The organism is Pseudomonas sp. 6D_7.1_Bac1, assembly GCF_025465945.1.
GTDB lineage: Bacteria > Pseudomonadota > Gammaproteobacteria > Pseudomonadales > Pseudomonadaceae > Aquipseudomonas.
In genome coordinates, this window is record NZ_JANLNW010000021.1 from 1 (window position 1) to 57,149 (window position 57,149).

Below are 57,149 nucleotides of genomic sequence, written 5' to 3' on the forward strand. Positions count from 1 at the left end.
CCCCCCCCCCCCCCCCCCCCCCCCCCCCCCCACACTGGATCTCCTTGCGGCCTCTGGATTTGAATTTACAAGGTGCGCACATGACCACAACACGACTGACCATGGCCCAGGCCCTGGTGAAATTCCTCGATAACCAGTACGTCGAGGTCGATGGGGTTCAAAGCAAATTCGTCGCCGGGATCTTCACCATTTTCGGCCACGGCAATGTGCTCGGCCTCGGCCAGGCGCTGGAGCAGGACAGCGGCGACCTGATCGTCCATCAGGGCCGTAACGAGCAAGGCATGGCCCACGCCGCCATCGGTTTTGCGAAACAGAATCTGCGGCGCAAGATCTACGCCTGCAGCTCATCGGTCGGCCCCGGTGCGGCGAATATGCTGACCGCCGCCGCGACCGCCACCGCCAACCGCATTCCCTTGTTGCTGTTGCCCGGCGACGTCTACGCCAGTCGGCAACCGGACCCGGTGCTGCAACAGATCGAGCAGTTCCACGACCTGAGCATCAGCACCAACGATGCTTTCAAAGCGGTGAGCAAATACTGGGACCGCATCAACCGTCCCGAACAACTGATGAGCGCCGCGATCCACGCCATGCGCGTGCTCACCGATCCGGCAGAAACCGGCGCGGTGACGCTGGCCCTGCCGCAGGATGTACAGGCCGAAGCCTACGATTACCCTGATTACTTCCTGCAAAAACGCGTGCACCGCATCGACCGTCGCCCGGCGACTGAAGCCATGCTCGGCGACGCCGTGGCGTTGCTCAAAGGCAAGCGCAAGCCGTTGATCATCTGCGGTGGCGGGGTCAAGTATTCGGGAGCGAATGCGGCGTTGCAGGCATTTGCCGAACGTTTCGACATTCCTTTCGCCGAGACCCAGGCCGGCAAGAGTGCAGTGGTTTCAAACCATCCTCTGAACGTTGGCGGGATTGGCGAAACCGGTTGCCTGGCGGCGAACCTGCTGGCCAAGGAAGCCGATCTGATCATTGGCATCGGCACCCGCTACTCGGACTTCACCACGTCGTCGAAATGGCTGTTCCAGCACCCACAAGTGCAGTTCCTCAACCTGAACATCAGCCCCTGCGATGCACTGAAACTCGATGGCGTGCAGTTGCTGGCCGACGCCCGATCCGGCTTGCAGGCATTGTCCGAAGCGCTGGCCGATTACCGCTCCAGCTGGGGCGAGCAACCAAGTCTGGCCAAGGCACAACTGGATGAAGAGGTCGATCGGGTTTACCAGGTCGAGTACCAGACCCAGGACTTCGTCCCGGAAATCAACGACCACATGGACCCGGCGGTACTGCGCGAATTCATCGAGCTGACCGGCTCCTGCCTGACCCAAAGCCGTGTGCTCGGCGTGTTGAACGCAACCCTTGCTGACGACGCGGTGATCGTTGCCGCTGCCGGCAGTTTGCCCGGCGACTTGCAACGCAGCTGGCGCAGCAAAGGCGTGAACACCTACCACGTCGAGTACGGTTATTCCTGCATGGGCTACGAGGTCAATGCGGCGCTGGGGGTGAAACTTGCCGAACCTGCGCGTGAGGTCTATGCGCTGGTGGGCGATGGCTCTTACATGATGCTGCACTCGGAGCTAGCGACCTCGATCCAGGAGCGGCGCAAGATCAACGTGATCCTGCTCGACAACATGACTTTCGGCTGCATCAACAACTTGCAGATGGAACACGGCATGGACAGCTTCGGCACCGAGTTCCGCTTCCGCAACCCTTCCACCTGCAAGCTCGATGGCGGTTTTGTCCCGGTGGACTTCGCCATGAGCGCGGCGGCTTACGGTTGCAAGACCTACAAGGTGAGCACTGTCGAGCAGCTGCAAGCAGCCTTGGCCGATGCGCGGCTGCAGACAGTGTCGACGCTGATCGACATCAAGGTACTGCCCAAGACCATGATCCACAAATACCTGTCCTGGTGGCGGGTGGGTGTAGCGCAAGTCTCCACCAGCGCCCGCACCGACGCGGTCGCCAAAACCCTTAATGAACGACTGGCCAAGGCCCGTCAGTACTGATTGCTCTGTCCTCACAACAGGAGTCTTCACATGTCTTTGCTCTCTCATTCCTTGAAGCTGGGCGTCATCGGCACCGGTGCCATCGGTCAGGATCACATCCGTCGTTGCAGTCAGACTCTGCTCAACAGCCAGGTGGTGGCGGTCACCGACATCAATTTGCAGCAGGCAGCCAAAGTGGTTGCCGACCTGAAACTGACCGCCGAGGTGTACCCGGACGGTCATGCGCTGATCAAGGCGCCGGAGGTTGAAGCGATTTTGGTCACCTCCTGGGGGCCAAGCCATGAAGAGTTTGTGCTGGCGGCAATTGCGGCGGGCAAACCGGTGTTCTGCGAGAAGCCGTTGGCAGTCACCGCCGAAGGTTGCCGCAGGATCGTCGAGGCCGAAGTGGCCCACGGCAAACGGCTGGTGCAGGTCGGTTTCATGCGTCCTTACGACCAGGGTTATCAAGCGTTGAAAGCGGTGATCGACAGCGGCCAGATCGGTGAGCCGCTGATGCTGCATTGCGCCCACCGCAACCCGACCGTGGGCGAAAACTACAAGACCGACATGGCGATTACCGACACGCTGATCCATGAGCTGGACGTGTTGCGCTGGCTGCTCGCCGATGACTACGTCTCGGTGCAAGTGGTGTTCCCGCGCAAGACCAGCAAAGCCCACGCCCACCTGAAAGACCCGCAAATCGTGTTGCTGGAAACCGTCAAGGGCACGCGCATTGACGTTGAAGTCTTCGTTAACTGTCAGTACGGCTATGACATTCAGTGCGAAGTGGTCGGCGAGACCGGCATCGCCAAGTTGCCCGAGCCGTCACAGGTGCAGATGCGCAGCGGGGCCAAGCTGTCCAACGCGATTCTGATGGACTGGAAGGACCGCTTCATCGCTGCCTATGACGTTGAGTTGCAGGCGTTCATCGATGGGGTGCGCGCCGGGCAGGTCGGCGGGCCGTCGGCGTGGGACGGTTTTGCGGCGGCGGTGGCGGCGGATGCCTGCATCGAAGCGCAGCAGAGCGGCCAGATCGTAAAAGTCGGCCTACCAGACCGCCCACACTTCTACGGCTAACCCCAATTACTTGTGGGAGCGAGCCTGCTCGCGATTGCGATCGGACAGTCACATAGATGTTGGATGTGCTGCCGTCATCGCGAGCAGGCTCGCTCCCACAAGGAGGCAAGGCTTAGGCCTTGGTTTAGGAGAACAAAGTCATGCGCATCGCACTAGACCCCTACATGTACCGCAACCTGTCCCTGGGCAAGATGGTCGACAAGGTCGCCGAGCTTGGTTATGAGCACATCGAACTTTCGCCCCGGGAAGATTTCCTGCCGTTCTACAAGGCCCCGCGCGTCGACAAGGCGCGGATCAAGGAGTTTCGCAAAGCCCTGAGCGACACCGGGGTGCAGCTCTCGTCCTTGCTGCCGATGTACCACTGGGCCGCCGCCGATGAAGGTCTGCGGGTGGCGGCGGTGCGTAACTGGAAGCGCGCGATCCAGATCGCCGTGGAAATGGACTGCGAACTGGTCAACACCGAGTTCACCGGCCAGTTGGACAACCCGCTGGTCTGCGAAAACCAGTTCATGCGGTCCATGGATGAGCTGATTCCCGAATTCGAGCGCGAAGGCATCAAGCTCGATATCCAGGCGCACCCCTATGATTTCTGCGAGCGCAATAACGAGTCGGTCGACATCATTCGCGGGCTGGATCGCGACTGGATCAATTACCTTTATGCGGCGCCGCACACTTTCTTCTATGACGACGGTAAAGGTGACATCGCTTCGATGCTCAAGTACGCAGGCTCCAAGCTCAGCCACCTGATCATCGCCGACACTTACAACCACAAGGCCTCGTCGGGTTTGCGCTACATCGTCAACCCGCCCGGTGTTACGGCCACCGTGCACCAGCACCTCGACATTGGTCAGGGCGAGGTCGACTGGGAAGCGTTCTTCAGCACCCTGCGCGAGATCAAGTTCGACGGTATCGCCACGGTCTCGGTATTCGCCTGGGAAGATCGCCCGGACGAGTCCAACCGGATGATGCTGGAGCGCGTGACCCGCGAACTGTGCCGCTGAACGCCGAACCTGTGGGAGCGAGCCTGCTCGCGATGCAGTCGATGAGGTTTATCAGAGGCAGCGCGTTGATCCCATCGCGAGCAGGCTCGCTCCCACAAGGGCTTCGCCAACCGGCGACTATTTACAAGGAGAGCTTCATGCGAATCGGACTTGTCGGTTACGGCCATGGCGGTCGGTTTTTCCATGCGCCGCTGATCAGCAGCTTGCCGGCGGCCACCTTCGTTGGTGTGGTGACGCGTTCACCTGAGCGCCGGCAACTGTTAGCGGCTGAGTACCCGGGTGTTCCGGCCTTCGACAGCATTGGCCAGTTGGTGGAAGCGGGGGTCGATGTGCTGGTGATCTCCACTACGCTGGAGGGGCGAGCAGCGTTGGTGCTTGAAGCCATCGAACACGGGGTGGCCGTGGTCTGCGACAAACCCTTCGCCGCCGATGCGCAGCAAGCCGAGGCGCTGGTGGTGGCTGCCGAGCAGCGCAAGGTCGCGCTGAGCGTCTATCAAAACCGGCGTTGGGATTCGGATTTTCTCACGGTACGCAAACTCATCGACTCCGGTGCATTGGGCGAGGTCACGCGCTTTGAATCCAGCGTGGAACGCTATTCACCGCAGTCCGTGGGCAAGGGCAGCGGAGGCGGATTCCTGCGTGATCTGGGCAGTCATCTGGTGGACCAGGCGCTGCAACTGTTCGGACCGGTGACCCGGGTCTACGCCGAACTGGATTACCTCAATCAAGACCAGCTTTTCGACAACGGCTTTTTCCTCTCGCTGACCCATGTCAATGGTGTGATCTCGCACTTGCGCGGCAGTTGCCTGCAAAACAATCCCGCGCCGCGCTTTCGAGTAAACGGCACGGAAGGGACTTACAGCGTCGATGGCCTGGACGGGCAAGAGGCCTTGGCGCTGGCCGGGCGAACGCCAACATCCGAAGGTGATCGCTGGGGTGTTGAAGAGCATCGGCGTTGGGGCTGGTTCGAACGCGGTGAGGAGCGTGAGCGGATTCCGTCTGAGCGCGGCTGCTGGAATCAGTTCTATTTACAGCTACAAACCGCGTTGCAAAGCGCTGGCCCACTGCCGGTCGAGGCCCGTGATGCACTGGCGACCACCCGCGTTCTAGACGCCGCACGGCTGAGTTCCGAACGCCGTCAGGTGCTTGAAATGAAGCCTGCGTGCGGCCATGGGATAAAAACAGAATAAAATTCTAAAATGAGTTGATATGGAAATTAAATTCCAATAAAGTCATTTCCAGGTTGCCGACTATCAACGTCCCGATCGACCTCAAGCCAGCCTTGAGTGCGGGGAGGGCGAAACAAAAACAAGAAACAACGATAGGTACCGTCGATGAAAACCTTCAGCTCTGCTCTGCGAGTCTCACCCTCCGCGCTGCTTCGCGCCAGTTTCCTTTCCTTGTCCCGATTCCTCTGTGTCGAACGCAGGGGGGCCCTGGTGTGCTGCATTCCCGGCGCGCCGATCGTTCGCTTGCCCACTCACTGAATTCGTCCTGCGCCTTATCCATAAAACCAACAAGAATGTGGAGAAAGACTTTTCATGAAGACCAAGATCCGTTTCGCCTCACTTGCCCTGTCCCTGATGCTTGCCAGCGGCGCTGCCTTCGCTGACCTGAAGATTGGCGTGAGCATGTCGCAATTCGATGACACCTGGCTGACGTACCTGCGCGAATCCATGGACAAGCAAGCCAAGTCCATGCCCGATGGCGTCAAACTGCAGTTCGAAGACGCCCGCAGCGACGTGGTCAAGCAACTGAGTCAGGTCGAAAGCTTCATCAGCCAGAAAGTCGACGCCATCGTGGTTAATCCGGTGGATACCGCAGCGACCAAAAAAATCACCGAAGCGGCGGTCAAGGCCGGGATTCCGCTGGTCTACGTCAACCGCCGCCCGGATGACCTGAACCTGCCCAAGGGCGTGATTACCGTGGCCTCCAATGACCTGGAAGCCGGCCAGATGCAGATGCAGTACCTCGCCGAAAAAATGCATGGCAAGGGTGAAATCGTGATTCTGCTGGGCGACCTCGCCAACAACTCCACCACCAACCGCACCAAAGGCGTCAAAGAGGTGTTGGCCAAGTACCCGGGCATCAAGATCGACCAAGAGCAGACCGGTACCTGGTTGCGCGACAAAGGCATGACCCTGGTCAACGACTGGCTGACCCAGGGCCGAAAATTTGACGCCATTGTCTCCAACAACGACGAGATGGCCATCGGCGCCGCCATGGCCTTGAAACAGGCCGGGGTGGAAAAGGGCAGTGTGTTGATCGCCGGTGTCGACGGCACCCCCGACGGCCTGCGCGCCGTGAAGAAAGGCGATCTGGCGGTCTCGGTGTTCCAGGACGCCAAGGGCCAGGCCGTCGGCTCCATCGACGCGGCGGTGAAGATGGCCAAGAACGAGTCGGTCGAGCAGGCGGTGTGGGTGCCGTATCGCCTGATCACCCCGGAAAACGTTGACCAGTTCAAATAGTCAGTCCGTTCAATAACAACAATAAGCACGCAAGGTGGCACTGCCAACCTTGCTGATGGAGTACCTGATCATGTTCGCTTCAGCGACTGCTTCGAGCATCCCGTTGGTGGGTGTCCAGCCAAACGCCGTACCTGTCGATGAGCCGTACCTGCTGGAGATCATCAACGTCAGCAAGGGTTTTCCGGGTGTGGTGGCCCTGTCCGATGTCCAGCTGCGAGTGCGTCCGGGTTCGGTGCTGGCCTTGATGGGCGAGAACGGTGCCGGCAAATCCACCTTGATGAAAATCATCGCCGGCATCTACCAGCCGGACGCCGGTGAGCTGCGTCTGCGCGGTAAACCGGTGACGTTCGATACGCCGCTGGCAGCCTTGCAGGCCGGGATTGCGATGATCCACCAGGAACTCAACCTGATGCCGCACATGAGCATCGCCGAGAACATCTGGATCGGTCGCGAGCAGCTCAACGGTTTCCACATGATCGATCACCGGGAAATGCACCGCTGCACCGCGCAATTGCTGGAACGGTTGCGGATCAACCTCGACCCGGAAGAACAGGTCGGCAACCTGAGCATCGCCGAGCGGCAGATGGTCGAGATCGCCAAAGCGGTGTCCTACGACTCGGACATCCTGATCATGGACGAACCGACGTCGGCGATCACCGACAAGGAGGTCGCCCATCTGTTCTCGATCATTGCCGACCTCAAGGCCCAGGGTAAGGGCATCATCTACATCACCCACAAAATGAACGAGGTGTTCAGCATCGCCGACGAAGTCGCGGTGTTCCGTGACGGTACCTACATCGGCCTGCAACGGGCCGACAGCATGGACGGCGACAGCCTGATCTCGATGATGGTCGGACGTGAGCTGAGCCAGTTGTTCCCGGTGCGCGAGAAGCCGATTGGCGAGCTGTTGATGTCAGTACGCGACCTGCGCCTGGACGGCGTCTTCCAGGGTGTTTCCTTCGACCTGCACGCCGGCGAGATCCTTGGCGTCGCCGGATTGATGGGCTCGGGCCGGACCAATGTCGCCGAAGCGATTTTCGGCGTCACCCCAAGCGATGGCGGTGAAATCCGTCTCGACGGCCAACCGGTGCGCATCAGCGACCCGCACATGGCCATCGAGAAGGGCTTTGCGTTGCTCACCGAGGATCGCAAGCTCAGCGGCCTGTTCCCGTGCCTGTCGGTACTGGAGAACATGGAAATGGCGGTGCTGCCGCATTACGTCGGCAACGGCTTCATCCAGCAGAAAGCCTTGCGCGCCTTGTGCGAAGACATGTGCAAGAAGCTGCGGGTGAAAACCCCGTCGCTGGAGCAGTGCATCGACACCTTGTCCGGTGGTAACCAGCAAAAAGCCTTGCTCGCCCGTTGGTTGATGACCAACCCGCGAATCCTGATTCTCGACGAGCCAACCCGCGGCATTGATGTCGGCGCCAAAGCCGAGATCTACCGGCTGATTTCCTGCCTCGCCAGCGAAGGCATGGCGGTGATCTTGATTTCTTCGGAGCTGCCGGAAGTGCTTGGCATGAGCGACCGGGTGATGGTCATGCACGAGGGCGACCTGATGGGCACGCTCGACCGCAGCGAGGCAACCCAGGAGCGGGTCATGCAACTGGCCTCGGGCATGTCTCTACGCCATTAAGTCAAGGGTGAACGCCGTATCTGTGGCGAGGGAGCTTGCTCCCGCTGGGCCGCGGAGCGGCCCCAATGTCTCGGATATACCGTAGATCTGGCGAGCGCTACGCACTCGAACGGGAGCAAGCTCCCTCGCCACAGGTATGTATTCGATGCCGGATTTCATTTGAAGGGTGAGTGGTTATGAACGCGATACTGGAAAACAAGCCTGCAACGACACCGGTCAAGAGTCGCCGGCGCCTTCCGACCGAGTTGAGCATCTTTCTGGTGCTGATCGGCATTGGTCTGGTCTTTGAAGTGTTCGGCTGGATCGTGCGGGACCAGAGTTTTTTGATGAACTCCCAGCGGCTGGTATTGATGATCCTGCAAGTGTCGATCATCGGCCTGCTGGCGATTGGCGTAACCCAGGTGATCATCACCACCGGCATCGACCTGTCGTCAGGCTCGGTGCTGGCTTTATCGGCAATGATCGCCGCCAGCCTGGCGCAGACCTCGGATTTTGCCCGGGCGGTGTTTCCGTCGCTGACCGACTTGCCGGTGTGGATTCCAGTGATTGCCGGGCTCGGCGTCGGACTGCTGGCGGGGGCAATCAATGGCAGCATCATTGCCGTTACCGGGATTCCACCGTTCATTGCCACCTTGGGCATGATGGTCTCGGCTCGTGGCCTGGCGCGTTTCTACACCGAGGGCCAGCCGGTGAGCATGCTCTCGGATTCCTACACGGCCATCGGTCACGGCGCGATGCCGGTGATCATTTTCCTGGTGGTGGCGGTGATCTTCCACGTCGCGCTGCGCTACACCAAGTACGGTAAATACACCTACGCCATTGGCGGCAACATGCAGGCGGCGCGTACGTCCGGGATCAACGTCAAACGTCATCTGGTGATTGTCTACAGCATCGCCGGGTTGCTGGCGGGATTGGCGGGCGTGGTGGCGTCGGCCCGTGCCGCAACGGGGCAGGCCGGGATGGGCATGTCATATGAACTGGACGCGATTGCCGCCGCGGTGATCGGTGGTACCAGCCTGGCGGGTGGCGTGGGGCGTATCAGCGGCACCGTGATCGGTGCGCTGATCCTCGGAGTGATGGCCAGCGGCTTCACCTTCGTCGGCGTCGATGCCTACATTCAGGACATCATCAAAGGCCTGATCATCGTGGTCGCGGTGGTCATCGACCAATACCGCAACAAGCGCAAACTCAAGCGCTGATAGTGATCGTCACCTGCGAGGGCCTGTTCTGGCTCTCGCTTCGCAATACCCACATCTCGCACTGAAAAAACCTTAACAACAATAATGAAGGTGAGCTTTGCCATGGGCGTAAGAAAATCAACGTTGTACCTTTCCCCGTGCCTGCTGCTCGCGGCCATGGGCGGCGCCGGACAGAGTCTGGCAGCGGATGCGTTCTCCGCCGATTCGAAATGGCTGACCGGCGATTGGGGCGGTCTGCGCACCGACTGGCTGGAAAAGGGCTACGACATTCAACTGGAGCACGGCGGTGAATTCGCCAGCAACCTCAAGGGCGGCTACAACGACGACAAGACGGCGCGCTGGACCGAGCAGTTCGTGTTCGGGCTCAAGGTCGATCTGCAAAAGGCCATGGGCATCGAGCACGCCACCTTCAAAATGGCGATCACCGAACGCGACGGTCGCAGCCTGACCAACGACCGCATCACTGATCCGCGCGTGGGCGGCTACACCTCGTCCCAGGAAGTCTACGGCCGTGGTCAGACCTGGCGTCTGACCCAGTTGTGGTTGAGCAAGGGCTTTCTCGACGACGGTGCGCTGGACATCAAGGTCGGTCGCTTTGGTCCCGGTGAAGACTTCAACAGCTTCCCGTGCGACTTCCAGAGTCTGACCTTCTGTGGCTCCCAGGTCGGTAACTGGGCTGGCGGTATCTGGTACAACTGGCCCGTCAGCCAATTGGCCGGACGGGTCAAATACAGCCTCAATCCTGAAGTGTTCGTGCAGGTCGGTGCCTACAACCAGAACCCCTCGAACCTGGAAGTCGGCAACGGCTTCAAGCTCGATGGCAGCGGCACCAAGGGCACGATTTTCCCGGTGGAACTGGTCTGGTCGCCGAAAGTCCAGGGGCTGCCGGGCGAATACCGGGTCGGTTACTACTACAGCACCGCGAGCGCCAATGATGTGCTCAAGGACGTCAACGGCCAGCCGCAACCGCTGACCGGCGATGCGTTCAAGTCGCACACCAGCAAGTCCGGTTACTGGCTGGTGGCTCAGCAACAGATTACCAGCCATAACGGCGATGCCAGCCGAGGTCTGTCGCTGTTCGCCAACCTGACGCTGCACGACAAGGACACCAACCAGGTCGACAACTTTATTCAGGCGGGGATGGTTTACACCGGACCGTTCGATTCACGGCCCAAGGATGCCATCGGTTTTGGTGTCGCGCGGGTTCACACCAACAGCGACTACCGTGAGCGTGCCGAACTGCAGAATCAGGTCAATGGTGCGACCGACTACAACGACCCGGCGAGTATCCCGCTGCAGCACAGCGAATACAGTTCCGAGGTGTATTACGGCTTTCATGTCACCAATTGGCTGACGGTGCGGCCGAACCTGCAATACGTTCGCTACCCTGGTGGTGTTCGTGAAGTCGATTCGGCGGTGATCGGCGGGATAAAGGTCGAAACCGTGTTCTAACGGCACTTTTTGTGGTGAATTACGCCACGCTTGCCTGCGTGGCGTAGCCGTTTGTCTTCTATATACAGCCGCTCGATTGAATTTCTTGCTATAAACGCACTCCGATAAACGCCTCAAAGCTTGCCGTAGAGCAATTTCAGGGCTTTGTCGGACAAATTCCCTGTCTTTTCAGTTGCTGAGGCTGCAAGTCGGCCTTAGACTGCCGCCCCTCGTAAATTGAGTGCCAGGTGGCGCTTGGAATGTATGGCGCCTTTCCGAGGCCTTGCAGGTCGACCGGAAAGCTCCCTGATTCGCCTTAATGCACGTATTTTTTATAGAGAAATCAATGACAAAGGAAAAGTTGCTGGCCATGCCGGCGGATGACTACATGAATGCCGAGCAACAGGCTTTTTTCACCGAGCTGTTGCAAGCCATGAAAGTGGAAACCCACGAGCGCATCGAACAGAACCGAATCGCCATTGAAAGCCTGGATACCCCGGCGGACCCGGCTGATGCGGCTTCGGTCGAAGAAGAGCGCACCTGGCTGGTTAACGCTATTGATCGTGATCAGCGCATGCTGCCTCAGCTGGAAAGAGCGCTGGAGCGTATCGGCGACGACACCTTCGGCTGGTGCGACGACAGCGGCGAGCCGATCGGCCTGAAACGCCTGCTGATCAGCCCGACCACCAAGTACTGCATCGAAGCTCAAGAGCGTCACGAACAAATCGACAAGCACCAGCGTCAGGCCTGATGCTGTGTGACAGCCAATTAATCATTGGCTGTCGTTAAAGGATCGCAGCCTGCGGCAGCTCCTACGCGGTATTGCATATACTCGTAGAAGCTGCTGCAGGCTGCGATCTTTGCATTTGCTTGCCCTAAACTCGGTGACGTGCACGTCGACGTTAAGGCTGTTCCCGGGATCAAATGATTGTTACCGGTTATGCAAGGAAATTGTGCAAGCCAGCGGCTATTTCCAGAGGGCGGGACTCATTAACATTCCTATATTGTTAGGAAGCTAATGAAAATTTCCGAGGTACTCTCATGCAAAGCAAAGTCGATGTTGCGGTGATGATTGGCAGTGGGGTGCCTGCCGGATTGCGGGCGATGGGGCAAAGCGTGTGCTGGATCGTCTTGCTCAATGGCGAGCAACGTGGCACTGCGTTCTCCAGTCGCGATGAAGCCGAGGAGTGCAAGGCTGCCTGGCTGGCGCAACTGAGCGCCGAAAAGCCCGACAGCCTGCATTAAATCGTTTTCGCTAATGAATCTGCTGAAGTCTCGACCTGTCGATCACGCTTTCAACGCGCCTTCATCAACAGCAAGCTTCAGCGCTTTGGCCGATTCCCGGGCCGCGGCTGCGGCGACGTCCGAAGTCTTGAACCAGCGGTCTTTCTCGACCTGGTGGTAAGTCACAGTGGTCTGCGGCGGTTTGGTGCGCATGACAATGACAGCCTGAAATTCGCCGTCGACTTCTCTGGCTTCGCCCCAAATAAAAAACTCGCCGATATCAAATTCCGTCACGTGCGCCTTCCCCTGGAAATTATTCTGTTGTTTTCAACGCAGCTCGCCGAAGGGGCTGCGTTTCAATGGTCGGGCAGTATGGCAGTTGTTGCTGGCTGGTGGCGCAGTTAAGTCATTGGTGTGACGAAACGACTGCGCCGGCAAACGCAGTACGGTGTGTCAGAGGCTGGCTTCGAGATTTCTTGCGAGGGCGCAGGCTTCGTTGTGGTCACCACGGAAACCTCTTACACGGCCAGTTGCAGTTTCTTTGATATGGAAAAAACGGTTACCCGCCAGAACCACTTGGTAACGCAGCCGAGGACAGTGCTCCAGGTCCACATCAGTTTGACAGGAAGTCGCGCAACGCAAGGCGTGCGGGCCATAGGTGCGGGTGTTGGTGCCCTGGGCAGGGCGGATCAGTGTGTTCATATGAATTCCTTTTCTATGGTTTGCCGACGGTTTCACATCGCTTTAGGTAGTCTAGAAGCGCCTGGCTGCTCTAGAATTGCCCCCACTGGTGGAGGTTCGTGCTCATCTAAAGCAATTTTTTTCTGGCGATATGTCAGAAAAGTGCTTTTTTTAAAGAGTTTTCTCCCTAAAGTTGATAGTCCAGTATTCTCTGGCCGTCAGAAGGGCGATTTCCTTCAACATCTGACGACCGCCAGAGAAGACGGCGAGAGTAGCGTTCCAGTAGTCTTCTCCTGCCCTTCGATGAAGGAGCTTTCTGCTTACTTCACGGTTTCAGCTTGGGTCATTGTTGCGACATTTTCGGTAGGGGCGTTTTTTGCTGCCTGTTTTTTCTGCGGGTAGCGTCATTTTCAGATGTGGGGATGTTTCCTTGGCAGTAAGTAATCTCGATATGCATGCTTTGTTCGTGCTGGGTGATCTGCGCGCAAAGCTGGTTAAACAGTTTCAATCACGTTTCGTTTACATCACCGAGCAGACCGCTGAAGGTATTTACATCGCCGAGATCGATACCGAGTCGGCGCTGGTGGTGGATGACAAACCGCGTCTGGAACTCAAAGTGGGCGATCATTTTCGCGCGGCGGTATTGCCGAGTCGCGAAGGTGGCAAATTCGATATCAAGTTTCGCGAGATCAAACTGACGGTCTACGGCCTCGGTGATTACGCGTTCGTGACCACGGCAGACGGTCAGGCGATTCTGTTCAAGGAAGGGCATAGCGTGGTGACGGTGTTTGCCGCTCACGAGCAGTTACAGGAAGGCCTGACCAAAACCTTGAAAGCAGTGACCGGTAAAGCCGCCAAATGGCGCAAAGGCGAACTCACGACGTTCAAGGCCAGCGAGTAAATGAGCCTGTCCCGGGCTGACTTCCATGAGCAGAACCTCGAAAGTGCTCGCGTGCTAGCCCAGAGCCTGTTCGCTCGGAAGGCTGTTCTGCAGGGCGCCTGGCTAGGCTGGGTGGCATCACAGATCTATACCTTGCGTCCGGCCGAGTACGCCAGCATGGTGCGAAGGGAGTTGCAGCGCTTGCAGGACTCTTCTGAAAATTGATCGTTGGACCTCGAATGCAGAAACCTCTACTACAGTCAGTTGACTGAAGTATTCGCGGGTGCGCGGCCTTTGTGCGCAAAGCCGTTCTGCCATTGCTGTGAACAGCACGAGGTGCAAAGCATGAAAGGGTTTCGACTGTTGCTGGCCAGTGCGCTGACCACTATGGGTCTGCTGGCATCGCCCGTGGCCGTTACGGCCGCTCCGGCCCCGATCCACTTCGCCGACCTGAACTGGGAAAGCGGCAGCCTGATCACCGACATTTTGCGGATCATTGTCGAGAAGGGCTACGGCCTGCCGACCGATACCTTGCCGGGGACGACGATCACCCTGGAAACCGCGCTGGCCAACAATGACATTCAAGTCATTGGCGAAGAGTGGGCCGGCCGTAGTCCGGTCTGGGTCAAGGCCGAGGCGGAAGGCAAAGTGGCAAGCCTCGGCGATACGGTCAAAGGCGCAACCGAAGGCTGGTGGGTGCCGGAGTACGTGATCAAGGGCGATCCGGCCAAAGGCATCAAGCCCCTGGCGCCGGACTTGCGCAGCGTGTCGGACCTGCCGCGTTACAAGGATGTCTTCAGCGATCCGGAAAGCCCGGGTAAAGGCCGCTTTCTCAACAGCCCGATCGGCTGGACCTCGGAAGTGGTCAACAAACAGAAGCTCAAGGCCTATGGCCTGACGGACAGTTACGTGAATTTTCGCAGCGGTTCTGGCGCGGCGCTGGACGCAGAAATCACTTCGTCCATTCGCCGTGGCAAGCCGGTGCTGTTTTATTACTGGTCGCCAACTCCGTTGCTCGGACGCTTCAAGCTGATTCAGCTGGAAGAACCGCCGTTCGATGCCGAGGCCTGGAAGACCCTGACCGAGGCCGATAATCCCAATCCGAAACCGACACGCTCATTGGCCTCCAAACTGTCGATTGGGGTGTCCGCGCCTTTTCAGAAACAGTATCCGCAGTTGACGGAATTTTTCCGCAAGGTCGATCTGCCTATCGGACCGTTGAACAAGGCCCTGGCCGAAATGAGCGAAAGCCACACGCCGCCGCGCCAGGCTGCCGAAGCCTTTATGAAGGCGCATCCGGAGGTCTGGCGGGCATGGCTGCCTGCGGAGGTGGCAGGCAAGGTGTCTGCCAGTCTGTAGCGCAGCCAGTCGATAGTTCGGGCGAACCTCATGAGGTGTGACTTCAACATTGCCGTGGAACAAAGCGCGGACAAAAACTCTGGTCTAGGCTGTGGTTTCTGCTATCGACTCAAGGAACCCCGCTTATGACGTTTGTGCTCGCTCAATGGATTGTCGCCGCGTTTGTGCTGATCAGCCTGATCCATCTGTACTGGGCGCTCGGTGGCCAGTGGGCGAGTGACGCGGTGGTGCCGCAGGTACAAGATGGCGCGGGCGAAGGGCTGCGCCCGGCCTTCAAGCCTTCTACCCTGGCAACCCTGGCGGTGGCGCTAGGGTTGTTGCTGATAGCCTTGATGGTGAGCCTGCGGGTCGGCCTGTTTGTGCCGGCAGTCGGGCACTGGTCGCTGCAATGGCTGATCAGTGCGATTGCCTTATTGATGTTTGCCCGTGCGATCGGTGATTCAAACCTTGTCGGCTTTTTCAAGGAGCAGGCCGGGTCGAAGTTTGCGCGCCTCGACACCTGGGCCTATTCACCGTTGTGCGTGGTGCTGGGGGCGGGGTTGTTGGCAGTTGCGTGGACTTGAGGCGACTGGGCTATCGCCTTCGCGTTAGATCTTCAGTGAACACAACACTTGTGTACACCGGGATCCAGTCTGGGAGCGAGCTTGCTCGCGAAGAGGCCTTCCCATTCACCACAACCCTTTGCAATCAACGGCCAGTTTCAGTCCGCCGACTGCTGACCTCGGCCGGCACATCATCCCCGGCCATGCGCTTGCGGAACAACGCAGCGCGTGCCAGCAGCAGGGTGGTCACCGGCATGGTGATCGACAGCAGTATCGGGATCAGCCAGGCATGCAACACCGGGCTGGATGTGAGTGCCGAGAAATAGACGATCGACGCCAGCGCCACGCACCAGGCACCCAGTGTAGACGCCAGGGCCGGCGGGTGCATGCGCCGGAAGTAGTCCTTCAAACGCAGCAAGCCGATGGCGCCAATCAACGCGAACAGACTGCTGACCACCAGCAGGATCGCCACCGGGATCTCGACCCACAGAGACAATTGGCCAAGCTCATTCATTCGATCACCTCGCCACGCAGCAGGAATTTCGCCAGGGCAAATGAGCCGACGAAGCCGAACAGCGCGATTAGCAGCGCCGCTTCAAAGTAGGTATCACTGGCATAGCGGATCCCCAGCACGAGCATCATCAGCATGGCGAGGATATACAGGTAATCCAGCGCCAGAACCCGGTCCTGTGCCGACGGGCCTTTGAACAGGCGGATCAGCGTCAGCAGCATTGCCAGCGAGAACATGAACAGGCTGAACAGTACCGCGTTCGAGAGCAGGGCGCTCATTCGAAGATCTCCATCAAGGGGCGCTCATAAGTCGCCTTGAAGTACTGGATGAATTGCGCTTCGTCATCCAGATCGAACACATGCAGCAGCAGAATGCTGCGATCCAGCGCCAGTTCCGACCAGACCGTGCCGGGAGTCACTGTAGCGATCATCGACAGCGCCGCGAGGCCGTTGGCGTCACGCAAGTCCAGCGGCACTTTGATGAATTGCGAACGTGGTGGCCGCCGACCGGCGTTCAACACGCCCCAGGCGACCACGAGGTTGGATGCCAGCACGTCATACCCGACCCGGAAGAACAGGCGCAGGATCACGCCGGGTCGACGAATACGGATCGGCAGCGGTCGCAGCTTGCGCATCATCAACGGCGCGCAGAAACCCAATATAGCGCCGAGCAGCAGGTTGCCGGGGCTGATGGACAGGTTCAGCACCAGCCACAGCACCCAAAGTGCCAACGACAGCCAAGGGGCGGGGAACAGACGCTTCATGGTTGCACCTCCTGCATCGCAGCCTTGGCTTCGGGGCTCGGTACGGCGCGGGTGCCGAGTACCGCCATCACGTATTGCTGCGGGTTGTTCAAGGTGTCGGCGGCCGCCTGGGTGTAGCGCATCAGCGGTTCGGCCTTGAAGGTCAGCACAATGCTCAAGGCCAACAGGGCAAAAATCGGTACGCATTCCAGCCGTCGCAGCACCGGTGATGGGCGCTCTGCCGGCGTCCAGAAGCGCTGGATGCCCAAGCGCGAGAAGGCGATCAAGGAGGCCAGCCCGGACAGAATCAACAGCGCCAGCAGGCTCCACGCCGCGTTCGATATCGGCTGCTCACCCGAGGCACCGAGGCCCAGCGGATTGAGCAGGGCATTGAGTAGGCTGAGCTTGCCGATAAACCCGGAAAGCGGCGGCATGCCAATGATCAGCAGCGCGCAGGCAATGAAGCTCAAGCCAAGGAACGCCATGGTCCAGGGAATCACCTGACCGACTACGGCTTTCTGGTCGTCGTCGAGGTTGATGCCCTTGGTTGGCTGGGTGGATTCCAGCGGTCTTGGCAGCGCTTCGATTTCATCGTCCAGCGGCATCTCGATGGCCGTGCGCGAGCGTTCGATCAGTTCTGCCAGCAGGAACAGCGCGCTCAGCGCCAGGGTCGAGCTGACCATATAAAACAGTGCGGCACCCATCAGGTTCGGCTGGGCGAAACTGATGGCTGACAGCAGGATGCCTGCCGACACCAGAATGCTCAGGCTGGCCATGCGTTCCAGCCGCTGCGTGGCCAGGATCGCCAGCGCGGCGCAGACAATCGTCGCCATGCCACCGTAGGTCAGCCAGTCGCCGCCAAAATACGCCGAAGCGCCGGCCTGGCCAGAGAACAGCAGGGTCCACAGGCGCAGTAAGGTGTAGACCCCGACCTTGGTCATGATTGCGAACATCGCCGCCACCGGCGCGCTGGCCGAGGAGTAGGCCGGTGCCAGCCAGAAGTTCAGCGGCCACATTCCGGCCTTGGCCAGGAACGCCACGGCCAGAATCGCCGCGCCGGCATGCAGCAAGCCGCGATCGGCTTCCGGCACCAACGGGATTTTCAGTGCCAGGTCGGCCATGTTCAGGGTGCCGGTGACACCATAGATCAGCGCCGCGCCAATCAGGAACAGCGACGAGGCCAGCAGGTTGATCGAAATGTAATGCAGGCCCGACGATACCCGGGCGCGACCTGAACCGTGCAGCATCAAACCATAAGACGCCGCCAACAGGACTTCGAAAAACACGAAGAGGTTGAACAGGTCGGCGGTCAGGAAGGCCCCGTAGAGGCCCATCAGTTGAATCTGGAACAACGCGTGGAAGCTTGCGCCGGCGCGGTCCCAGCGGGCCATGGCGAACACCAGAGCGCTGACGCCGATGATCCCGGTCAGCACCAGCATCAACGCCGACAGGCGATCGACCACCAGCACAATACCGAACGGTGCCTGCCAGTTACCCGGCAGGTACACGCCGATGGAGCCGGGCACGCCTTGCGCTTGAGTCCACTGCAGCAACAGCACGGAAATGCCCAGCCCCAGCAGGCTGGAGAACAGGTTGATCCGGGCTTTGAGCGGGCGGTGTTTTTCGCCGAGCATCAGCATCAGGGCCGCCGTCAGCAACGGCAGCAGAATCGGTGCAGCAATCAGATGGGGCATCCAGCTCATTCTTTAGGCTCCCGGCCATCGACATGGTCGGTGCCGGTCAGGCCCCGGGACGCCAGCAGCACCACCAGAAACAATGCGGTCATGGCGAAGCTGATGACGATGGCGGTGAGTACCAGCGCCTGGGGCAGCGGGTCGGTGTAGTGCAGCAGGTCTTGCGGCACGCCGTCCTTGATGATCGGCTCTTTGCCGATGAACAGGCTGCCCATGCTGAAGATGAACAGGTTCACCCCGTAAGACAACAGGCACAGGCCCATCACCACCTGAAAGGTCCGTGGACGCAGCACCAGCCAGACCCCGGAGGCCGCCAGTACGCCAATGGCAATTGCGATGACTTCTTCCATCAGGCAGCTCCTGGCTTGGCAATGGGTTTAGGCTGGCTGCTCGGCTTGTGACCACGCACCGATTGGTGCGCGAGGGCCGTCAGGATCAGCAGCGTCGAGCCCACCACCACGGCGTATACGCCAATGTCGAAGAACAGCGCACTGGCGATATGAATGTCGCCCAGCAGCGGCAGCTCGACGTGCCAGGTGTGGGTGGTCAGGAACGGATAACCGGCGACCATCGCACCGAGCCCGGTGAGCGTGGCGAACAGCAGCCCGGTGCCCATCCAGCGCACCGGCCGCAGACTCATCTGCGCCTCGACCCACTGAGTGCCGGCGACCATGTATTGCAGGATGAACGCTACCGACATCACCAGGCCCGCGACAAAACCGCCGCCGGGTTGATTGTGGCCACGCATGAACAGGTAGAACGACACCACCACTGCAATCGGCAGCAACAGCCGCACCAGCACCGCCGGCACCATCATGAAGCCCAGCGCGGTATCGCTGGCGTGACGCGGGTTGACCAGGTCGGTGACCACGTCCGGCGCCAGCAGGCGCTGTTGTGCCGGCAGTTGCATGCTTTCCTTCGGTGGACGGAAGCGTCGCAGCAGGGCGAACACGGCCAGCGCCACGGCCACCAGCACGGTGATTTCACCGAGGGTGTCGAAATTCCGGAAGTCCACCAGCATGACGTTCACCACGTTGCTGCCGCCACCTTCAGGCAGCGCGCGGCTGAGGTAGAACGAGGAAATATTATTCGGCGTCTGGCGGGTCAGCATGGCGTAGGCGAGCAGCGCCATACCGATGCCGACCGCACTCGACAGCAGCAAGTCGCGCAGACGGCGAACCCGTGCTTTCGGCACGCTGCCGGGCAGCGGCGAGACCTCTTCGATCCGCCTCGGTAGCCAGCGCAGGCCAAGCAGGATCAACACCGTGGTCACCACTTCGACCACCAGTTGCGTCAGGGCCAGGTCCGGCGCCGAGAACCAGACGAAGGTGATGCACGTCATCATGCCGCAGACGCTGACCATGGTCAGGGCCGCGAGCCGGTGATACTTGGCTTGCCAGGCGGCGCCCAGCGCGCAGGCAATCGCCAGCAGCCAAAGGGTGACGAAGACGATCGAACCCGAGATCTTCGGCCGGTCGCCCCAGCTGATGCCGCTGTGAAGCATTGGAATCAAACCGGCCAGCACCGCCACCAGCACCAGCAGGAACAGCTGGGTTTGCAGGCGCCTGGTGCTGATCCGCCGCTCAAGACGCCGGGCCAGACGCATCATCACCACCAGGCTGCGTTCGAACAGGCGCTTGCCGTTGAGGCGGCCGATGATCGGCGGGTATTTGAAACGCCCGCGTTTGAGCTGGTTGCGCAGCAGCAGGTACACAACAATACCGGCGGACATGGCGATCAGGCTCATGATCATCGGCGCGTTCCAGCCGTGCCAGATCGCCAGGCTGTATTCGGGCAAGGTTCCGCCAACCACTGGCAGGGCAGCCGCAGCGAGCAATGGACCGACCACCTGAGCCGGAAACATCCCCACCACCAGGCAGGTGAACACCAGCAACTCCACCGGCGCACGCATCCAGCGTGGCGGTTCGTGCGGGGTGTGCGGCAGGTCGGTGGCGGTCGGGCCGAAGAACACGTCCACCGTGAAGCGCAGGGAGTAGGCGACGCTGAAGGTGCCGGCGATGGTCGCGATGATCGGGAGGCTCGTCTCGATCCAGGCGCTAGCATTGATGAACACGGTTTCGGCGAAGAACATTTCTTTCGAGAGAAAACCGTTGAGCAAAGGAACACCGGCCATGGAGGCGCTGGCGACCATCGCCAGGGTGGCAGTGAACGGAATCAGTTTGATCAGGCCGCTGAGCTTGCGGATATCGCGGGTGCCGCTTTCGTGGTCGATGATCCCAGCGGCCATGAACAGCGAGGCCTTGAAGGTCGCGTGGTTGAGAATATGGAACACCGCCGCGACCGCTGCCAGCGGGCTGTTCAGGCCCAACAGCAGAGTGATCAGGCCCAGATGGCTGATGGTCGAGTAGGCCAGCAGGCCCTTGAGGTCATTCTGGAACATCGCGCAGTACGCGCCGAGCAACAACGTACAGGCGCCGGCCCCGCTGACGATATAGAACCATTCTTCGCTGCCGGACAGCGACGGCCACAGCCGTGCCAAAAGGAAAACCCCGGCCTTGACCATGGTCGCCGAGTGCAGGTACGCCGAGACCGGTGTCGGGGCAGCCATGGCGTGGGGAAGCCAGAAGTGGAAGGGGAATTGGGCGCTTTTGCTCAAAGCACCGATCAGGATCAGGGGCAGCAGGATGGGGTACAGCGCATGGGCGCGAATCAGATCGCCGGCGGCCAGGACCTTGTCCAGGTCATAGCTGCCCACGACATGGCCGAGCAGCATCACCCCCGCCAGCAGGCACAAACCGCCGGCACCGGTCACCATCAGCGCCATGTAGGCGCCACGGCGAGCATCGGCGCGGTGGTGCCAATAGCCGATCAACAGGAACGAGAAGAGGCTGGTCAGCTCCCAGAAAAACACCATCTGAATCAGGTTGCCCGAGATCACCAGCCCGAGCATGGCGCCCATGAACGCCAGGAAAAACGCAAAGAAGCGCGGCACCGGGTCATCCGGCGACATGTAGTAGCGTGCATACAGCGACACCAGCGTGCCGATGCCCAGCACCAGCATCGAGAACAGCCAGGCGAAACCGTCCATGCGCAGGACGAAATTCAAACCCAGGCTCGGCAGCCAGAAGAATTCTTCGCGAATCACGCCGCCATGGGCGATTTGCGGATACAGCAAGGCCACCTGGACGGTGCCGATCAAAGCGACCAGACCAGCCAGTATCGATTCAGTGTTACGCGCGTTGTGCGGCAGCAAGGCCGCCAGACAGCTGCCAATGAAAGGCAGAAGCAGTAGAACTATCAGGGACATAGGCTTCTAATCTGCGGAAGTTTATGAAGGATCATACGTGCCGAGCCCCGGATCACCAACTGCCAAGCTGTGGCAGGATCCTACAAGGTAGGCTGAAAAGGCCTGATTCACATTGTTTCGAAGGGCTGTATTCGACCGCTCGGACGCCATCGCGAGCAGGCTCGCTCCCACAGGGGTATACATCTAATGTGGGAGCGAGCCTGCTCGCGATAGCTATTTTTCAAGCGCCGCAGATTTCACGTCTTAACCTTGTGCTTCCTGTTCCAACTCTTCTTCAGTCGCAGCAACCTTACCCTTGGTCTTCAACTCACTAACAATCACCGCCGCGACAATCAACCCCGCGCCGAACAGCGCCAGCCCCGGCAGCCGTTCACCCGCGAGGCGCCCGGCGATGCCGGCCCAGACCGGTTCGCCGGCATAGATCAGTGTCGCGCGGGTCGGTGAAACGCTTTTCTGCGCCCAGTTCATCGCCACCTGAATCGCCGCGCTGGCGGCGCCCAGGCCCACCGCGCTGGCCAGCAGCAACCAGGAGAAACCGGGAAGCGTTTCCTGAGTTGGCACAATCATCAAAAACGCTAGCACCGAAGTGGTCGCCAGTTGTACCACAGTGACCCGCCGCACATCGACCCGGCCTGCGTAAGTGCCGATCAGAATGATTTCGGCGGCGATGGCGACGGTGCTGATCAGCGTAGCGATTTCCCCCGGGCTGAAATTCAGCGACGCCCCGCTCGGGCCGGAGAGCAGCATCAACCCGGCAAACGCCAACATGATGCCAATGCTCGGCATCAACCCTGGCCGACGTCCCAGAACCAGCCATTGCAGCAAGGGCACGAACGGCACGTAAAGCGCGGTGATGAACGCGGACTGGCTGCTGAGGATAGTCTGCAAGCCGACGGTTTGCAGGCCGTAGCCGAGCGTGATTGCCACGCCAATGAACACACCGGCCTTGAGTTCGAACAGGGTCAGCTCACGCAGGCTGCGCCAGGAGAACAGCGCGACGATGCTCGCGGCGGCGGCAAAGCGCAGGCCAACGAAAAACATCGGCCCGCTGACTGTCATCGCGTTCTGCACCAGCAGGAACGTCCCACCCCAAATCATAGTGATCAGCACCAGCGCGCATTCAGCTTTGCTGAACCGTGAGAAAAAGGAAGAGGGCTTGGAAGTATTCACCGACGTCATGGCCTTGCGCACTACCTGAGGGGGACGCACAATGCGCCCGAAGTTGGGCAGTATACTGCGCAAACCCACCATGTGAGCAATATAGTGCACAAAGATATCAGCCAGCGCGCCTCCGTCCTCCAACACGTCAGCCAGAACGTCCGCCGCCTGCGGCATGCCGCAGAGCTGAGCCAGACCGCGCTGGCGGAAAAATCCGGGGTCAGCCGACGGATGCTGGTGGCCATCGAGGCCGGTGAGAAGAATGTCAGCCTGACCACCCTCGATCGGGTGGCCGAAGCGTTGGACGCGGCCTTCAGCGACTTGATCCAGGCCCCCGAGGTGCGTGACCCGAGTCGCATCAACGAATTGGCGTGGGCCGGTTTGATCCCCGGCAGTAAAGCGGTATTGCTGGCCAAGGCCAATGCCTGCCGAGAAGTCGAACTCTGGGAATGGCGGCTGGAGCCGGGCGAGCAATATCTTTCGGAGCCCGATGCCGATGGCTGGAGTGAACAGCTGTATGTCTTCGAAGGCAGCCTGACGCTGGTGCTGGGGGACGAGGAACGCATCCTTTCGACGGGTGAGTTCGTCAGCTTCGCCAGTAACCGGCCCCACGCCTATCGCAACGACGGAGCGGTGGCGACGCGATTCGTGCGTAATGTGGTGATCTGAAACGGTTGAGTGGGTAACAGCGGTTGAACCTTTCGGCGATTGACTGCGCAGCGGTCACTGATACATTTCAGGCAAACACGGACCGGTGAGAACCGCATGAGCGAAACCCCAGGCGGACAGTCAACAAACGCTATCCGCAACGCTGACATCCTGATTGTTGGCGGTGGCCTGAGCGGCACACTGCTGGCCGCGCAGTTGATGCGCTTGCCCGGCAAGCGTCAGGTGCTGGTGATCGAACCTCGTGCTGAGTTGGGGCGGGGCGAAGCCTATAGCGCGGTTGAGTTGGGCCACACGTTGAACGGTAATGCGGCGCGGATGAGTGTTGACCCCGACAACGCCGATGACCTGACCCAATGGCTGACGGCATTTATTGCGAACGGCGGTTGGCCCGAGTCGTACCAGCAGTCGGTGCCGGTCGCCGAGTTGTTCCCGCCTCGAGGGATGTTCGGTCTGTATGTGCAGCAACGTCTGGCTGAAGCCCAGGCCGTCGGCGCGCTCTATGGCTCAAGCGTCGAGCATGTGCGCGGTGAAGTGGTCGACCTGCAAATCGAAGAACACACCACGCTGCTGACGTTGAGCGACGGCACGCGGTTGCGCGGTACTTTTGCGGTGTTGGCGACCGGCTTGTTCCCGGCCGCGCGAACCCCGCAAACCGAATCCAGCGGCTTGAACGCCGCTGCCGTGGACCCTTGGGATGTGGCGGCAATGACGCAGCTTGATCCGCACTGCACAGTGCTGATCATCGGCTCGGGCCTGACCATGGTCGATGCCGTGGTGTCGCTGGAGCAGGCCGGGCATCGCGGGCCAATCGAAGTGTTTTCCCGTCACGGCTTGCTGCCCCATGTGCGGCGTCAGCCACCGGCGTGGGCAGACTTTCTGGCCGAAGATCCTGACATTCGCACCCCGCGTCAGCTGATGCATGAACTGCGACGCCAATGCCGTGCAGCGATGGCGGACGGTATCGACTGGCAGGCGCCGCTGGACACCGTGCGCGCCCATATCGGGCGGCTGTGGAGCCAGGCGACGGACGTGCAGCGCCGACAGTTCGTGCGTCATGTGCGGCCGTGGTGGGAAAGCCACCATCATAGATCACCACCCTTGAGCGCCGAATTGGTGGCGCGTTTGCACCAGGAAGGCCGGCTGCGGATTCAGGCGGCTTCGTTCAAAGGTCTGGCCCCCTCGGCAGAGGGGCGGGTGGGCATTCGCATTCGTCGTCGTGGGGAGCCTGAAGTGACGGTGGTGAGTGGCGATGCACTGATCAACTCCAGCGGCATCGAATACGACTGGCGCCGGGTCGCCCGGCCGCTACCGCAGCAGCTGTTGGCCCGCGGATTGATTCGTCCGGGGCCATTGGCGTTGGGCATCGCGGCCGATGCGGGTGGCGCAGTGCTGGATGCCGAAGGGCAGGTGTCGAACCGCTTGTTCGCCATGGGACCGCCCCTGCGCGGGATGTGGTGGGAGAGCACGGCGGTGACTGACGTGGCGAGTCAGGCCAAGGCGTTGGCGCAGCGATTGGTGCGCTGAGCAGGAGCGGTGCTGCGGTCAGACCTCCCTGATATTGACCCAGCGCTGTTCCCGCGCCGCCAGCCGAATCGCCGCCGCCAAGCGTTCCACTTCAAAGGCCTCCTCGAAATCAGTGCCGTCCTGGCCTTGCCCGGCCAAGGCCATGATCAGCTCATGCACTTCCAGCGTCTTCAACTCGTTGTATCCCAGTTGATGTCCCGGTGCAGGACTGAAAGCCGCGTAGCCGGGCAGGTTCGGCCCGGCCAGCATACGCTGGAAACCGTCCTGGCCGACGCGGCACAGGCGTAACTCATTCAAGCGTTCCTGATCGAACGCCAGGGTGCCTCGGGTGCCGCTGATCTCGAAGCTCAGGTGATTCTTGTAGCCGTGCTTGAGCCAACTGCTGCTGAAGGTGCCACGAGCGCCGCTGGCGAAGCGCAGCAGGGCGTGGGCCTGATCGTCGACGGCAATGCTGCGTTGTTCCTGGCTACCCGCCGTGGCTGGGCGCTGGCGATGCACCGTCTGGGTATCGGCGCACACGGCCTCGACATCGCCGAGCAGATGGCGTGCCATGGCCAGCAAGTGACTGCCCAGATCCGCCAGCGCGCCGCCGGCATGCCCGGCTTCACAGCGCCACGACCAGGGCGAACTCGGGTCAGCCATGAAGTCTTCGCTGAATTCGCCTTGAAAGCTGATGATCTCGCCGAGTTCACCGTTCGAAATCAACTCGCGAGCCAGACTGATGATCGGGTTGTGCTGGTAGTTGTAACCCACACGGGTGACCACGCCGGCTGCTTTGGCCGCCTGCTGCATGGCATTGGCCTGCTCGAGGCTGACGGCCAGAGGCTTTTCGCAGTACACCGGTTTTCCGGCGGCGATGGCGGCCATGGCCATCGGGTAGTGAAGATGGTTGGGGGTGGTGATGGCGATCAGGTTGACTTTGGGATCGTCGATCAACGACTGCCAGTCAGTGTGAGCCTGCTCGAAGCCCCAGGCATTGGCGCACACGTGTGCGCGAGCAGGATCGGCGTCGGCAAGGGCGGCGAGGCGAAGCGTGAAGGGCAGTTCGAATGCCGCACTGACGTTGCGAAAGGCCAGGGCGTGAGCACGGCCCATGAAGCCTGTGCCGATAAGTCCGATTCCGAGTTCGCGCATAACAGGGTCCTTTGGATTATTGTTTTCAGGATGCCTAGTTATGGAATAAATATTCCCTAAATGCAAATAATAGAATTAAAATTCAGTAATCGTGAGGCGACCTTTCCCCTGTAGCAGCTGCCGAGCCTGCGAGGCTGCGTTCGGCCGCGAAGCGGTCGTAAAATCAGGCAACGCGTTCCATAAGGCAAACCGCGTATGCCGGGTTTGCGAGGACTGCGTCCTCGAGCGCAGCCTCGCAGGCTCGGCAGCTGCTACGGGAGCAGTCATACCTATGCCGTAGGAGGCAGAGAATCAGGACAGGAACCCACCGTCCACATTCAACGAAACCCCTGTCGTATAGCTCGACGCATCACTCGCCAGATACAACACTGCGCCGGCCATTTCGCTCGGCTCAGCCACACGCTTGAGTGGGATTTGCTGCAACGCGGTCTTCAGAATCGCGTCGTTTTTCACCAGTGCCGAGGCGAACTTGGTGTCGGTCAGGCCTGGCAGCAGGGCGTTGCAGCGGATACCGAACTGCGCGCATTCCTTGGCGAACACTTTGGTCATGTTGATCACCGCCGCCTTGGTCACCGAGTAGATGCCCTGGAAGATGCCCGGTGAAATGCCATTGATCGATGCGACGTTGATGATGCTGCCACCACCGTGCTCGCGCATCAGCTTGCCGGCTTCCACCGACATGAAGAAGTAGCCGCGAATGTTCACGTCGACGGTTTTCTGGAAGGCGCTGAGGTCGGTGTCCAGTACGTTGCAGAACTGTGGGTTGGTCGCGGCGTTATTGACCAGGATGTCCAGACGACCGAATTGTTCGCGGATGCCGGCGAACACTTGAGTGATCTGTTCCATCTCACCGATGTGGCAGGCGATCGCAGTCGCTTTACCGCCCTCGGCGATGATTGCGTCGGCAACATGCTGACAGCCGTCGAGTTTGCGGCTCGACACGATCACATGAGCGCCTTGTTGGGCGAGCAGTTTGGCGATGGCTTCACCGATGCCACGGCTGGCGCCGGAGACGAAAGCGATTTTACCGTCGAGGTCGAACAACTGAGTCTTGGACATGGTTTTTCCTTGTGAGGGGCGTGGCGCCAGGTGCGCGATCAGAGGCTGGATTTCTGGATGACTTGCAGGCTCATCTGCTCAAGCAGTTTGTTCATGTGAATGAACTGCGCGAAGCGTTTGTCCTGGGTCTGGCCATGGAAGAAACGGTAGTAGATCTGCTGCACGATACCGGCCAGGCGGAACAGCCCGTAGGTGTAGTAGAAGTCGAAGTTGTCGATCCGGATTCCCGAGCGTTCGGCGTAGTAGTCGACAAACTCGCGACGGGTCAGCATGCCGGGGGCGTGGCTCGGTTGACGGCGCATCAGTTGCACCGGTGCCGGGTCGCCGGCTTCGATCCAGTAGGCGAGGGTGTTGCCCAGGTCCATCAGCGGATCGCCGAGGGTGGTCAGTTCCCAATCCAGTACGCCGATGATCTGCATCGGGTTGTTCGGGTCGAGGATCACGTTGTCGAAACGGTAGTCGTTGTGAACGATGCTCGACGTCAGGTGGTCGGCCGGCATCTTGTCGTTGAGCCAGTCTTTCACGGCTTGCCAGCTCGGCGCATCGGGGGTCAGGGCTTTTTCGTAACGATCGCTCCAGCCACGAATCTGCCGTGCGACATAACCTTCTGGCTTGCCCAGGTCGGCCAGGCCACAAGCCTGGTAATCGACGCGGTGCAGCTCGACGAATTTGTCGATGAAGCTCTTGCACAAGGCTTCGGTTTTAGCCGCGTCGAGGCCCAGTTCCGGCGGTAGATCAGAGCGCAGGATGATCCCGTTGACCCGTTCCATCACATAGAACTCGGCGCCGATCACCGACTCATCGGTGCAGTGCACGTAGGCCTTCGGGCAGTACGGGAAGCCGTCCTTGAGCTGGTTGAGAATGCGAAATTCACGGCCCATGTCGTGGGCGGATTTGGCCTTGTGGCCAAACGGCGGCCGACGTAGCACAAACTCCTGCTCGGGGTATTCCAGCAGGTAAGTCAGGTTTGAAGCGCCACCGGGGAACTGGCTGATCTGCGGCAATCCGCTAAGGCCGGGAATGTGCGCCTTGAGGTACGGATCGATCAGGCTGGCATCGAGTTCTTCGCCAGAGCGGATACGGGTGGACTGGTCAGTAAGCGCCATACTTATCCCTTCTGCTTATTTTGGAGGCCAGACATCATTGGCTAATCTAATGGCGCGCCGGGGGCGTCACAAGCGCGGCAAGGTCTTATAGGTTAGCGTGTTGCTGGATAATCAGCGTTCCTGATGTGCGAGAACAGGCTTGGCGGACTATGGTTCAGAGGAGCACCGCTTCCAGGAAGGAGATTCGACATGGGCTGTCCGCAAGTGTGCGCCACCGCGACCCTGCAATGCAGTTTCGGTGCGGCGCCAGCCGTACTCAACGTACTGCCGGTGAACCGCACGCTGACCGGGGGCATGCCGGCGGCGAACATCATGGATCACATTCCGCTGCTCAACATCATGCCGTTTGGTACGTGCATGAGCCCGGCCAATCCGATGGTCGCAGCGGCCACCGCCGCCGCCCTTGGGGTGCTGACGCCGATGCCGTGCATTCCGGCCACCGCCGCCCCGTGGATGCCCGGAGCGCCGACCCTGTTGTTGGGGGGAATGCCTGCCCTCGATGCCAACTGCAGCTTGATGTGCAACTGGGGCGGGGTGATCAAGATCGCGATGCCGGGGCAGATGCAGATGCTTATCCCCTGATTCGACTCAGATCGAATGTGGGAAGGGCCGGGCGACGTTCGCTTGCTCCGGGCGGCGATCCGACGAAGGCGGTGTTTCAGTCACCATTGATGCTGGATGTGCCGGCCTCTTCGCGAGCAGGCTCGCTCCCACAGGGGATCTCCATTGAACACAGCAGTTGTGTACGACGGCGATCAAAATGTGGGAGCGAGCCTGCTCGCGAAGGGGCCATCACATTCAATACAAGGCGTTAGGCTTGTGTCGGATCGGCCCAGCGTCGATACCACCAGCGCATTCGCGAGATCGGCTTGCCCTCGGCATCCAGCGGTCGTCCATCGCTGGCAAAGGCTTGCTCCGGTTCAAGCAACTGACCATTGAGGTAGCGGGCGTTGACGGCGGGTTTGCCGTTAGGGTGAAAACGCTGGTAAACCCCTTCACGTACGCCGTCGCGGTAACACTCCACTTCAGCCACTTGCCCATCGGGAAAATAGTTGCTTGCGTCGCCATGCAGCAGGCCTCGGCGATACGTGGCTTTGCGTTGCAGCCAACCCTGAGGGGCATAAAACGTCGCGACGCCCTGTAGCTTGTCGTGCACAAAAGGCATCTGTGCCGACAGCTTGCCGTTGGGGTGATACAGCAGGCTCATCCCTTGCAGTTCGCCCTGGCTGTAATTCAAGGCTGCCTGGGGCTTTCCGGCTTCCTTGATGTGCAGCGGGCCTTCCAGTTGGCCGTCGAGCATTCGTCCGTTGAGCTGGCTGTCACCGCGTTCCAGTTCCAGTTTGTCTGATGACACCTCTGTCACTCCTCAATTGACCTTCACCAGTCCGCCCTTGATGGTCAGCATGCCGCCGCCGTCCACGGTCTGCTCGGCACCGCCCTTGTTCATCAGGCTGACCCCGGCGTCGTTGGTCAGCGTGGTGCCAGCCTTGTTGGTCAGTTCCGTACCCGCCTGGTTGCTCAGGGCGGTGCCGGCCTTCTGACTGATCGAGGTGCTCGCCTGGGCCGCCAGATCGGCGCCGCTCTTGATCGCGAAACTGCCGCCGCTTTGCAGCGTGAGGGTGCCGGTCACCTTGATGGTCAGGTTGCCGTCCACCGTCAGGCTGTAATCTCCGGTGACCTTGTGTTCGTAGTTGCCGCCAGTGCTGTGGGTCTGATTGGCGCCGACCTTCACCGTGCGGCTGTCCTTCACATCCAGGCTGTCGCTGCCGGTCTGGATGGTGACGCTGCGTTTGCCTTTCTCCAGGGTCACGGTTTCGTCGCCTTCCTTCACCGTACGGGTGCGGGCGTTTTTCACCGTCAGGGTTTCGTCGTGGCCGACGGTGGCAGTGGTGTCGTTGAGCACATTGATTTTGAAGTCCTTCTGCGCCTGCAAAAAAACCTCTTCGGCGTCCTTCTTGTCCTCGAAACGCAACTCGTTGAAACCGCCGCCGCCCTTGGACGAGTTGGTCTTGATCCCGGATTGGGTCTGATTCGCCGGCAGGGCATAGGGTAGGGCGTTGTCGCCGTTATAGACGCAACCAGTGACCAGTGGCCGGTCCGGGTCGCCATCGATAAAGGTCACGATCACCTCTTGGTCAATGCGTGGTACGAACTGCATGCCGAAGCCTTTGCCGCTCCAGGGCAACACCACCCGCACCCAGCAAGAGCTGGTTTCGTTGTTTTTACCTTCGCGGTCCCAGGGGAACTGGATCTTGATTCGTCCGTATTGGTCGGTCCAGATTTCCTCACCGGATTTGCCCACCACCAGCGCCGTTTGGGTGTGCATCCGCGGTTTGGGTGTGAGCCGCGCCGGACGATAAGGTGTGGCTTTGGGAATGGCTTCGAAGCGATTGCGGTAGCTGTCGTGGCTGGCCTCGTGTGTGACCGCTGTTACCACCCAATCGATATTCAGTGACGCGTCATCGTGGCCGGCTAACGTAAACCAGTGCCCCGGCACCAACCAACGGCAATCGCTCTCGCCGACAAAACGTTTCTCCTGACTGCGCAAACCGTCCACACGTTGCTTGGTCAGCGCATCGCCACGAGCCTTGGCGTTATAACCGCCCGGATGCTCGTACATCGACCGTGGCCCGGCCACCGCTTCGGCCTGGTCGTAGAGCGACGTGGTCGGGGTGGTGAATTCATAATCCGTCGCCCGATACCCCCCGGCTACCGCCTGTACACATACCTGGCCTGCGCGAATGCCATGCAATTCGCGCCCGCCGATTTTTTGCCCGAGATACGTCACCTTCGGCCCATTGGGGATGGGCACGAAGGCATCGTTGCTGTCCCCGAGCACCAGCGTGTGCTTGCCATCCTCGTGAGTGAAGAACCAGAAAATTCCTTCCTCCTCCAGCAACCGCGAGACGAAGGCAAAGTCGGTTTCGGCGTATTGCACGCAGTACTCGCGTGGGGTGTAGCTGCCGGTGAGTTTCAACTGGAAATCGGTGAAGCCGTGGGCCTTGAAGATTGTGGTGACGATGTCCGAGGTGGCGAGGTTCTGGAACACCCGGTTGTTGCTAGCGAGGGTCAGCCACCAGAGCCAGGGACGCAGCACTAGCTGATAGCGCTCAGCGGTGGCGTCGGCGGGGAGTTGGCGGATTTCCGCGACCAGTGCGTCGAAGGGGCGAGTCAGGGCGTCGTTGTGCAGGGTGGTGGTGACGTGGGTCGAGACGGCGCTGCTCAGGGTCAGTGAAGTGCCGTCGTTGAGACCGTTGAGGGTTTGCGAACTTAGGGCGTTGAGCGCTTCTTCGCCGGACAGTGACTCAGGGTAAAGCGCCGACAGCGAGGTGGCGGTGAGGGAGAGGGGGGTGTTGCTGTCGGTGGTTCGTGGCATTAAGCAATCTCAGTGGGTGATCAATGATTCAGCATAATCGTGAAAATATATTGGCTTCTTACGTGTCATCTGAACTGTACAACCCACCAGTGCTGATTCAGATCAGAATAGTTTTGGATGATGTGATTTAAGAGCCAAGGAATAAAGTCATCTTGTCCGTTACTGCGAAACTCACCAAAATTCGGGTCGAAAAAACTAATATGACCGCGATTAGTAACTTCATAAGCAAGGGCGTGACCATCGTCAGGTCCCGTTAAGGCAATGATTCCGATGATGGGGGGGCGCTGAGTCTGAACGCTGCGTCTGTTAACTGAGTAACCCACTGGGCAGTGAGCAGGTTGTTGGAGAAGCCTACCTTGTCATCCAGAAGTACCATCGCATTATTTCTTGCCCATTGACTCATTTTTTCCAAACGGTTGGCGTAGGCCCGCATATTGTTAATCTGGCCCTGAGCAGTGGCGACTGTTGATATGGCTTCACCCTGATCGTCCCTGTATTTATAGCCCGAATTGAACATAGGGTTGGCGTGCCCGGGATTATTCGCAATGTTCTGAAGGACGTCAGTTTGCGTGACATTCATCCAGTTCGCGATTTCAAGTTTTTGATCTTCAGTATGAACGGACTGGTTGAATTGCAGCGCATTATCCTTTGCTTTGCGTCGCGCGCACCATTTCATTGAGAGGGCCAGGCAGGCGCCCTCACCAAAATCGGCAAGTGCCGCGCTATTGGCGATAGTATTTGCTTGATCGTAATGAAACAGTTGCCAGACCATACGAATGCTCCTCTTCTTAATGTTGAGAACATTAAAAAGGGGACAGATTTATTTTTTGTAGTGGAAATAAATTTGTCCCCTCTCTCTAGCTAAATCCCCAGAGGCGATAGCCTGTTGATAGTCCTTGACTGTAAGCAGTCGCTACAGCGCTTAGACAAAGTGATACACCTTCACTTCCCTCTAGTTTGAACTCGCCAAAGTTGGGGTCAAAAAATACGCAGCTACTGCTTTTTCCGAAAAAGACCCAGGGTCTGTAAAAGGCCACGGAATGCCCGCCCAGTGTGCCTTTGATAGATAAAATGAAATATCGATAGCCTGAAGTCAGTACGCGTTGTCCGATGGGGATTCCATCATCGGCAAACCCTTGATAGGTTTGTGCTTTTCGTTCTCCTAATGTTCCCAATCCTCCATTTTTTAGAGCTAACAGCGTTGCGTCAGAGGGTGCATCAGGCGTGTCGCCGCTGATGTTCAGATACTCGGTCTGGAAGTCTGAAGCCTCGCGTGCGGTCTTCTGCTCATGAAACAGACTCGTCGTGATAGTGGGTGACACAATTTCTTCAAGATAGTCTTTACCGTTTTTCTTGGCGATCAGCCAGGCGGTGCAAACACCTCGACATATACCCTCTCTATTGTCACCGACAAGTTTCAGAAAACTCGACTGGCCGAAATTGTAGATGCCTTCACCGTGTCCCTTGATCGCCTTGCAAATAGCGTCATAGCTCATGATGCCTCCTTATGTTCCAACAGTGCTCGGCCGCCAGGCGCTCAGGTGCGCTCGGGTGGGCATGTCCTATTCCAACACCCACTCCGCCAACTTCCCCGTCACCTGCGTCATCAACACATTTTCAACATCCCGTGCACCCGCAGCGCTGCACTTGGCCAACACCGCCTGCACAATCCCGGCATCAAATTCAAACTGTTTCCCGGTCGCGACCTTATACCGCCCACGCAACTTTTCAAGCTTGGCGAGCACAATCCCTTCCAGCGTCACCTCATCCAGCGGCCGGTAAGCAACCACGGTCATGCGCGCCAGAAACGCCGGGCGAAACGCTTGCAGCAGGACTTTATGCAGCGCTTCGTTAAACGCATCGGTGCCGAGTTGCGCCACGGGGGTATCGAGCAGCAGTTCGGCGCCGACATTGCTGGTGGCCAACATCACGGTATTTTTGAAGTCCACCACCAGCCCGGTGCCATCCTCCATTACGCCTTTGTCGAACACGTTGTAAAACGCCTCCAGCACATCCGGGTGGGCTTTTTCGATTTCGTCCAGCAGCACCACGGAATAAGGTTTGCGTCGCACGGCTTCGGTGAGTACGCCGCCGCTGCCGTAGCCGACGTAGCCGGGTGGGGCGCCTTTGAGTTGGCTGACGGTGTGGGCTTCCTGGTATTCCGAGAGGTTGATGCTGATCAGGTTGCGCTCACCGCCATACAAGGCGTCGGCAAGGGCGTAGGCGGTTTCGGTTTTGCCGACGCCGGTGGGGCCGACCAGCAGGAATACACCAACCGGTTTTTGCGGGTCGGTGAGGCCGGCGCGATACGCCTGCAAGCGCTGGGCGATGGTGCCGAGGGCGATGCTTTGGCCCATGACCCGTTGGCCCATGCGTTGACCGAGGGTGCGCACCGCGTGGGCTTCGTCGGCGAGCATCTTGCCGACCGGGATGCCGGTCCAGCCGGCAATCACTGCCGCGACGGTTTTCGTGTCGACCTGTTCCGGCACCAGCGGGTCGTCCTGGCGGATGGCGTCGAGGCCGGCTTCCAGGCGCAGCAGTTCGGCGGCCAGGTGGTCGATGCGCCCGTCGGTGGCTTCGTCCGGCTTCTCGTTGTCGGCGCGTTCGCTCAAGGCCAGCAGTTCACGGCGGGTGTCGAGCAGTTCGCGCACGGCGACGCGTTCTTCGCTCCAGCGGATCTCCAGTTCGCGAATGGCCTGTACGTTGCTGGTGGACTCGGTCTCGAGCAAGGTAATGCGTTCACGGTGATCCAGGCCGGTGGCCTGTTCCCGGCGCAGGCGTTCGACTTCATCCTTGAGGCTGTTCTGCCGATGACGCAGGCTTTCCAGTGGCGGCGGAACGTCGTGCTGGCCGAGGGCGACCCGGGCGCACGCGGTGTCGAGCACGCTGATGGCCTTGTCAGGCAGTTGCCGGCCAGAGATGTAGCGGTGGGACAGCTTCACCGCTTCATGAATCGCCGCATCCAATACCTGCACGCCGTGGTGCTGTTCGAGTTTCGCGGCGACGCCACGGAGCATTTCCACGGCGGTGATTTCATCCGGCTCTTCGACTTGCACCAGTTGGAAGCGTCGAGCGAGGGCCGGGTCTTTCTCGAAGTATTTTTTGTACTCGAGCCACGTAGTGGCGGCCAGGGTCCGCAGTTCGCCACGGGCCAGCGCCGGTTTGAGCAGGTTGGCGGCGTCGCTTCCACCCTCGACACCGCCGGCGCCGATCAGGGTGTGAGCCTCGTCGATGAACAGGATGATGGGTTTTTCCGCGTTGCGGACTGCATCGATCACCCCTTTGAGTCGTTGCTCGAATTCGCCTTTGACCCCGGCGCCGGCCTGCAACAGGCCGAGGTCGAGGACCCGCAGGCTGACTTCCTGCAAGGACGGCGGCACGTCCCCGGCGGCGATGCGCAGGGCCAGGCCTTCGACCACCGCGGTTTTGCCGACGCCCGGGGCGCCGACCAGGATCGGGTTGTTCTGGCGACGGCGCAGCAGGATGTCGATGCACTGGCGAATTTCGCCGTCACGCCCGACGATGGGATCGATGCGCCCGGCATGGGCGTCGGCGGTCAGGTCCTGGGTGAACTGATCGAGCACCGAGTCTTGTTTCTGCTGGGGTTTGCCGGCGGTTGCGGCGACCGCTACCGCACGAGCACCGCCGACGTGCTCGCGGGAGCTTTCGGTCCATTCCAGCAGGTTGCTGCGCAGGGCGTCCCGAGGAATGCGCAGCAGCGATGAAGCACTGTTGAGCAGCAGGCTACGACGTTCGTCACGGTCGAGCAGCGCCAACAGCAGCAAGCCGGAGCGGATGCTCTCAAGGCCGAGCACACTGGCGTGCACCACGGCGTCCTCCAACAGGCCAATGGTTTGCGCCGAGAGTGCCGGGGTGCGGGTGCTGCCAGTCTTGAACAACTCCAGGGCCTTGTTGATTTCCGCCGTCAGGGCATCGCGTTCCAGGCCGAAGCGCGGCAGCAGGTAAGCGAAGTCACCGCCTTCGATCTCCAGCAGTTCGAGCAACAGGTGCTCGATTTCAACGTAATGGTGACCCCGTTGCAGGCAACGCTGGGCGGCCCGTTCCAGGGCGCGGCGGTTGTCCGGGTTGAGGCGTCCGATCAGGCTGGCCAGTTCCATGTTCAGGTGTTCTCCCGCTGACGAAGACGAGTCTCGATGCGTTGCACGGCAAGGCTGGATTGGCGTTGCAGGCCGCCGTTCCAGCTCAACAGCGGCGGTGACTGGCGGCCGAGTTTTATCGGGCTGGCGCCACGCACCAGTAACACCAACGTGCAATCCAGGTCCGGACCGAAATACAGGGCGCTGAGGCTGGCCAGGGCGGGGTGCGCGTCACCGTCCGGCAAGTAGGCGGCGGCCTGGGCGGGTGTCAGCGGGCCCAGGGTCAGACGGATTCCGGCATGCTCGTCCCAGACCCGCGTGCCGGCCACGGCGCTGCGCCCCAGTTGCAGGTTGCGACCACCCGGCTGCAAGCGGCTGCGACTGGCCGGTGGAATCTCGCGCCAGGCGCCGTTATAGGCGCTGAGCTCGACCGGCAATTTAAACTGTTCGCGCACCATCGCGGCAAAGCCTGCGAGCGAACGGCGTCCGTCGGCGAACAGCGCGCTGCACGCCAGCACGCTGGCATCGGGAATCGCCAGGCGTTCATGCAGAGATTTGGGCAGCAGGCCGGTCAACGCTCGTAACTGAGCGTGCACTGGTGTAGCACCTGGCACTGAAAAGCCCACGGCAATCCGGTGTTTGCGCAGCACTTTGTAAAGCAGGCTGAGCAGCCGATGCTGGAACAGATCAAGGAACTCGGCCGGTGCGTGGTCCTTGGCGCGGGCCCGTTGTTGCAGCCATTCCTGATAGGCGTAGGGCAATGGTCCGTCTGGCCCGCCGAGGCCAAAAACCGGGGTGGTGAGGGTCGGTTTGTGGCCATTTTCGTCGGTCAGGCTTTCAATCTGGCTGGCGGCGAACAGCGGCGTCAGCGGGCCGCGCAGACGCAGCGCTTCTGCCTGCGGTGCGGTGCCGCTGCCCAACGATTCGGCTTGTGGATGCTCGCGTTCGAGCAGCAACAAGGCCTGCAACAGCTCGAACGCCTGGGGATCTCGGCGCAGCCGTTGGCTCAGGCTCAAAGGGAGAGCGGCATGCCGGCTTGGGGTTGCCATGCCTTGATCTCCTTGTCTGACTCAACCAGTACCGTGCGCACGAAGCGATTGGCCGTGGCATAGAGTGAGAAAAATTGCGCCAGCACCGCTGAAAACAGCACCGCGCTACTGCCGACAAAATGCTGCGGATCGAGTTGCAGGCGAACTTCCAGCCCATTGCGCCACCCGCGCCAGGCGTCTTCACCGACATGCGCGATGACACGCTCACAGCCCAGGCTCATCAGGCCTTCGATTTGTCTCCGGGCGCTGGTCTCGTCTCGCAGGTTATGCAGCGCCAGGATTTCCTTGAGCGCGTCCAGCGCCTGGGGACCTTCGACCAATGACAAATGGTTGAGGGTCAGTTGCGAGACCAGCCGCCAGCGTGATTCACCGTCCAGACGCGGCAGGCTTTGCGGGCTCGGTGGATTACGCAAACGCGCCGAGGCGATCGGCCCCGGCCGCTCGAAGCCCAGCGGCGTTCCGGCCGACAGGCTCTGAGCCAGGTGTCGATTGGTGCAGAGCAGCTCGGCGGTAAGGCTGAGTTCAGCAACCTGCGCAAACGGATCTAGCTGAGTGTCCACCAGACTCAGCATCAGGTCGGTGCCCAACCGGTTCGGGGTCATGCCGCTGATGCGCCGGGCGTACCAGTAACAGCGATGGTTGCCACCGTGCCGGCTGCCGTAATACGCCGGCACGCGCTGTACCCCCTGAGGGGTGCTGGCGCGCATGGCCCGAATGCTGTGGATTTCGACGCTGTTTTCCCGATGGCTGTCGGCGACCAAGCGGTATTCGCTGCGAGTGCCGTCCGGGCGTAGCGGCTCGGAAGTCCGTGGAAACAGGTTGATCACCGGCGCACAGCCCAACGCAATGTCGCTGGCTTGCAAGTGCAGGCGGCTGGCGGGCGCGTGGTCGAAAACGATGTAGAGATGCAGTGTCTGGCTGTCGCTGATTGCACCCGCCAATGGCACGTCGAAAAAATTGAACTTGTCGGCAAAGGCAAAGTACTCAGCGAGTAAACGCATTCCCGGATGCACGCCGTCTTCATCGGGTAGCAGGACTTCATCGTTGGCGAAACCGACGACTTGCGGCAACCCAGCCAATCGCTTCGGCACGCTGCCCGGTGGTCCGGCGAGGAGCTGAATCGCATGGGCACCGAGCAAATCGTACAGGTTGGCGTTGATCACCGGCGACGCGGCCAGGTGCAGGCGCAACTGCTCGATGCCGAGCTCTGCCCACTGGTGCTTGCCCAGGCAGTTCAGGCTCAAGCGCAGGGCTGAGCGTGCCAGGGCGACGCCGGTCAGGGCCTGGGCTTCGTGGCTTCCCAGCAGCAGTGCTTCGTCGATTTCCAGCGGCCAGAGGTGAACGGCCGCACTGGTGCGAAAGTGGATGTTTTCACCTTTGCGGGTAGTGACGAACAACGGCGTGTCGCGCGGCAACGGGTAACCGCCGGCCAGGTTGCCCTTGCTCGGATCCGGCTCGAATTGCACGATGGCGCAGGACGGCAGCGGCCGCATCGTCAATGGATACAGTTGTTCCAGCAGCGCGTCACTGAACTCGGCGTAATCGTCGTCGAGCCGCCGTTGCAGGCGCGCAGCCAGCAAGGCGAAACCCTCCAGCAAGCGTTCGACATGCGGGTCCGGGCATTCGCCGGGGGACAGCTCCAGGCGTCTGGCAACCTTGGGATAGCGTTCGGCGAAAATGCTCCCCGCATGGCGCAGCCAGGTCAGCTCCCGTTGGTAGTAATCGAGCAGTTCTGTGTCAATCGAGTCGCTCATGGCGCACCTCAAGGCCATCGCCGGCTTTCTCGATGACGAATGCGACAGGCCAATGCTGCTTGCCGCTGCGTAGCTCTCCTTGCAATCTGATGCTCAGTTGTTGCGGATGTTCGGGTACGGGTGTGACGTCGACCTCGCCCAGTTGCAGGCGCGGTTCGAAGTGGTCGATGGCTTCGCGAATCTGCCGCGCCAGCTGACGCCGGTCATCGCTGCGCTGTTGCTGCAGTGCAGTCCAGTCAGCGATGCCGTAGTCAAGCACACTCGGCGGCGTGGTCAGCGGGCGCTGGCCACGGCGGGTGTTGAACAAACGCAGTAACTCGATACGGACCGACTCCAACAGTGCCTGGCGATCGAACGCCAGCACGGTGTCCGCCTCGCTGGCGGCAAGGCGTTCGAACAGCGGCGGCAGAATGCCGGTGCCGGTCATTGTCGTGGTACTCCGTCAGCCCTTGATCAGCTTGTTGGCGGCCAGGTCCCAGGTCGAAGCGGCCGTGCCTTCCTTGGTGCCATCGTCTTTCTGGGCGGTCAGTTCCCACTTGATCTTGGTGAAGTTCAGCGAGAGGGTTTCCACCGGTTTACCGCCTGTACCGCCGCTGACACTGACGTTGGACAGCACCACGTTGGTCAGGGTGTAGATGATGAAGGGCATCAATTGGCCGCTGCCTTCGGCCGCGTTGCGCCCGATGGTGATCTTGGCTTCCGGGATCGGTTTGCCGGCGCAGCAGTACTCATTGAGAGACGGGGTCGAGCTGTCGACGAACTTGGTCAGCGTGAACTCGCCGATGTGCGGCTTGCCGGAGGTGCGCTCCGAGTTGCTGACGTCGTTGGTCACCTGCATGGCCACGTTGTGGCTGTAGGACATGACTTCGATCTTGTCCTTGTAACCTTCGAGCAGACTGTCGCCTTTGATGTCACCGCCAAGGTCGAGAATGATTGCATCCATCGCATGGAACTCCTGAAAGTAGTCGCGCTAGATAAGCGAAGAGAATCCCGCCGGCCAGGCCGGCGGGAGGCAGGTCAGGCTGCTACCGGTGGCGGCAGGGTGGCGACCAGGCGGATCGAGGCCGTCAGCTCTTCGAGCTGGAAGTGCGGCCGCAGAAACACCGTGGCTCGATAGGCGCCTGGTTTGCCGGCGATTTCCGAGACATCCACCCGGGCTTCACGCAGGGGGTACTGCGCCTTGATTTCCTGTGGGGCGTTGTCGTTGATCAGCACGTAGTCGGCGATCCAGTTGTTGAGGTAGGTCTGCACGTTGTCGCGGGTCATGAAGCTGCCGACCTTGTCGCGCATGATGACCTTCAGGTAATGCGCGAAGCGGGACGCCGCAAGCACATAGGGCAACATGGCCGAGATCCGCGCGTTGGCGTTCGCCTCGTTGGTGTTGTAGGCCTTGGACTTGTTGGTGGTCTGACCACCGAAGAACACCGCCACGTCGCTGTTTTTCTTGTGGCACAAGGCGATGAAGCCGAGGTCGTTGAGCTCTTTCTCGCGACGGTCGGTGATCGCCACTTCGGTTGGGCATTTGAGCGACAGATCGCCCGAGGTGGTACGGAACGTGTGGGCGGGCAGTCCTTCGACCGCGCCACCGCCTTCGGCACCACGAATCGCCGCGCACCAACCGTATTTGGCGAAGGCCTCGGTGATGCGTTGCGACAGGGCCCAGGCCGCATTGCCCCAGAGGTATTTGCTGTGGTCGCTGCCGTTGACGTCTTCGACGTAGGTCATGCCTTCCACCGGCGAGGTTTCCGGACCGTAAGGCAGGCGCAGCAGGAAGTGCGGCAGCACCAGCGACACGTAGCGTGAGTCTTCGCTTTCACGGAAGGAGCGCCACTTGATCAGCTCCTGGCTCTCGAAGACTTTCGACAGGTCACGCGGCACCGCGAGCTCGGTGAAGCTGTGCATGTCGAACAGTCGCGGGCTGGCAGCGGCAATGAACGGGGCATGGGCCGCGGCGGCGACGTTCGAGAGTTTCTCCAGCAGACTAATGTCTTCTGGGTTCCGGCCGAAGGTGTAGTCACCCACCAGCAGGCTGAACGGGTGACCACCAAAGGTCCCGTATTCTTCTTCGTAGATCTTTTTGAACAGCGCGCTCTGGTCGAACTCGACGGCTTTTTGCAGATCGTTCTGCAGTTCTTTCTGGTTCACGTTGAGCAAGCGCAGTTTGAGCCGGGAACTGGTTTCGGTGTTTTGCACCAGCAGGTGCAAACCACGCCAGGACGCTTCGAGTTTTTGCAGGTCCGGATGGTGCAGGACCTCGTTGAGCTGAGCGCTGATCAGCTCGTCGATCCGGCTGATGCGGTCATTGATCATCGCCACGGTGTCCTTGTCGACGGCCATGCCTTTGTCAAGAACCTGGGTGGCGAACTCCGCGAGCATGTCGCGGGCGTAATCCTTCTGGCTGTCGTCGTGGGCCATTCGCCCTTCGGCGATGATTCGGTCGAGCAGAGACAAGGTCTCGTTCACACTCTCGCTGGCTTGGGCCTGGGCGCTGGATGAGGCGGGCATGGCAATTTCTCCCTAAATGAATGAACGATCAGGCTTGTGCGTCCGGCGCTGCATCGGCATCGCTAGCCGGTGCGGCAGCTTGCGGCGTCGCGTTGGCATCACTGGCCGGTGCGGCAGCTTCAGGCCGAGCCGACTTGATCTCTTGCAGGCCTTCGGTGTTGGCAATGACATCGCGCAGCAGTTTGTCCAGATCATCGTTGCCATCGAGTTTGGTCAGCAGGTCACGCAGACGCTGGCGTGCTTCGAACAGACGCCGCAATGGCGTCACTTGCTGGACCACTTTGACCGGGTCGAAATGATCGATATGACCGAACTTGAGCTCGATGTTGAGCTTGCTGTCGTCGCCGCCGAGGGTGTTGTTGACTTGCAAGGTGACGCGGGGGGCGATCGAGGCGAGCACTTCGTTGAAGTTGTCGCGATCAATCTCGGTGAAACGCCGTTCATTCAACTTGGGGAGGGGTTTCAGCGGTTTGCCGGAGAGGTCGGCAAGAATGCCGACCACCAGAGGCAATTCTTTTTTCTCGATGGCGTTGCCAATTTCGACGTCGTAGGTGATTTGCACGCGGGGCGGGCGGACCCTGTCGAGCTTGTGCTGAGTACTTTCTGCCATGGTGGCGACTCCGATGCATGGGCGGGAGCAATGCATCGGGAGGCCCGTTCATTGCATTCCCTTACTGAACCGTAGGTTAGAAAGGGAGGGCAGTTGGACCTGTCATTCCTTTGACGAACCTTCCACATTCGTCGTGCTGACCGAACTACCCAAGACGCTAGAACAGGTCTATAAAAAAGCAAACAAAAACAATTTTTGACCGTCATGAGAAAAGGAAAATTCATTGTGCGTGTAAGTTTTTTTAGCCCTTTGCTGTTCCTGATGCTCACCGGTTGTTCGTTGTTCGGGCCGCGAGTCGATCTCGATAGCCTGACCCTGGACGTCGCTGCCCATGCCAATGACGACACCCCGATTGCCGTGGATTTTGTGGCGGTGAATGATCCGGACCTGCTCAAACAGCTGTCGGCGATGACGGCGCGACAATGGTTCAGCGAGCGCGAGCAGTTTCAGCGCGACTACCGGCAGATGATGACTGTCTGGGGGCTGGAGCTGGTTCCCGGGCAGTTTATCGATCAACAACCCTTTCCCCTGGGCGGCAAGCGAGCCGCTGGACTTTTGATCTTCGCCAGCTATAACACACCCGGAGCGCACCGACTTCGACTGGACGATCAGCGCAAGGCCTGGCTGAAGTTCGACAGTCGCGAGATGACACTGGTCAGCGACAATCCGCACTGATCTGCACTGAAAAGATCGCCAGGCCGCTGGCTCGCGCGGCGACATTCGACGTCGAAGGGAATCGTATGAGTTTGCTACCTGACGCGGTTTGCTGGCACGAGGGCATGCAATTGCTGCCCCAGCATTTTCAGTTGCAAGGGCTGCGCGCCGAAGCGTTGGTCGCGCATTTTGCCAAGGCCTGCAACCCCTGGTTCTGGGGTGTCACCCATCTCGACATCGACCCCTCGGCACTCAGTGCCGGGCACGTGCGCTTGCTCGCTGTGCAGGCGACGCTGCCGGATGGTTTGCCGGTCAACGTGCAGGCCGGTGTGGGGCCGCTGCTGGAGCTCGATGTCAGCGAAGCAGTCGATGCAACGGACGACGCCACCGTGACGGTGTATCTGGCGGTCAGCCCGTTGTGGCGTGCCGGGCAATTGTTGCCGCTCACGGGACGATTGCAATCGGTGGTCGGCGATGCACTGCCAGACCTCACCAGCGGTCAATACCCCGAATCGATCACGGTGTGGCGACCCAATCCGCGTTTGTGCACGCAGCTGAACAAGGCTGACTCGATCTGTGTGCCGCTGCTGCGCATTCGCAAGGAAGGCGGCGGTTTTTTGCAACTGCCCTACACACCGCCGACGCCGTGTCTGTTGCCAGAGTCGGCGTTGGGGCGTCGGGTCGCGGGTCTTTGTGCCCGGGCCCGGGAGAAATGCATGTTTCTGGCCGGTCGTTTGCGTCAGGCGCAGCAGGCCGGCAACCAGGATGACGCCGCAGAGATTCGTCGCCAACTGACGGCACTCTGGGCGCGTCTGCCGGAGGTCGAGGGTCTGTTGAACAGCCGGCTGGCGACACCGCAAGCGCTGTATGGCCTGTTGCTCGGGCTGGCCGGCGCCTGGTCGGCGCTTGATCCGCTGGCCGGTGTGCCGGCCTTCGCGGCGCTGGATTTTCTTGAGTTGCAGCGTGGCTACGAGAGCGTACTCGACTGGCTGGAAAACACCCTCGAATTGATTCGCGCCGGCTATCGCAGCCTGCCGTTCGAACGCAACGAACACATCTTCTCGATCCAGTTGCCCGACGATCAGCCGAGCCAGCGCCTGGTGATTGGCTTGCGCATGCCCAACGGCGCGAGCGAGCAGTCGGCGAGTGAATGGTTGAGTCGGGCGATCATCGCGTCCGCGCCGCACATTGCCTTGCTCGGTCGACAACGCATGAGCGGTCTGGCGCATGAGGCCATGAGTCGCAACGAGCAGATGGCTTACAGCGTGGGCGACGATACCCGGTTGTTCGTGGTCACCGCCCAGGGGCAATGGTTCGATGGGCAACTGCCACTGCAGATTGTCGCACCCGCATCGCAACTGGTGAGCAGCCCCTGGCAAGTGGTGTTGTTTGTCGCCCAGGCCGTTGAAAGCGCTTGATCGAAAAAGGGGATTCAAATGCCTGAAGGGAACGTCGGGAGCGGTGCACGAGGTCTCTACGAAGCGCCGCTGAGCGGTGCTTTTCGTCAGGCCTGGCAAGAGTGGTCGCAGGCCTGGAGCGAACTGTCCAAGGACAGTGACGATGAGACGTTGGTCGAGGCCGTCGTCGAGTTTTCTACACAGATTGCCCAGCGCTTGTGGCGAACGGCGTTCGCCAAAGTCGGTGATGCGGCCACCGAACAGGTGACTGCTGTGGTGTATGCGTTTGTCGCGCTGATCGATGAAACCCTGTTGTTTACGCCCTGGCCAGGTCAGCTCGCCTGGCAGGACAAACCGCTGGAGTCGCGGATGTACGCCAGCCGTCAGGCGGGCGAACGGCTGCCGCTGGCGATCAAGCAATTGCTCGACGATCAGGTGCCGGCCACCCGGGACCTGGCCAATGTGTATCTGCAATGCCTGGTCCTGGGTTTCGAAGGATATCTGCGCGGCGAGCAGAATCAGGTCCAGCATGAAAAGTGGCGGCTGGCGTTGTTCACCTTCGCCTGGCAACACGAGCCTGATTACGCCGATGTCAGCGCCAGGCTGGAGCAGCCTTCGGCGGTCGTTCCCGTGCAGTTGCCCATGCGTCTGTCGCTCCCCGACGGTTTTCGTCTTGGCCTGGCGATCCTCGGCGTCTTGCTGTTGATGACGGGGCTGGGGCAGATGTTCTGGCGCGACATTCGTCAGGAGCTTGAACCGGTCATGCACCTTTCCGAAATGGCAGCGGCCCAGGAGCAAGACTCATGAGTACCCTGGGTATTGTCGCAACCGTCGTCGCGGTGCTCTTGCTGCTGACGGTGTTGCTGGTGGCGGTCTGGTGGTTGCGCACCCAGAGTGGCGCCGCGATTCGCAGTTTCTATCTGTCGGTCCGGCACATGGAGCAGGAGCAGGGCACGCAGGATCGCTATCAGATTCCGTGGCTGCTGATGCTCGGCAACGAAACCCAGGGCACCCAACTGTGTGCTCAATGGCGTTTGCAACCCACCGACAAACCGGCCTGGTTCGGGCGCTGGTGGTCGGACCCCGAGGGTGCGGTGCTGGTGGTGCCGCAGGCGTTGTTCCTGCCCGATGAAGGCTTGAATCTGCAACGGGGCGGCTGGTGGCGTCTGTTGGGGCTGATCGTGCGCTTGCGCAGCAAGCGGCCGCTGGACGCTGTGATCTGGACCGTGCCAATCAGTCAGCTGAGCGATCCGGAGCAGGCCGCCAGCCTGGGTCTGGCAGCCCGGCGGCGCTTCATCGATCTGTTACAGCGTTTCGGTCTGAGCCTGCCGGTGTACGTGGTCATCACCGGGATGGAGGAGCTGCCGGGCTTTCAGGAGTTGATCGGTGCATTGCCGGCCGAGGCGCGGGAACGAGCATTGGGTTGGTCGTCGCCGCATTCGCCTGAGGCGGTCTGGCAATCGCAATGGAGTGATCAGGCGCTGGATCAGGTGCACCGGGCGTTGTCTGAGTCGATCATCGAGATCGGAGCCTTGTGCGGGCATTTGAGCAGCGAGTTGTTTGCTTTGCCGGACCGCTTCGAAGCACTGCGTCGCACGTTGCAAACCCTGCTTGAACCGGTCTTTCAGGGTAATGCACAAGGCGAGGCTCCGCGTTTTCGCGGGATTTACTTCACCGCCAATCAAGCGCCAGAGAGTACCCAGGACAGCTTCTCGGCCTACGACACGGTGTTGCAGCAGAGCGCGTTTGCCCGGCAGTTGTGGCAGCGACGGATTGTCGCCGAGCGTGGCGTGGCTCAGGTCGTACCGCGTATTTTGCGGCTGCGCCAACGCTGGCAACGGGTGACCGGCGTGGTGGCGCTGGTGGTCGGTCTGGTCTGGGCGATCGGTATGGTGTGGGTCTGGCACGACTCGGTCAAGGATGCCCATGAGTTGTCGCGCTTGCTGCAAGGCGCGCAGAAAAACTATGTCGCGGTCACGGACGAAGCCCATCGACTGGAACCGACGCGACGCAACGTCGAGAGTTTCTGGCGGGTACTGGAAAGGGCCCCACGCTGGAGTTTCACCTCGGTGGTCTTTCCCACGTCGTGGTTTTCATCGCTGGATACACAGATGGAAGACGAACTGCGGCTCACCGCCCAGCGACATTTGCTGGTGCCGCTGCAAGAGTTGCTGGTGTCGGACCTGGCGCAACTCAAGACGATCCGCAATACCGAGCGCCGACTGAACGTGGAAAGCGAAGACCCGGCGCAGTGGCAAAACTACGTCAAGGCCAAGGAACTGGTGGAGCGCGCGGTGCGTCTTGAGCAACAAAATCAGTGGTTCAATCAGGCGCTGAACAATTCCCGGGCCCCACTCGATGACCTGGTGCTGCTCAGCAATAACGCGTTGTCGCTCAATCTCAACGTCGGCACATTGCGTCGTGCGGCCTTCTATAACCGGGTCCTGCTCAATGCCGACACCAGCGGGTTGAAAGCGTTGGACCTGACCACGGAACGCTCAACTATCGGGACGAATTTCACCGGCCTCATGGAAGGCTGGCTGGACCAGTACTTCCTGGCGGACAACTTCGTGCGCCAGGCCGGTTATCTCAAGTTGCACCTGGAACGGCTGGAGGCCGGCAGTGGCAACTCCCTCTCCGAACTCGAAGACGTGAGGGCGCTGATTGACGACCTGCAAGCGTTGATTGGCTTGACCAACTCGGCGTGGGGACGGGGCAAGGGTCAGGACCTGGTGCCGGGCTACCGCGAGCTGATGGATAAAGTGCGCCAAAGCACTTTGCTCGGTCCGCAACTGGAGCAACAGCTGGACATGCAGGCTTCGAAATTGCAGCAGAGTTTTCGTGATCAATGGATTGCTCAAGCCGGCTCACGGGGCAATTTGCTGGTTCAGCAAGGTAGCGGACAACTGGTATTGCAAGAGCAGGTCAGCCAGCTGGAAAACGCCGTGCGGGCGTTATTCAAGCGCGATTTCGTCGCCGTTGCACTGCGTGAGGGGGATTCCGACCTCAGTGCTTCACAGAGTCAGAACGTCGACAGCGATGGTCTCGACAGTGCGCTGAATGACTTCGCCAGTTACAAAAGCTACGCCAACGAAGAGCTGCCGCGTATACCGCCGGCCTACCGTGGTGCACTCTTGCAAGCCGCCGAAGGCGCAGCGGCCAAGGCGATGTGGCTGAGTCTGCAAGACCAGGGGGGGCAAGGCCAGCAAGGTGCGGGATTCAATGTGCAAGTCCCGCAAGCCGTGGCGCTGCAGAAAGCTTTTATCGAGGTGCATCGCAGTGACCTGGCGACACGTTTGCAGAGCTCGCTCAATCGTCGGGCGCTGGCGGAAGTGGCGAGCGGTCTGAACGAGATCGTGGCTCAGCCGGTGTTCAGTGAGCGGACCAGTATTGGCCGTTGGGACGGTTCGAAGAATCTGGGCTTGCAGCTGTACGGCGCCAGCGATGTCCAGGATCTGAAGCTGAGCCTCAAGCAGCAGTTCGACACCATGTTGAATATTGCCGAGCAACGTACCCCGGCGCTGGAGTGGCTGAAGGTCCAGCAACAAAACCTGTCAGGACTGGATTACGAACGGGTTGTGCAGTTCAGTGCCTTGAATGATGAACTGCTCAAGTACAAGGACCAGAATCCCGCCAGTTCTGCGGCACAGATCGAACAGTTGGTGAGCCGGGACTTTATCGAAATGGATGCCGGGTCCTGTGTGCAGATCCTGCAAACCGCCAACGTCCCCGGTGGCCGTGGGACGATTGCCCTGAGGGCCCAGGAGCTGCAGCAAGCCGCGATGCAACGCTGCCAGTCGCTGCAACAGCAACAGGCTTCGGCGGCGTGGAACGATCTGGCCAATTACTTCAATCAGTACCTGGCCGAGCGTTTTCCGTTCGCCAATGGCATTCAGGCCTCCGATGCCGACCCGGCGCGGGTTCAGCATTTGCTGGAGTTGATCGACAAGCGCCTGCCGGTGGCACAAGCCGGTTTGTTGCTCAGCCGGACGCCGGAGCGTTTGGCCGCAGAGGATTTTCTCAACCGTTTGAAACAGGCCAGCACCTGGCTCGGGCCGCTGTTTGTGCGAGACAAGAGCGGCATTCTGGGGGTGGAGATGGACGTGCGCTGGCGCACGGATCGCGAGGAAGAGCACGGCGCCGATCAGGTCATTGCCTGGGGCTTGAATACCGGCAACCAACAGGTCAGTTATCCCGGCGAGGCACAACAGAACCTGCGCTGGATGGTCGGCCAACCCGTCAGGTTGACCCTGCGCTGGGCCAGGAATGGCCCCCAGCGGCCGGTCAACGACCCGTTGCAACCGAACCTGGTCATCAGGGATCTGGAGGCCGGCTGGGAATACGGCGGTCCTTGGTCTTTGCTGCGCCTGATGCGTTCGCACCAGTCGAATCAGCGCCAGCCAAGCATGGACTACACGGATTTTCCGCTGACCTTGCGCTTGCCGGTCACCGCGCTTTCCAGCATTGAGGAGCCCACACAGATGTTTATGCGCCTGTCACTGATGACACAGGGATCGAAACTGCCGTTGTCGATTCAACCGTTGCCGACGCGTGCTCCGCGTTCACCCTTTATGGCGACGGGTTCGACCGCGGCCATCGTGACGAACGAGGAGGGCTTGTGAGTTTGCCGTCATCATCGTCATCGCCGCTGCCGGAGCTGATCACGCAGTTGATCGAACCGATCAGCGACGAAGCGCCCTGTGGTCAAGACCTGCGCTATGAGCCTGAATTCGATCAGCTACGCGAACTGCGCCGCGAGGACGATATCAGTTTGCCGACGGGGGTCTGGCAGTCGTCGATCAAGCGTGCCCAATGGCCGGAACAGGCAAGGCTCGCCACCCGCTTGCTGCTCGAACGCAGTAAGGATTTGATGCTCAGTGCCTGGCTTGGCGAGGCCTGGTTGCATCTGGACGGCCTGGAAGGATTGCCGGGCAGCCTGGCACTGGTGGCGGGTCTATGCGAGCGCTACCCCGAGCAGCTTCATCCGCAGGCCGAGGAGGGTGACCAGTCGTGGCGGGTCATTCCTCTCGAATGGCTGGCGCGACGCTACAGCGAAATCCTGCTCACCCGGGTGCCGCTGTTCGACGCTCGCGCGACTGAATTTGCGGGTTATTGCCTGGATGACTGGCGACGCTTGCAGGTGCAGCAGGTGATGGTCAATGACACCAAGGCCGCGAAAACCTCGGCTGAAAGCGCTCGCAACGAGCAGAAGAAGCTGACCGAACAGATTCGCGCGACACCGCTGTCATTCTGGTTGCGCAGCCAAGGCAGCCTGTTGCTGAGCTTGCAGCATCTGCAACGGCTGGAGGACTGGAGTGATGCCTACCTGGGCAGTCAGGCGCCAGGCTACACATCGTTGCAGGACATCATCGAGGCGCTGTTGACGCTCGTTCAGGAGTTCATCGCCATGCATCCACGTCAACCCGGCCCGGCCCCGGTCGAACCACCGCAGATCCAGACGTCACACGACACGCTGGAAGCGGAAGCTGCGCAGACAATGCGCGAGCCGGTGAGTCGCGAAGAGGCTTATCGGCAATTGTTGCTGATTGCCGAATACCTGGCGCGCACCGAGCCCCACAGCCCGGTGCCTTACTTGATCAGGCGCGGTGTGGAGTGGGGCAATAAACCGCTGAGCGAACTGCTTGGCGAGTTGATCTCGGCTGACGCGGAGTCCCGCCGACTCTGGACGTTATTGGGGGTTCTCTAACGCTCAGAGGCGCTTGGGTAACTCTACGGGGGTCAACACCGGGCGATTGGAGAAAAACGCCAGCAGATTCTGACCGACCAGTTCAACGGTTGCCCGGGTTGCTTCAGGTGACAGACCCGCCACGTGAGGGGTGAGGATCACGTTATTCAATGCCTTGAGCGCATCCGACACCTGAGGTTCTGCATCGAAGACATCGAGCGCGGCACCGGCGATCCGCCGTTGCTCAAGCGCGGAAATCAGATCGTTGGTGGCAACCACGCTGGCCCGGGCGATGTTGACGATAAACCCGTGAGGACCTAATGCATCCAGCGCCTGCTTGTTGATCAAGTGCTGTGTGCCAAGGCCGCCGGGTGTGCAAACGATCAGAAAATCCGAGACCCGTGCCAGTTCGGTCGGTGTCGAGCAAAAGTCGTAGGGGACGTCGTTGCGCAACTGGCGATTGTGATAACGCACAATCATGTCGAAACCATTGGCGGCGCGTTTGGCAATGGCCATGCCGACGGCGCCCAGGCCCAGAATACCCAGGCGTTTACCGGCCAGTGACGGGCGCATGATCTTCGGCCATTCACCGCGTCGCACCGCCGCGTCGCACCGAGGGATGTCACGCACCAACGACAGCAACAAGGCCATCGCATGATCGGCCACCGACGAAGCGTTTACGCCGGCGCCGTTGGTGACGGTAATGCCGTTGTCGCTGGCGGCTTGCAGGTCGACATGCTCGTAACCGGCGCCGATCACGCAGATGATTTTCAGGTTCGGTAGCGCGGCGATTTCTTCGGCGTACAACCCCAAGGGGCCGCGTGTCAGCACGGCGTCGATCTGTCCGCCGTGATTGGCGATGGCCTCGGCGCGCTCGATGGGAGTGGGGGCGAGAATCAGGTGGAAGCCTTGATGTTCGAGGATCGGCAGGTAGTCGTTGATCGTTTCAACCAGTACCAGAACGGTTGCAGGCATGCTGGGCTCCTGAGGGTATCGAATACGGCGCGGCACGGCGCTAAAGCGCAAGACGCCCAAGATTGCTGGCTTGGCCGACGTTTAGCAATGGGGCCGGCTGACCGGTTGCCGTGACGTCCGGAAGCCTTGGGCGGCATCGAGGATTTCATCTGGGGGCGTTAACTGGCGTATTGGGCAATGCCGTTGCCAAACGACCAGTTCTCTTTCTTGACCTCCACCAGATTGATAAAGACGTCTTCCAGACGAACCGCCAACTCTGCATTGAGGCTTTCGGCGATGGTCTTGTACAGCAGTTTTTTCTGCTCCAGCGTCCGGCCCTCGTTCAGGCTGATCTGAATGATCACCAGATGGTCGCTGCGGTTGATGCCCAGGTAGACCGGATCAAAGATGAAGTGCAGCTCGTCGTGTTCGGCAAGGATCTGGAAATTATCGTGCTCGGGCACGCCGATGCTGCTGCGCATGGCGGCGTAGATCAGCTCGCCAACGCGTTTGGCGAAGGTGGGATCCTGGTGTTTTTTGATGTCGACACGAACGAGCGGCATGGCATTACTCCGTCAGGTTGTCGCCACGCGGGTTGAGTGGCTTCGTTGAAACATTGATTCAAGCAGCTTCTACGGATTTCTCGCGCTCAGGCGGCGGTTTTTGTGGGCTGTAGCGCTCAAAGCTATTCCTGAACATCTGATCCGCATAACCACTCCTCAGCTAAGTCTTTGCTTCTGTTGATTAATCCCGGACAATCGCGCCCCTGTTTCGGCCAGGGCGCTGCCTGTCAGCTTTTTCTGACTCGTCCTGACCGAGTGGCAAGTGACCGGAATGCGGAGATCCGACCGGATGAATGATCAGGCCAATAGCGTTGATGAACGCTATGAAGCGGCGGCACCAGCAAGCCTCAGCAGCTGGAATCGCCATGACACCACCTGGATGCTGGGCCTGTTTGGCACGGCGATTGGTGCGGGAACCCTGTTTTTGCCGATCAACGCAGGTCTTGGCGGTTTCTGGCCGCTGCTGATTCTGGCGGTGCTGGCATTCCCCATGACCTTTTACGCACACCGTGGCCTGACCCGCTTCGTGCTGTCCGGTCGCGAGGGTGCAGATATCACCGAGGTGGTTGAAGAACATTTCGGGATCAAGGCCGGTGCCCTGATCACCTTGCTGTATTTCTTCGCGATCTTCCCGATCCTGCTGATCTACAGCGTCGCCCTCACTAACACCGTGGGCAGTTTCCTTGAGCACCAGTTGCACATCATGCCGCCGCCACGGGCGATTCTGTCGTTCGTGTTGATTCTCGGCCTGCTGGCCGTGGTGCGTTGCGGCGAGCAAGTGATCGTCAAGGCCATGAGCCTGATGGTGTACCCGTTCATCGTCGCGCTGCTGTTTCTCGCGGTGTTCCTGATCCCGCACTGGAACGGCGGCATTCTCGCCACCGCCAACACCCTGCCTGAGCCGTCGGCGCTGCTGCACACGCTGTGGCTGGCGATTCCGGTGATGGTGTTCTCGTTCAACCACTCGCCGATCATCTCGGCGTTCGCGGTGGACCAGAAGCGTCGTTATGGCGTGCACGCCGAGGAGCGCAGCTCGCAAATCCTGTCCCGCGCTCACGCCTTGATGGTGGTGATGGTGCTGTTCTTCGTCTTCAGCTGCGTGCTGACCCTGTCGCCAGAACAACTGGCCGAGGCCAAGGCGCAGAACCTGTCGATCCTGTCGTACCTGGCCAACCACTTCAGCAACCCGACGATCGCCTTCGCCGCGCCGCTGATTGCTTTCGTGGCCATTTCCAAGTCGTTCCTGGGGCACTACATCGGCGCCAGCGAAGGCCTCAAGGGGCTGATCGTCAAGAGCGGTCGTCGCCCGGCGCCGAAGACGCTGGACCGTATGACCGCAGCGTTCATGCTGGTGGTCTGCTGGATCGTCGCCACGCTTAACCCGAGCATCCTGGGGATGATCGAAACCCTCGGTGGCCCGGTCATCGCGTCGATTCTGTTCCTGATGCCGATGTACGCCATTCGCAAGGTGCCAGCCATGGCACGTTATCGCGGCCAGGCCTCCAACGTCTTCGTGACGCTGGTCGGGCTGGTGGCGATTTCGGCGCTGATCTACTCGCTGACCGCCTGAGTGCGTAGCGGCCCGGCCTGTTAAGCCCGTGCCGCGCCGTTACAAATAAACGCCTGACTCAGTGATGCAACGGCCGCTGACTGCGCACAATGCGCGGCGCGGCCGTTTTTTTTGGCTGGCCGGAAAATTCAGGGCCATCACAGGAGGGCAAGGTGGAAAAAGGGCTACGCTTGTGCTTGCATTTCAGCGTGATAGAACGTCTGCTCTTGTACCGCCGCCGACGGCCTCGTCGGCATTTCAACTGCTTGTCTGGAGACGTCCGATGCCCCGTGCCCATCCGCAATTGATCACTGGCAAGCTGGAAAAACTGCACCCGACGCAGCTCACTGTCGGTCTGGCCGAAGTGAACACCAAGCGTGAACAATGGAAAAAGCTCAAGCGCAAGGAACGTAGCGCTGCCCTGGACAACCATTGGTTTCCTTGTGTCCTTGGCCCGCAAGGGCGCCATTACATCGTCGATCACCACCACTTCGGTCTGGCGTTGATTCAGGAAGAGGTCACGACGGTGCCGCTGCTGGTGCTCAAGGATTTATCGTTTGTCGAGCCAATGACGTTCTGGAATGTCATGAGCTTCAACCAGTGGGTGCACCCCTACGATGCTCACGGGGCGCAGCACTCATTCGAGGCGATTCCCAAGAGTATCGTCGATTTGCAGGATGATCCTTATCGCAGCCTGGCAGGGCAGGTGCGACGTGCCGGTGGGTACTCCAAGGATACGACGCCCTACAGCGAATTCCTCTGGGCGGACTTCTTTCGCAGCCGGATCTCCAGCGATCAGATCAAGGATCTAGGCAGCAAACTGCAAACCAAAGCCATGGATCTGGCGCGCAGTCAGGAGGCTCGGTATTTGCCGGGTTGGGCAGGTCCGATTGTCGACTGAGCCATCAACGTCGTCAGTTCAGACTTCTGGCGAAAAACCGAACCGCTGGCAGGACACGTTGGCCGGCCTGTCGATTGCCGGACTGTTGCTGCCCGAGGCTGTCGCCTATTCGAGCATCGCCGCCCTGGCGCCGCAGGCCGGGGTGATCGCCTTGTTTGCCGGTTTACTCTGTTACGGACTGTTCGGTACCAGCCGGTTTGCCATTGTCTCCGCGACCTCTTCATCCGCTGCGGTGTTGGCGGCAGCGACCGCGACGCTGGCCGGTGGCGACCCGCAATTGCGTGCAACCCTGGCCATTGGGTTGGTCATGGTCACCGGGGTGTTCTTTTTGATGGCCGGGTTGTTCAAGCTCGGCAGCGTGACGTCGTTCATCGCCAAGCCGGTACTGCGCGGTTTTGCTTTTGGACTGGCGCTGACGATCATCCTCAAGCAGCTCGCCAGCGTGGTGGGCGTGCATTTGAGCGACGGTAACCTGATTCGCTTCCTGCCGCAGTTGCTGGAGCAACTGCCGCAGTGGAACTGGGTCGCCGCCGGTGTGGCCGCCGTGGCTCTGGCATTGTTGTGGTTGTTTGCACGGTTCAGGCGCCTGCCGGGCGGCTTGCTGGTGGTGGTGATCGGCATCGCGGCGGGCCAGTGGCTGGACCTGCCGGCCCATGGGGTCAAGCTGATCGGTGTCATCGACCTGAGCCTGGAAGTCCCGAAGCTGCCGGTGCTGCCTTTTTCCGACTGGCTGCGCCTGGGGGAGCTGGGCTTCGCCATGGTGATGATTCTGTACGCGGAGTCCTACGGTTCGATCAGTTCCTTCGCACTCAAACACGGTGATCGGGTGTCGTCGAACCGGGACCTGCTGGCGCTCGGGGCGTCGAATCTGCTGTCCGGGCTGTTTCACGGGATGCCGGCAGGGGCGGGGTATTCCGCGACTTCCGCCAATGAGGCCGCAGGCGCGACTTCGCGTTTGGCCGGTGGCGTGGCCGCGTTGGTGGTGCTGATTATCGTCCTGACGGTGCTGCCTTACATTGCCTTGACCCCTGAGCCGATACTGGCCGCTATTGTCATGCATGCGCTGGCCCGTGGCTTGAGCCTGCAGCCGCTGGGGCGCTATTTCGTCTGGCGGCGTGATCGCCTGTTGGTGATCTGCGCGGTGGCGGCCGTGTTGGTGTTGGGGGTGTTGGACGGCTTGCTGGTGGCGGTGGCGATCAGTGTGCTGCTGATGCTCAAGCAAATGTCGGCGGCGGATATCCAGATTCTCGGGCACATCGGCACCGGGCACGACTTTGTCGATGTGCAACGTCATCCGCTGGCCAAAGCGGTGCCGGGGATGCTGATTGTCCGGCCGGGCGAAGCGCTGTTCTTCGCCAACGTCGAGCGGATTCTTGGTGGCGCTTTACGGCTGATCCGACACTCCGAAACGCCGATTCATACGGTGATTCTCAGTCTGGAAGAGTCGCCGAACCTGGATGGCACCAGCATCGAGGCGCTGCAGGAGTTCTTCTTGAGGGTACACAACGAAGGTAAGCAGTTGATGTTGGCGCGTCTCAAGGATGAGGCGCACGCGGTGTTGTCGGCGCTGCCGAAGGCTGAGCGTTCGCAGGTGATTCTCAGCGATTTGAGCGTTGACGGCGCGGTACAGGCGGCGCTCAAGGCGTAGAGACAAAACCTTCAGGCATAAAAAAACGCCGCGCACCTTACGATGCGCGGCGTTTTTCATGGCGTTGTAACGTTAGGCTTGAATGACCGGGATGTTGGCATTCGCGGCAGCTTCACGGAACTCGGCGATCTGGTCGAAACTCAGGTAGCGATAAACATCGCTGGCCATGGTGTCGATTTCTTTCGCGTAGGCCATGTACTCCTCGACGGTCGGCAGGCGACCCAGGATCGAAGCCACCGACGCCAGTTCGGCCGAAGCCAGGTAGACGTTGGCGCCGTCGCCCAGACGGTTCGGGAAGTTACGGGTCGAGGTCGAGACCACGGTGGAGTTCGGTTCAACGCGAGCCTGGTTACCCATGCACAGCGAGCAGCCCGGCATTTCCATGCGCGCGCCAGCCTTGCCGTAGATGCCGTAGTAGCCTTCTTCGGTCAGTTGGTGAGCATCCATCTTGGTCGGCGGCGACAGCCACAGACGGGTTGGCAGCTGACCCTTGACCTGATCCAGCAGCTTACCGGCAGCACGGAAGTGACCGATGTTGGTCATGCACGAACCGATGAACACTTCGTCGATCTTCTCGCCAGCAACGCTGGACAGCAGACGGGCGTCGTCCGGATCGTTCGGCGCGCAGAGCACAGGCTCCTTGATGTCGGCCAGGTCGATCTCGATGGTTTCAGCGTATTCGGCGTCAGCATCGGCAACCATCAACTCAGGGTTGGCGATCCAGGCTTCCATCGCTTGAGCACGACGTTCCAGAGTACGTGCATCGCCGTAGCCTTCGCCGATCATCCAGCGCAGCAGGGTGATGTTGGAGCTCAGGTACTCGGTGATCGACTCTTTCGACAGCTTGATGGTGCAACCGGCAGCGGAGCGCTCGGCCGAGGCGTCGGACAGCTCGAAGGCTTGTTCGATGCTCAGGTTGTCGAGACCTTCGATTTCCAGGATGCGGCCGGAGAAGGCGTTCTTCTTGCCTTTCTTCTCTACGGTCAGCAGGCCAGCCTGGATCGCGTAGTAAGGAATGGCGTGAACCAGGTCACGCAAGGTGACGCCCGGTTGCATTTTGCCTTTGAAGCGCACCAGGATCGATTCCGGCATGTCCAGTGGCATCACGCCAGTGGCTGCGGCGAACGCGACCAGACCGGAACCGGCCGGGAACGAGATGCCCATCGGGAAACGGGTGTGCGAGTCACCACCGGTGCCGACGGTGTCCGGCAGCAGCATGCGGTTCAGCCAGCTGTGGATGATGCCGTCGCCCGGACGCAGGGAAACGCCGCCGCGGGTCATGATGAAGTCTGGCAGGGTGTGGTGAGTGGTGACGTCGATCGGCTTTGGATAGGCTGCGGTGTGGCAGAACGACTGCATCACCAGATCGGTCGAGAAGCCCAGGCACGCCAGGTCTTTCAGTTCGTCACGGGTCATCGGGCCAGTGGTGTCCTGGGAACCGACGGTGGTCATCTTCGGTTCGCAGTAGGTCCCTGGACGAACGCCAACGACGCCGCACGCCTTGCCGACCATTTTCTGTGCCAGGGTGAAACCCTTGGTGCTTTCAGCCGGAGCTTCCGGCTTCTTGAACAGATCGGAGGGTGGCAGACCCAGTTCGGTACGGGCCTTCTCGGTCAGGCCACGGCCGATGATCAGCGGAATACGACCGCCAGCACGGACTTCGTCGAGCAGGACCGGGGTCTTCATTTCGAAGGTGGTCAGGATTTCGTCGCTGTTGTGCTTGGTGACTTTACCGGCATGAGGGTACAGGTCGATCACGTCGCCCATGTTCATGTTGGTCACGTCGAATTCGATTGGCAGTGCGCCGGCATCTTCCATGGTGTTGTAGAAGATCGGAGCGATTTTGCTGCCGAAGCAGAAACCGCCGGCACGCTTGTTCGGCACGTAAGGAACGTCGTCGCCGAAGAACCACAGCACCGAGTTGGTGGCCGATTTACGCGAAGAACCGGTACCCACTACGTCGCCGACGTAGGCGATCGGGAAGCCTTCGCCGCGCATGGTTTCGATTTGCTTCATCGGACCGGTGACGCCTTGCTCGTCCGGCACGATGCC

52 protein-coding genes (1 of these 52 running past the window's edge) are annotated in these 57,149 nt (G+C 60.3%); 25 read left to right on the top strand and 27 right to left on the bottom strand.

The features are described 5' to 3' along the window. The first annotated feature begins 80 nt into the window (after positions 1-80). The 10 genes from iolD (at position 81) to NTD87_RS06285 (ending at position 12,048) form a co-directional block, all read left to right on the top strand. Complete coding sequence (gene iolD / locus NTD87_RS06240; RefSeq protein WP_262112650.1) at positions 81-2,012, top strand: 3D-(3,5/4)-trihydroxycyclohexane-1,2-dione acylhydrolase (decyclizing); 1,932 nt, start codon at positions 81-83, stop codon at positions 2,010-2,012. A gap of 30 nt (positions 2,013-2,042) precedes the next feature. Beyond that, on the top strand, positions 2,043-3,068 hold the full coding sequence (locus NTD87_RS06245) for a Gfo/Idh/MocA family protein (RefSeq protein ID WP_262112651.1): 1,026 nt from the start codon (positions 2,043-2,045) through the stop codon (positions 3,066-3,068). A gap of 140 nt (positions 3,069-3,208) precedes the next feature. Beyond that, positions 3,209-4,069, top strand: a complete 861-nt coding sequence (locus NTD87_RS06250) for a sugar phosphate isomerase/epimerase family protein (RefSeq protein WP_262112652.1) — start codon at positions 3,209-3,211, stop codon at positions 4,067-4,069. 137 nt (positions 4,070-4,206) lie between these two features. Then, a complete protein-coding gene (locus NTD87_RS06255) occupies positions 4,207-5,259 on the top strand; it encodes a Gfo/Idh/MocA family protein (RefSeq protein ID WP_262112653.1) in 1,053 nt (350 codons plus the stop codon). 351 nt (positions 5,260-5,610) lie between these two features. Further along, on the top strand, positions 5,611-6,537 hold the full coding sequence (locus tag NTD87_RS06260) for a sugar ABC transporter substrate-binding protein (RefSeq protein ID WP_262112654.1): 927 nt from the start codon (positions 5,611-5,613) through the stop codon (positions 6,535-6,537). 70 nt (positions 6,538-6,607) lie between these two features. After that, on the top strand, positions 6,608-8,173 hold the full coding sequence (locus tag NTD87_RS06265; RefSeq protein WP_262112655.1) for a sugar ABC transporter ATP-binding protein: 1,566 nt from the start codon (positions 6,608-6,610) through the stop codon (positions 8,171-8,173). A gap of 176 nt (positions 8,174-8,349) precedes the next feature. Then, complete coding sequence (locus NTD87_RS06270) at positions 8,350-9,372, top strand: ABC transporter permease (protein WP_262112656.1); 1,023 nt, start codon at positions 8,350-8,352, stop codon at positions 9,370-9,372. Positions 9,373-9,474: 102 nt separating this feature from the next. Further along, positions 9,475-10,824 carry a carbohydrate porin gene (locus NTD87_RS06275; protein ID WP_315975283.1) on the top strand — a complete coding sequence of 450 codons (1,350 nt, stop codon included), beginning with the start codon at positions 9,475-9,477 and terminating at the stop codon, positions 10,822-10,824. A gap of 325 nt (positions 10,825-11,149) precedes the next feature. Further along, complete coding sequence (locus tag NTD87_RS06280; protein ID WP_019691009.1) at positions 11,150-11,554, top strand: TraR/DksA family transcriptional regulator; 405 nt, start codon at positions 11,150-11,152, stop codon at positions 11,552-11,554. Positions 11,555-11,844: 290 nt separating this feature from the next. Next, positions 11,845-12,048 carry a hypothetical protein gene (locus NTD87_RS06285; RefSeq protein WP_262112658.1) on the top strand — a complete coding sequence of 68 codons (204 nt, stop codon included), beginning with the start codon at positions 11,845-11,847 and terminating at the stop codon, positions 12,046-12,048. 42 nt (positions 12,049-12,090) lie between these two features. On the opposite strand, the gene NTD87_RS06290 is transcribed toward NTD87_RS06285, so the two are convergent. Together NTD87_RS06290 and NTD87_RS06295 are read right to left on the bottom strand one after the other, a co-directional pair. Next, a complete protein-coding gene (locus NTD87_RS06290) occupies positions 12,091-12,321 on the bottom strand; it encodes a hypothetical protein (RefSeq protein WP_262112659.1) in 231 nt (76 codons plus the stop codon). A 159-nt stretch (positions 12,322-12,480) separates the two neighbouring features. Then, positions 12,481-12,729 (bottom strand): hypothetical protein, encoded by a 249-nt coding sequence (locus NTD87_RS06295; RefSeq protein WP_262112660.1) that lies wholly within the window; start codon positions 12,727-12,729, stop codon positions 12,481-12,483. Positions 12,730-13,159: 430 nt separating this feature from the next. On the opposite strand from NTD87_RS06295, the gene NTD87_RS06300 reads away from it, so the two are divergent. From NTD87_RS06300 to NTD87_RS06315, 4 genes are all read left to right on the top strand, one after another. Then, positions 13,160-13,609, top strand: coding sequence for a hypothetical protein (locus NTD87_RS06300; protein WP_262112722.1), 450 nt, complete (start codon positions 13,160-13,162; stop codon positions 13,607-13,609). Continuing rightward, on the top strand, positions 13,610-13,813 hold the full coding sequence (locus NTD87_RS06305; protein ID WP_262112661.1) for a hypothetical protein: 204 nt from the start codon (positions 13,610-13,612) through the stop codon (positions 13,811-13,813). 120 nt (positions 13,814-13,933) lie between these two features. Further along, positions 13,934-14,947 (top strand): ABC transporter substrate-binding protein, encoded by a 1,014-nt coding sequence (locus NTD87_RS06310; protein WP_262112663.1) that lies wholly within the window; start codon positions 13,934-13,936, stop codon positions 14,945-14,947. Between the two features lie 125 nt (positions 14,948-15,072). Beyond that, positions 15,073-15,510, top strand: a complete 438-nt coding sequence (locus NTD87_RS06315) for a DUF3995 domain-containing protein (RefSeq protein WP_262112664.1) — start codon at positions 15,073-15,075, stop codon at positions 15,508-15,510. 124 nt (positions 15,511-15,634) lie between these two features. Here the strand turns inward: NTD87_RS06315 and NTD87_RS06320 are convergent, their stop codons facing one another. From NTD87_RS06320 to NTD87_RS06350, 7 genes are all read right to left on the bottom strand, one after another. Beyond that, a complete protein-coding gene (locus tag NTD87_RS06320; protein ID WP_262112666.1) occupies positions 15,635-16,003 on the bottom strand; it encodes a Na+/H+ antiporter subunit G in 369 nt (122 codons plus the stop codon). Next, entirely contained in the window at positions 16,000-16,278 is a 279-nt protein-coding gene (locus NTD87_RS06325; RefSeq protein WP_123425382.1) for a K+/H+ antiporter subunit F, read from the bottom strand. Before NTD87_RS06325 ends, NTD87_RS06320 begins: the two co-directional genes overlap by 4 nt. Further along, on the bottom strand, positions 16,275-16,763 hold the full coding sequence (locus NTD87_RS06330; RefSeq protein ID WP_262112669.1) for a Na+/H+ antiporter subunit E: 489 nt from the start codon (positions 16,761-16,763) through the stop codon (positions 16,275-16,277). Before NTD87_RS06330 ends, NTD87_RS06325 begins: the two co-directional genes overlap by 4 nt. After that, positions 16,760-18,445: a monovalent cation/H+ antiporter subunit D gene (locus NTD87_RS06335; RefSeq protein WP_262112670.1), complete on the bottom strand. Its 1,686-nt coding sequence runs from the start codon at positions 18,443-18,445 to the stop codon at positions 16,760-16,762. The genes NTD87_RS06330 and NTD87_RS06335 overlap by 4 nt, the downstream gene beginning before the upstream one ends. Continuing rightward, the gene (locus NTD87_RS06340; RefSeq protein ID WP_003202835.1) at positions 18,442-18,786 is read right to left on the bottom strand and encodes a Na+/H+ antiporter subunit C; all 345 of its coding nucleotides are present in this window, start codon (positions 18,784-18,786) and stop codon (positions 18,442-18,444) included. The genes NTD87_RS06335 and NTD87_RS06340 overlap by 4 nt, the downstream gene beginning before the upstream one ends. Next, a complete protein-coding gene (locus NTD87_RS06345) occupies positions 18,786-21,704 on the bottom strand; it encodes a monovalent cation/H+ antiporter subunit A (RefSeq protein ID WP_262112671.1) in 2,919 nt (972 codons plus the stop codon). Before NTD87_RS06345 ends, NTD87_RS06340 begins: the two co-directional genes overlap by 1 nt. A gap of 243 nt (positions 21,705-21,947) precedes the next feature. Beyond that, entirely contained in the window at positions 21,948-22,973 is a 1,026-nt protein-coding gene (locus NTD87_RS06350; RefSeq protein ID WP_262112672.1) for a DMT family transporter, read from the bottom strand. Between NTD87_RS06350 and NTD87_RS06355 the strand changes: the two genes are divergently transcribed. Both NTD87_RS06355 and NTD87_RS06360 read left to right on the top strand, forming a co-directional pair. Then, the gene (locus tag NTD87_RS06355; RefSeq protein ID WP_262112673.1) at positions 22,968-23,531 is read left to right on the top strand and encodes a helix-turn-helix domain-containing protein; all 564 of its coding nucleotides are present in this window, start codon (positions 22,968-22,970) and stop codon (positions 23,529-23,531) included. The genes NTD87_RS06350 and NTD87_RS06355 overlap by 6 nt on opposite strands. Positions 23,532-23,627: 96 nt before the next feature. Beyond that, entirely contained in the window at positions 23,628-25,055 is a 1,428-nt protein-coding gene (locus tag NTD87_RS06360; RefSeq protein WP_262112674.1) for an FAD/NAD(P)-binding protein, read from the top strand. Positions 25,056-25,073: 18 nt separating this feature from the next. On the opposite strand, the gene NTD87_RS06365 is transcribed toward NTD87_RS06360, so the two are convergent. From NTD87_RS06365 to NTD87_RS06375, 3 genes are all read right to left on the bottom strand, one after another. Beyond that, entirely contained in the window at positions 25,074-26,189 is a 1,116-nt protein-coding gene (locus tag NTD87_RS06365) for a Gfo/Idh/MocA family protein (protein ID WP_262112675.1), read from the bottom strand. Between the two features lie 291 nt (positions 26,190-26,480). Next, entirely contained in the window at positions 26,481-27,248 is a 768-nt protein-coding gene (locus NTD87_RS06370) for an SDR family oxidoreductase (protein ID WP_262112676.1), read from the bottom strand. A gap of 38 nt (positions 27,249-27,286) precedes the next feature. Continuing rightward, the gene (locus NTD87_RS06375; protein WP_262112677.1) at positions 27,287-28,354 is read right to left on the bottom strand and encodes a phosphotransferase family protein; all 1,068 of its coding nucleotides are present in this window, start codon (positions 28,352-28,354) and stop codon (positions 27,287-27,289) included. 189 nt (positions 28,355-28,543) lie between these two features. Between NTD87_RS06375 and NTD87_RS06380 the strand changes: the two genes are divergently transcribed. After that, the gene (locus NTD87_RS06380; protein WP_262112678.1) at positions 28,544-28,936 is read left to right on the top strand and encodes a DUF4280 domain-containing protein; all 393 of its coding nucleotides are present in this window, start codon (positions 28,544-28,546) and stop codon (positions 28,934-28,936) included. Between the two features lie 229 nt (positions 28,937-29,165). Here NTD87_RS06380 and NTD87_RS06385 read toward each other — a convergent pair whose 3' ends face one another. The 12 genes from NTD87_RS06385 to tssB form a co-directional block, all read right to left on the bottom strand. Then, positions 29,166-29,654 carry a toxin-antitoxin system YwqK family antitoxin gene (locus NTD87_RS06385; protein WP_410017472.1) on the bottom strand — a complete coding sequence of 163 codons (489 nt, stop codon included), beginning with the start codon at positions 29,652-29,654 and terminating at the stop codon, positions 29,166-29,168. 66 nt (positions 29,655-29,720) lie between these two features. Further along, positions 29,721-31,730 (bottom strand): type VI secretion system tip protein VgrG, encoded by a 2,010-nt coding sequence (tssI, locus tag NTD87_RS06390; protein WP_262112680.1) that lies wholly within the window; start codon positions 31,728-31,730, stop codon positions 29,721-29,723. A 65-nt stretch (positions 31,731-31,795) separates the two neighbouring features. After that, positions 31,796-32,053 (bottom strand): YopT-type cysteine protease domain-containing protein, encoded by a 258-nt coding sequence (locus NTD87_RS28035; RefSeq protein ID WP_410017470.1) that lies wholly within the window; start codon positions 32,051-32,053, stop codon positions 31,796-31,798. Next, the gene (locus NTD87_RS06395; protein WP_262112682.1) at positions 31,984-32,502 is read right to left on the bottom strand and encodes a hypothetical protein; all 519 of its coding nucleotides are present in this window, start codon (positions 32,500-32,502) and stop codon (positions 31,984-31,986) included. The genes NTD87_RS28035 and NTD87_RS06395 overlap by 70 nt, the downstream gene beginning before the upstream one ends. A gap of 85 nt (positions 32,503-32,587) precedes the next feature. Next, entirely contained in the window at positions 32,588-33,226 is a 639-nt protein-coding gene (locus NTD87_RS06400; protein ID WP_262112683.1) for a C58 family peptidase, read from the bottom strand. A gap of 66 nt (positions 33,227-33,292) precedes the next feature. Further along, positions 33,293-35,848, bottom strand: coding sequence for a type VI secretion system ATPase TssH (tssH, locus tag NTD87_RS06405; RefSeq protein WP_262112685.1), 2,556 nt, complete (start codon positions 35,846-35,848; stop codon positions 33,293-33,295). 2 nt (positions 35,849-35,850) lie between these two features. Continuing rightward, complete coding sequence (gene tssG, locus NTD87_RS06410; RefSeq protein WP_262112686.1) at positions 35,851-36,876, bottom strand: type VI secretion system baseplate subunit TssG; 1,026 nt, start codon at positions 36,874-36,876, stop codon at positions 35,851-35,853. Next, positions 36,840-38,630, bottom strand: coding sequence for a type VI secretion system baseplate subunit TssF (gene tssF, locus NTD87_RS06415; RefSeq protein ID WP_262112687.1), 1,791 nt, complete (start codon positions 38,628-38,630; stop codon positions 36,840-36,842). Before tssF ends, tssG begins: the two co-directional genes overlap by 37 nt. Then, positions 38,614-39,057, bottom strand: a complete 444-nt coding sequence (tssE, locus tag NTD87_RS06420; protein ID WP_262112688.1) for a type VI secretion system baseplate subunit TssE — start codon at positions 39,055-39,057, stop codon at positions 38,614-38,616. The genes tssF and tssE overlap by 17 nt, the downstream gene beginning before the upstream one ends. Before the next feature lie 15 nt (positions 39,058-39,072). Next, entirely contained in the window at positions 39,073-39,573 is a 501-nt protein-coding gene (locus NTD87_RS06425; RefSeq protein WP_019690979.1) for an Hcp family type VI secretion system effector, read from the bottom strand. Positions 39,574-39,647: 74 nt separating this feature from the next. Beyond that, complete coding sequence (tssC, locus tag NTD87_RS06430) at positions 39,648-41,135, bottom strand: type VI secretion system contractile sheath large subunit (protein ID WP_262112689.1); 1,488 nt, start codon at positions 41,133-41,135, stop codon at positions 39,648-39,650. A gap of 28 nt (positions 41,136-41,163) precedes the next feature. Then, on the bottom strand, positions 41,164-41,745 hold the full coding sequence (gene tssB / locus NTD87_RS06435; protein ID WP_262112690.1) for a type VI secretion system contractile sheath small subunit: 582 nt from the start codon (positions 41,743-41,745) through the stop codon (positions 41,164-41,166). Positions 41,746-41,949: 204 nt separating this feature from the next. Here tssB and NTD87_RS06440 point away from each other — a divergent pair, with 204 nt between their 5' ends. The 5 genes from NTD87_RS06440 (at position 41,950) to tssA (ending at position 49,503) form a co-directional block, all read left to right on the top strand. Next, positions 41,950-42,420 (top strand): type VI secretion protein, encoded by a 471-nt coding sequence (locus tag NTD87_RS06440; RefSeq protein WP_410017471.1) that lies wholly within the window; start codon positions 41,950-41,952, stop codon positions 42,418-42,420. A gap of 65 nt (positions 42,421-42,485) precedes the next feature. After that, a complete protein-coding gene (gene tssK / locus NTD87_RS06445; RefSeq protein WP_262112691.1) occupies positions 42,486-43,817 on the top strand; it encodes a type VI secretion system baseplate subunit TssK in 1,332 nt (443 codons plus the stop codon). Between the two features lie 18 nt (positions 43,818-43,835). Continuing rightward, complete coding sequence (locus NTD87_RS06450; protein WP_262112692.1) at positions 43,836-44,603, top strand: DotU family type IV/VI secretion system protein; 768 nt, start codon at positions 43,836-43,838, stop codon at positions 44,601-44,603. After that, complete coding sequence (locus NTD87_RS06455; protein ID WP_262112693.1) at positions 44,600-48,418, top strand: type VI secretion protein IcmF/TssM N-terminal domain-containing protein; 3,819 nt, start codon at positions 44,600-44,602, stop codon at positions 48,416-48,418. Before NTD87_RS06450 ends, NTD87_RS06455 begins: the two co-directional genes overlap by 4 nt. Beyond that, the gene (gene tssA, locus NTD87_RS06460; protein ID WP_262112694.1) at positions 48,415-49,503 is read left to right on the top strand and encodes a type VI secretion system protein TssA; all 1,089 of its coding nucleotides are present in this window, start codon (positions 48,415-48,417) and stop codon (positions 49,501-49,503) included. The genes NTD87_RS06455 and tssA overlap by 4 nt, the downstream gene beginning before the upstream one ends. A 3-nt stretch (positions 49,504-49,506) precedes the next feature. Here the strand turns inward: tssA and NTD87_RS06465 are convergent, their stop codons facing one another. Beyond that, positions 49,507-50,457 (bottom strand): 2-hydroxyacid dehydrogenase, encoded by a 951-nt coding sequence (locus NTD87_RS06465; protein ID WP_262112696.1) that lies wholly within the window; start codon positions 50,455-50,457, stop codon positions 49,507-49,509. Positions 50,458-50,615: 158 nt separating this feature from the next. Next, positions 50,616-50,999, bottom strand: a complete 384-nt coding sequence (locus NTD87_RS06470; RefSeq protein WP_262112698.1) for a tautomerase family protein — start codon at positions 50,997-50,999, stop codon at positions 50,616-50,618. Between the two features lie 289 nt (positions 51,000-51,288). Between NTD87_RS06470 and NTD87_RS06475 the strand changes: the two genes are divergently transcribed. The 3 genes from NTD87_RS06475 to NTD87_RS06485 all read left to right on the top strand — a co-directional run bounded on the left by NTD87_RS06475 (position 51,289) and on the right by NTD87_RS06485 (position 55,097). Continuing rightward, the gene (locus NTD87_RS06475; protein ID WP_262112699.1) at positions 51,289-52,569 is read left to right on the top strand and encodes an HAAAP family serine/threonine permease; all 1,281 of its coding nucleotides are present in this window, start codon (positions 51,289-51,291) and stop codon (positions 52,567-52,569) included. A 262-nt stretch (positions 52,570-52,831) separates the two neighbouring features. Next, positions 52,832-53,449 carry a ParB-like protein gene (locus tag NTD87_RS06480; protein ID WP_262112700.1) on the top strand — a complete coding sequence of 206 codons (618 nt, stop codon included), beginning with the start codon at positions 52,832-52,834 and terminating at the stop codon, positions 53,447-53,449. Further along, the gene (locus NTD87_RS06485) at positions 53,439-55,097 is read left to right on the top strand and encodes a SulP family inorganic anion transporter (RefSeq protein ID WP_262112701.1); all 1,659 of its coding nucleotides are present in this window, start codon (positions 53,439-53,441) and stop codon (positions 55,095-55,097) included. Before NTD87_RS06480 ends, NTD87_RS06485 begins: the two co-directional genes overlap by 11 nt. A 72-nt stretch (positions 55,098-55,169) precedes the next feature. On the opposite strand, the gene acnB is transcribed toward NTD87_RS06485, so the two are convergent. Further along, positions 55,170-57,149, bottom strand: the 3' portion of a protein-coding gene (gene acnB, locus NTD87_RS06490) for a bifunctional aconitate hydratase 2/2-methylisocitrate dehydratase (protein ID WP_262112724.1). It continues 621 nt past the right edge of the window; the window shows 1,980 of its 2,601 coding nt (coding positions 622-2,601); its start codon lies off the right edge, out of view; the stop codon is at positions 55,170-55,172.

Coding starts and splice junctions, on each gene's coding strand:
- iolD (WP_262112650.1), top strand. CDS start 81: ATGACCACAACACGACTGACCATGGCCCAGGCCCTGGTGAAATTCCTC.
- NTD87_RS06245 (WP_262112651.1), top strand. CDS start 2,043: ATGTCTTTGCTCTCTCATTCCTTGAAGCTGGGCGTCATCGGCACCGGT.
- NTD87_RS06250 (WP_262112652.1), top strand. CDS start 3,209: ATGCGCATCGCACTAGACCCCTACATGTACCGCAACCTGTCCCTGGGC.
- NTD87_RS06255 (WP_262112653.1), top strand. CDS start 4,207: ATGCGAATCGGACTTGTCGGTTACGGCCATGGCGGTCGGTTTTTCCAT.
- NTD87_RS06260 (WP_262112654.1), top strand. CDS start 5,611: ATGAAGACCAAGATCCGTTTCGCCTCACTTGCCCTGTCCCTGATGCTT.
- NTD87_RS06265 (WP_262112655.1), top strand. CDS start 6,608: ATGTTCGCTTCAGCGACTGCTTCGAGCATCCCGTTGGTGGGTGTCCAG.
- NTD87_RS06270 (WP_262112656.1), top strand. CDS start 8,350: ATGAACGCGATACTGGAAAACAAGCCTGCAACGACACCGGTCAAGAGT.
- NTD87_RS06275 (WP_315975283.1), top strand. CDS start 9,475: ATGGGCGTAAGAAAATCAACGTTGTACCTTTCCCCGTGCCTGCTGCTC.
- NTD87_RS06280 (WP_019691009.1), top strand. CDS start 11,150: ATGACAAAGGAAAAGTTGCTGGCCATGCCGGCGGATGACTACATGAAT.
- NTD87_RS06285 (WP_262112658.1), top strand. CDS start 11,845: ATGCAAAGCAAAGTCGATGTTGCGGTGATGATTGGCAGTGGGGTGCCT.
- NTD87_RS06295 (WP_262112660.1), bottom strand. CDS start 12,729: ATGAACACACTGATCCGCCCTGCCCAGGGCACCAACACCCGCACCTAT.
- NTD87_RS06300 (WP_262112722.1), top strand. CDS start 13,160: ATGCATGCTTTGTTCGTGCTGGGTGATCTGCGCGCAAAGCTGGTTAAA.
- NTD87_RS06305 (WP_262112661.1), top strand. CDS start 13,610: ATGAGCCTGTCCCGGGCTGACTTCCATGAGCAGAACCTCGAAAGTGCT.
- NTD87_RS06310 (WP_262112663.1), top strand. CDS start 13,934: ATGAAAGGGTTTCGACTGTTGCTGGCCAGTGCGCTGACCACTATGGGT.
- NTD87_RS06315 (WP_262112664.1), top strand. CDS start 15,073: ATGACGTTTGTGCTCGCTCAATGGATTGTCGCCGCGTTTGTGCTGATC.
- NTD87_RS06320 (WP_262112666.1), bottom strand. CDS start 16,003: ATGAATGAGCTTGGCCAATTGTCTCTGTGGGTCGAGATCCCGGTGGCG.
- NTD87_RS06325 (WP_123425382.1), bottom strand. CDS start 16,278: ATGAGCGCCCTGCTCTCGAACGCGGTACTGTTCAGCCTGTTCATGTTC.
- NTD87_RS06330 (WP_262112669.1), bottom strand. CDS start 16,763: ATGAAGCGTCTGTTCCCCGCCCCTTGGCTGTCGTTGGCACTTTGGGTG.
- NTD87_RS06335 (WP_262112670.1), bottom strand. CDS start 18,445: ATGAGCTGGATGCCCCATCTGATTGCTGCACCGATTCTGCTGCCGTTG.
- NTD87_RS06340 (WP_003202835.1), bottom strand. CDS start 18,786: ATGGAAGAAGTCATCGCAATTGCCATTGGCGTACTGGCGGCCTCCGGG.
- NTD87_RS06345 (WP_262112671.1), bottom strand. CDS start 21,704: ATGTCCCTGATAGTTCTACTGCTTCTGCCTTTCATTGGCAGCTGTCTG.
- NTD87_RS06360 (WP_262112674.1), top strand. CDS start 23,628: ATGAGCGAAACCCCAGGCGGACAGTCAACAAACGCTATCCGCAACGCT.
- NTD87_RS06365 (WP_262112675.1), bottom strand. CDS start 26,189: ATGCGCGAACTCGGAATCGGACTTATCGGCACAGGCTTCATGGGCCGT.
- NTD87_RS06370 (WP_262112676.1), bottom strand. CDS start 27,248: ATGTCCAAGACTCAGTTGTTCGACCTCGACGGTAAAATCGCTTTCGTC.
- NTD87_RS06375 (WP_262112677.1), bottom strand. CDS start 28,354: ATGGCGCTTACTGACCAGTCCACCCGTATCCGCTCTGGCGAAGAACTC.
- NTD87_RS06380 (WP_262112678.1), top strand. CDS start 28,544: ATGGGCTGTCCGCAAGTGTGCGCCACCGCGACCCTGCAATGCAGTTTC.
- NTD87_RS06385 (WP_410017472.1), bottom strand. CDS start 29,654: ATGCTCGACGGCCAACTGGAAGGCCCGCTGCACATCAAGGAAGCCGGA.
- tssI (WP_262112680.1), bottom strand. CDS start 31,730: ATGCCACGAACCACCGACAGCAACACCCCCCTCTCCCTCACCGCCACC.
- NTD87_RS06395 (WP_262112682.1), bottom strand. CDS start 32,502: ATGGTCTGGCAACTGTTTCATTACGATCAAGCAAATACTATCGCCAAT.
- NTD87_RS06400 (WP_262112683.1), bottom strand. CDS start 33,226: ATGAGCTATGACGCTATTTGCAAGGCGATCAAGGGACACGGTGAAGGC.
- tssH (WP_262112685.1), bottom strand. CDS start 35,848: ATGGAACTGGCCAGCCTGATCGGACGCCTCAACCCGGACAACCGCCGC.
- tssG (WP_262112686.1), bottom strand. CDS start 36,876: ATGGCAACCCCAAGCCGGCATGCCGCTCTCCCTTTGAGCCTGAGCCAA.
- tssF (WP_262112687.1), bottom strand. CDS start 38,630: ATGAGCGACTCGATTGACACAGAACTGCTCGATTACTACCAACGGGAG.
- tssE (WP_262112688.1), bottom strand. CDS start 39,057: ATGACCGGCACCGGCATTCTGCCGCCGCTGTTCGAACGCCTTGCCGCC.
- NTD87_RS06425 (WP_019690979.1), bottom strand. CDS start 39,573: ATGGATGCAATCATTCTCGACCTTGGCGGTGACATCAAAGGCGACAGT.
- tssC (WP_262112689.1), bottom strand. CDS start 41,135: ATGCCCGCCTCATCCAGCGCCCAGGCCCAAGCCAGCGAGAGTGTGAAC.
- tssB (WP_262112690.1), bottom strand. CDS start 41,745: ATGGCAGAAAGTACTCAGCACAAGCTCGACAGGGTCCGCCCGCCCCGC.
- NTD87_RS06440 (WP_410017471.1), top strand. CDS start 41,950: ATGAGAAAAGGAAAATTCATTGTGCGTGTAAGTTTTTTTAGCCCTTTG.
- tssK (WP_262112691.1), top strand. CDS start 42,486: ATGAGTTTGCTACCTGACGCGGTTTGCTGGCACGAGGGCATGCAATTG.
- NTD87_RS06450 (WP_262112692.1), top strand. CDS start 43,836: ATGCCTGAAGGGAACGTCGGGAGCGGTGCACGAGGTCTCTACGAAGCG.
- NTD87_RS06455 (WP_262112693.1), top strand. CDS start 44,600: ATGAGTACCCTGGGTATTGTCGCAACCGTCGTCGCGGTGCTCTTGCTG.
- NTD87_RS06465 (WP_262112696.1), bottom strand. CDS start 50,457: ATGCCTGCAACCGTTCTGGTACTGGTTGAAACGATCAACGACTACCTG.
- NTD87_RS06470 (WP_262112698.1), bottom strand. CDS start 50,999: ATGCCGCTCGTTCGTGTCGACATCAAAAAACACCAGGATCCCACCTTC.
- NTD87_RS06475 (WP_262112699.1), top strand. CDS start 51,289: ATGAATGATCAGGCCAATAGCGTTGATGAACGCTATGAAGCGGCGGCA.
- NTD87_RS06480 (WP_262112700.1), top strand. CDS start 52,832: ATGCCCCGTGCCCATCCGCAATTGATCACTGGCAAGCTGGAAAAACTG.